This window comes from Streptomyces sp. NPDC053048 (genome assembly GCF_044547045.1).
GTDB lineage: Bacteria > Actinomycetota > Actinomycetes > Streptomycetales > Streptomycetaceae > Streptomyces.
Genome location: NZ_JBITZS010000008.1, coordinates 1 through 56,448 on the forward strand (window position 1 = coordinate 1; position 56,448 = coordinate 56,448).

General features: G+C 74.2%; 46 protein-coding genes, 1 rRNA gene and 1 pseudogene. 23 read left to right on the forward strand and 25 right to left on the reverse strand.

Annotated features, from left to right (window positions below; genetic code table 11):
- Positions 1–290: ribosomal RNA gene (locus ACIG36_RS21610) — 16S ribosomal RNA — on the reverse strand; the annotation flags it as partial.
- Between the two features lie 595 nt (positions 291–885).
- On the opposite strand from ACIG36_RS21610, the gene ACIG36_RS21615 reads away from it, so the two are divergent.
- Both ACIG36_RS21615 and ptsP read left to right on the forward strand, forming a co-directional pair.
- Complete coding sequence (locus tag ACIG36_RS21615) at positions 886–1,335, forward strand: PTS glucose transporter subunit IIA (protein ID WP_399930134.1); 450 nt, start codon at positions 886–888, stop codon at positions 1,333–1,335.
- A gap of 120 nt (positions 1,336–1,455) precedes the next feature.
- Positions 1,456–3,126 (forward strand): phosphoenolpyruvate--protein phosphotransferase, encoded by a 1,671-nt coding sequence (ptsP, locus tag ACIG36_RS21620; protein WP_399930136.1) that lies wholly within the window; start codon positions 1,456–1,458, stop codon positions 3,124–3,126.
- Between the two features lie 85 nt (positions 3,127–3,211).
- Here ptsP and ACIG36_RS21625 read toward each other — a convergent pair whose 3' ends face one another.
- Together ACIG36_RS21625 and ACIG36_RS21630 are read right to left on the reverse strand one after the other, a co-directional pair.
- Positions 3,212–4,108: a hypothetical protein gene (locus ACIG36_RS21625; RefSeq protein ID WP_399930139.1), complete on the reverse strand. Its 897-nt coding sequence runs from the start codon at positions 4,106–4,108 to the stop codon at positions 3,212–3,214.
- A gap of 91 nt (positions 4,109–4,199) precedes the next feature.
- On the reverse strand, positions 4,200–6,218 hold the full coding sequence (locus ACIG36_RS21630; RefSeq protein WP_399930141.1) for an acetoacetate--CoA ligase: 2,019 nt from the start codon (positions 6,216–6,218) through the stop codon (positions 4,200–4,202).
- 209 nt (positions 6,219–6,427) lie between these two features.
- On the opposite strand from ACIG36_RS21630, the gene ACIG36_RS21635 reads away from it, so the two are divergent.
- Together ACIG36_RS21635 and ACIG36_RS21640 are read left to right on the forward strand one after the other, a co-directional pair.
- A complete protein-coding gene (locus ACIG36_RS21635; RefSeq protein WP_399930144.1) occupies positions 6,428–8,785 on the forward strand; it encodes a glycoside hydrolase family 31 protein in 2,358 nt (785 codons plus the stop codon).
- Between the two features lie 76 nt (positions 8,786–8,861).
- A complete protein-coding gene (locus tag ACIG36_RS21640; protein ID WP_399930147.1) occupies positions 8,862–9,647 on the forward strand; it encodes a M15 family metallopeptidase in 786 nt (261 codons plus the stop codon).
- A gap of 16 nt (positions 9,648–9,663) precedes the next feature.
- Here ACIG36_RS21640 and ACIG36_RS21645 read toward each other — a convergent pair whose 3' ends face one another.
- The 4 genes from ACIG36_RS21645 to ACIG36_RS21660 all read right to left on the reverse strand — a co-directional run bounded on the left by ACIG36_RS21645 (position 9,664) and on the right by ACIG36_RS21660 (position 13,785).
- On the reverse strand, positions 9,664–10,272 hold the full coding sequence (locus ACIG36_RS21645) for a GTP-binding protein (protein WP_399930150.1): 609 nt from the start codon (positions 10,270–10,272) through the stop codon (positions 9,664–9,666).
- Between the two features lie 116 nt (positions 10,273–10,388).
- Complete coding sequence (locus ACIG36_RS21650; RefSeq protein WP_399930153.1) at positions 10,389–10,787, reverse strand: DUF742 domain-containing protein; 399 nt, start codon at positions 10,785–10,787, stop codon at positions 10,389–10,391.
- Between the two features lie 8 nt (positions 10,788–10,795).
- The gene (locus tag ACIG36_RS21655; RefSeq protein ID WP_399930156.1) at positions 10,796–11,257 is read right to left on the reverse strand and encodes a roadblock/LC7 domain-containing protein; all 462 of its coding nucleotides are present in this window, start codon (positions 11,255–11,257) and stop codon (positions 10,796–10,798) included.
- Positions 11,254–13,785, reverse strand: coding sequence for a nitrate- and nitrite sensing domain-containing protein (locus tag ACIG36_RS21660; RefSeq protein WP_399930158.1), 2,532 nt, complete (start codon positions 13,783–13,785; stop codon positions 11,254–11,256). The genes ACIG36_RS21655 and ACIG36_RS21660 overlap by 4 nt, the downstream gene beginning before the upstream one ends.
- A gap of 263 nt (positions 13,786–14,048) precedes the next feature.
- Between ACIG36_RS21660 and ACIG36_RS21665 the strand changes: the two are divergent.
- Positions 14,049–14,390 (forward strand): annotated as a pseudogene (locus tag ACIG36_RS21665) (hypothetical protein); the annotation flags it as partial.
- 97 nt (positions 14,391–14,487) lie between these two features.
- Here ACIG36_RS21665 and ACIG36_RS21670 read toward each other — a convergent pair.
- The 5 genes from ACIG36_RS21670 to ACIG36_RS21690 all read right to left on the reverse strand — a co-directional run bounded on the left by ACIG36_RS21670 (position 14,488) and on the right by ACIG36_RS21690 (position 23,543).
- Positions 14,488–19,128 carry a hypothetical protein gene (locus tag ACIG36_RS21670; RefSeq protein WP_399930161.1) on the reverse strand — a complete coding sequence of 1,547 codons (4,641 nt, stop codon included), beginning with the start codon at positions 19,126–19,128 and terminating at the stop codon, positions 14,488–14,490.
- A 76-nt stretch (positions 19,129–19,204) separates the two neighbouring features.
- Positions 19,205–20,113 (reverse strand): hypothetical protein, encoded by a 909-nt coding sequence (locus ACIG36_RS21675; RefSeq protein WP_399930164.1) that lies wholly within the window; start codon positions 20,111–20,113, stop codon positions 19,205–19,207.
- A 115-nt stretch (positions 20,114–20,228) separates the two neighbouring features.
- The gene (locus ACIG36_RS21680) at positions 20,229–21,755 is read right to left on the reverse strand and encodes a hypothetical protein (protein ID WP_399930167.1); all 1,527 of its coding nucleotides are present in this window, start codon (positions 21,753–21,755) and stop codon (positions 20,229–20,231) included.
- A 118-nt stretch (positions 21,756–21,873) separates the two neighbouring features.
- Positions 21,874–22,842 (reverse strand): DUF979 domain-containing protein, encoded by a 969-nt coding sequence (locus tag ACIG36_RS21685; protein ID WP_399930169.1) that lies wholly within the window; start codon positions 22,840–22,842, stop codon positions 21,874–21,876.
- A complete protein-coding gene (locus tag ACIG36_RS21690; protein WP_399930171.1) occupies positions 22,839–23,543 on the reverse strand; it encodes a DUF969 domain-containing protein in 705 nt (234 codons plus the stop codon). Before ACIG36_RS21690 ends, ACIG36_RS21685 begins: the two co-directional genes overlap by 4 nt.
- Before the next feature lie 216 nt (positions 23,544–23,759).
- On the opposite strand from ACIG36_RS21690, the gene ACIG36_RS21695 reads away from it, so the two are divergent.
- The 4 genes from ACIG36_RS21695 to ACIG36_RS21710 are packed head-to-tail and all read left to right on the forward strand — an operon-like array spanning position 23,760 to position 26,684.
- Positions 23,760–24,404, forward strand: a complete 645-nt coding sequence (locus ACIG36_RS21695) for a GntR family transcriptional regulator (RefSeq protein ID WP_399930173.1) — start codon at positions 23,760–23,762, stop codon at positions 24,402–24,404.
- On the forward strand, positions 24,401–25,177 hold the full coding sequence (locus tag ACIG36_RS21700) for a LamB/YcsF family protein (protein ID WP_399930176.1): 777 nt from the start codon (positions 24,401–24,403) through the stop codon (positions 25,175–25,177). Before ACIG36_RS21695 ends, ACIG36_RS21700 begins: the two co-directional genes overlap by 4 nt.
- A complete protein-coding gene (gene pxpB / locus ACIG36_RS21705) occupies positions 25,174–25,824 on the forward strand; it encodes a 5-oxoprolinase subunit PxpB (protein ID WP_399930179.1) in 651 nt (216 codons plus the stop codon). Before ACIG36_RS21700 ends, pxpB begins: the two co-directional genes overlap by 4 nt.
- Entirely contained in the window at positions 25,821–26,684 is an 864-nt protein-coding gene (locus ACIG36_RS21710; protein ID WP_399930182.1) for a biotin-dependent carboxyltransferase family protein, read from the forward strand. The genes pxpB and ACIG36_RS21710 overlap by 4 nt, the downstream gene beginning before the upstream one ends.
- Before the next feature lie 139 nt (positions 26,685–26,823).
- Here ACIG36_RS21710 and ACIG36_RS21715 read toward each other — a convergent pair whose 3' ends face one another.
- Positions 26,824–27,960 (reverse strand): glycosyltransferase family 4 protein, encoded by a 1,137-nt coding sequence (locus ACIG36_RS21715; protein WP_399931186.1) that lies wholly within the window; start codon positions 27,958–27,960, stop codon positions 26,824–26,826.
- Between the two features lie 73 nt (positions 27,961–28,033).
- Positions 28,034–28,183, reverse strand: a complete 150-nt coding sequence (locus ACIG36_RS21720) for a hypothetical protein (protein ID WP_399930184.1) — start codon at positions 28,181–28,183, stop codon at positions 28,034–28,036.
- 202 nt (positions 28,184–28,385) lie between these two features.
- Here ACIG36_RS21720 and ACIG36_RS21725 point away from each other — a divergent pair, with 202 nt between their 5' ends.
- Positions 28,386–28,838, forward strand: a complete 453-nt coding sequence (locus ACIG36_RS21725) for an SPW repeat protein (RefSeq protein ID WP_399930187.1) — start codon at positions 28,386–28,388, stop codon at positions 28,836–28,838.
- Between the two features lie 115 nt (positions 28,839–28,953).
- Here the strand turns inward: ACIG36_RS21725 and ACIG36_RS21730 are convergent, their stop codons facing one another.
- A complete protein-coding gene (locus ACIG36_RS21730; protein ID WP_399930189.1) occupies positions 28,954–29,136 on the reverse strand; it encodes a hypothetical protein in 183 nt (60 codons plus the stop codon).
- A 166-nt stretch (positions 29,137–29,302) separates the two neighbouring features.
- On the opposite strand from ACIG36_RS21730, the gene mdlC reads away from it, so the two are divergent.
- The 6 genes from mdlC (at position 29,303) to ACIG36_RS21760 (ending at position 37,295) form a co-directional block, all read left to right on the forward strand.
- Positions 29,303–30,916 (forward strand): benzoylformate decarboxylase, encoded by a 1,614-nt coding sequence (gene mdlC, locus ACIG36_RS21735; RefSeq protein ID WP_399930191.1) that lies wholly within the window; start codon positions 29,303–29,305, stop codon positions 30,914–30,916.
- A gap of 108 nt (positions 30,917–31,024) precedes the next feature.
- Positions 31,025–32,428, forward strand: coding sequence for an FAD-binding oxidoreductase (locus ACIG36_RS21740; protein ID WP_399930194.1), 1,404 nt, complete (start codon positions 31,025–31,027; stop codon positions 32,426–32,428).
- The gene (locus tag ACIG36_RS21745; RefSeq protein WP_399930197.1) at positions 32,425–33,846 is read left to right on the forward strand and encodes a cytochrome P450; all 1,422 of its coding nucleotides are present in this window, start codon (positions 32,425–32,427) and stop codon (positions 33,844–33,846) included. Before ACIG36_RS21740 ends, ACIG36_RS21745 begins: the two co-directional genes overlap by 4 nt.
- Positions 33,843–35,213: an alpha/beta fold hydrolase gene (locus tag ACIG36_RS21750; RefSeq protein ID WP_399930200.1), complete on the forward strand. Its 1,371-nt coding sequence runs from the start codon at positions 33,843–33,845 to the stop codon at positions 35,211–35,213. Before ACIG36_RS21745 ends, ACIG36_RS21750 begins: the two co-directional genes overlap by 4 nt.
- A 34-nt stretch (positions 35,214–35,247) precedes the next feature.
- Entirely contained in the window at positions 35,248–37,011 is a 1,764-nt protein-coding gene (locus ACIG36_RS21755) for a peroxidase family protein (RefSeq protein ID WP_399930203.1), read from the forward strand.
- Positions 37,008–37,295: a hypothetical protein gene (locus ACIG36_RS21760; protein WP_399930206.1), complete on the forward strand. Its 288-nt coding sequence runs from the start codon at positions 37,008–37,010 to the stop codon at positions 37,293–37,295. The genes ACIG36_RS21755 and ACIG36_RS21760 overlap by 4 nt, the downstream gene beginning before the upstream one ends.
- Positions 37,296–37,397: 102 nt before the next feature.
- On the opposite strand, the gene ACIG36_RS21765 is transcribed toward ACIG36_RS21760, so the two are convergent.
- On the reverse strand, positions 37,398–37,769 hold the full coding sequence (locus tag ACIG36_RS21765) for a hypothetical protein (protein WP_399930209.1): 372 nt from the start codon (positions 37,767–37,769) through the stop codon (positions 37,398–37,400).
- A 239-nt stretch (positions 37,770–38,008) separates the two neighbouring features.
- Here ACIG36_RS21765 and ACIG36_RS21770 point away from each other — a divergent pair, with 239 nt between their 5' ends.
- The gene (locus ACIG36_RS21770; protein ID WP_399930212.1) at positions 38,009–39,568 is read left to right on the forward strand and encodes an ATP-dependent DNA ligase; all 1,560 of its coding nucleotides are present in this window, start codon (positions 38,009–38,011) and stop codon (positions 39,566–39,568) included.
- Here the strand turns inward: ACIG36_RS21770 and ACIG36_RS21775 are convergent.
- Complete coding sequence (locus ACIG36_RS21775) at positions 39,558–41,582, reverse strand: glycoside hydrolase (protein WP_399930214.1); 2,025 nt, start codon at positions 41,580–41,582, stop codon at positions 39,558–39,560. The genes ACIG36_RS21770 and ACIG36_RS21775 overlap by 11 nt on opposite strands.
- 206 nt (positions 41,583–41,788) lie before the next feature.
- Here ACIG36_RS21775 and ACIG36_RS21780 point away from each other — a divergent pair, with 206 nt between their 5' ends.
- Positions 41,789–43,090: a hypothetical protein gene (locus ACIG36_RS21780; RefSeq protein WP_399930217.1), complete on the forward strand. Its 1,302-nt coding sequence runs from the start codon at positions 41,789–41,791 to the stop codon at positions 43,088–43,090.
- A gap of 64 nt (positions 43,091–43,154) precedes the next feature.
- On the opposite strand, the gene ACIG36_RS21785 is transcribed toward ACIG36_RS21780, so the two are convergent.
- Positions 43,155–43,571: an ankyrin repeat domain-containing protein gene (locus ACIG36_RS21785; RefSeq protein WP_399930219.1), complete on the reverse strand. Its 417-nt coding sequence runs from the start codon at positions 43,569–43,571 to the stop codon at positions 43,155–43,157.
- A gap of 104 nt (positions 43,572–43,675) precedes the next feature.
- On the opposite strand from ACIG36_RS21785, the gene ACIG36_RS21790 reads away from it, so the two are divergent.
- Both ACIG36_RS21790 and ACIG36_RS21795 read left to right on the forward strand, forming a co-directional pair.
- On the forward strand, positions 43,676–43,870 hold the full coding sequence (locus ACIG36_RS21790; protein WP_399931189.1) for a hypothetical protein: 195 nt from the start codon (positions 43,676–43,678) through the stop codon (positions 43,868–43,870).
- 51 nt (positions 43,871–43,921) lie between these two features.
- Positions 43,922–45,454 (forward strand): hypothetical protein, encoded by a 1,533-nt coding sequence (locus ACIG36_RS21795; protein ID WP_399930221.1) that lies wholly within the window; start codon positions 43,922–43,924, stop codon positions 45,452–45,454.
- Between the two features lie 26 nt (positions 45,455–45,480).
- Here ACIG36_RS21795 and ACIG36_RS21800 read toward each other — a convergent pair whose 3' ends face one another.
- On the reverse strand, positions 45,481–46,986 hold the full coding sequence (locus tag ACIG36_RS21800; RefSeq protein WP_399930224.1) for a PLP-dependent aminotransferase family protein: 1,506 nt from the start codon (positions 46,984–46,986) through the stop codon (positions 45,481–45,483).
- 103 nt (positions 46,987–47,089) lie between these two features.
- On the opposite strand from ACIG36_RS21800, the gene ACIG36_RS21805 reads away from it, so the two are divergent.
- Together ACIG36_RS21805 and ACIG36_RS21810 are read left to right on the forward strand one after the other, a co-directional pair.
- Positions 47,090–47,758, forward strand: coding sequence for a YitT family protein (locus ACIG36_RS21805; protein ID WP_399930225.1), 669 nt, complete (start codon positions 47,090–47,092; stop codon positions 47,756–47,758).
- A 257-nt stretch (positions 47,759–48,015) separates the two neighbouring features.
- A complete protein-coding gene (locus tag ACIG36_RS21810) occupies positions 48,016–48,390 on the forward strand; it encodes an RNA polymerase-binding protein RbpA (RefSeq protein WP_004948858.1) in 375 nt (124 codons plus the stop codon).
- A 104-nt stretch (positions 48,391–48,494) separates the two neighbouring features.
- Here the strand turns inward: ACIG36_RS21810 and fxsA are convergent, their stop codons facing one another.
- The 5 genes from fxsA to ACIG36_RS21835 form a co-directional block, all read right to left on the reverse strand.
- Entirely contained in the window at positions 48,495–49,052 is a 558-nt protein-coding gene (fxsA, locus tag ACIG36_RS21815) for an FxsA family membrane protein (RefSeq protein WP_399930228.1), read from the reverse strand.
- A 43-nt stretch (positions 49,053–49,095) separates the two neighbouring features.
- Complete coding sequence (locus ACIG36_RS21820; RefSeq protein WP_399930231.1) at positions 49,096–49,878, reverse strand: polyprenol monophosphomannose synthase; 783 nt, start codon at positions 49,876–49,878, stop codon at positions 49,096–49,098.
- Complete coding sequence (gene lnt, locus ACIG36_RS21825) at positions 49,875–51,527, reverse strand: apolipoprotein N-acyltransferase (protein ID WP_399930233.1); 1,653 nt, start codon at positions 51,525–51,527, stop codon at positions 49,875–49,877. The genes ACIG36_RS21820 and lnt overlap by 4 nt, the downstream gene beginning before the upstream one ends.
- Before the next feature lie 538 nt (positions 51,528–52,065).
- A complete protein-coding gene (locus tag ACIG36_RS21830; RefSeq protein ID WP_399930237.1) occupies positions 52,066–53,694 on the reverse strand; it encodes an amidohydrolase in 1,629 nt (542 codons plus the stop codon).
- Positions 53,695–53,778: 84 nt separating this feature from the next.
- A complete protein-coding gene (locus tag ACIG36_RS21835) occupies positions 53,779–54,222 on the reverse strand; it encodes an Lrp/AsnC family transcriptional regulator (RefSeq protein WP_030365423.1) in 444 nt (147 codons plus the stop codon).
- A 195-nt stretch (positions 54,223–54,417) separates the two neighbouring features.
- On the opposite strand from ACIG36_RS21835, the gene ACIG36_RS21840 reads away from it, so the two are divergent.
- A complete protein-coding gene (locus tag ACIG36_RS21840; RefSeq protein WP_399930239.1) occupies positions 54,418–54,789 on the forward strand; it encodes a hypothetical protein in 372 nt (123 codons plus the stop codon).
- A 71-nt stretch (positions 54,790–54,860) separates the two neighbouring features.
- On the opposite strand, the gene ACIG36_RS21845 is transcribed toward ACIG36_RS21840, so the two are convergent.
- Positions 54,861–56,033, reverse strand: coding sequence for an acyl-CoA dehydrogenase family protein (locus tag ACIG36_RS21845; protein WP_399930242.1), 1,173 nt, complete (start codon positions 56,031–56,033; stop codon positions 54,861–54,863).
- Between the last annotated feature and the right edge of the window lie 415 nt (positions 56,034–56,448).

The following is a 56,448-nucleotide window of genomic DNA, read 5'->3' on the forward strand; positions in this document are numbered from 1 at the left end:
TCAGGCCGGCTACCCGTCGTCGCCTTGGTAGGCCATCACCCCACCAACAAGCTGATAGGCCGCGGGCTCATCCTGCACCGCCGGAGCTTTCCACCCGCCGAGATGCCTCGGCAGGTCGTATCCGGTATTAGACCCCGTTTCCAGGGCTTGTCCCAGAGTGCAGGGCAGATTGCCCACGTGTTACTCACCCGTTCGCCACTAATCCACCCCGAAGGGCTTCATCGTTCGACTTGCATGTGTTAAGCACGCCGCCAGCGTTCGTCCTGAGCCAGGATCAAACTCTCCGTGAATGTTTACCGGTAATCCGGTCTTACACTCGCGTTGAGCGGAACAACCAGGCGGAATAAGCCCGGTCGTTCACAGCGTCCTCGCTGTGTGTGCCATCCCCTGTAACAGGGATGGACTTTAAAGGAACCTCATCCATCGAGATGGACGGGGTGTCAACATATCTGGCGTTGACTTTTGGCACGCTGTTGAGTTCTCAAGGAACGGACGCTTCCTTTGTACTCACCCTCTCGGGCTTTCCTCCGGGCGCTTCCCTTCGTTGTTTCACACTCTATCAGGACTTTTCCGGCCCTTTCACCGCCCGTTTCTCTCCATGCACAAGGCATGCAAAGAAGCACAGCGGATCCAGGAATTGGATCCCATCCGATTGGAGTGCCGCCCTCGCCTCGCTCGCAGTTGTCTGCGGGCCTCGGTCGTGGGCAGGGATCCGACAGTACATGCACCGCCGGAGCGAGGCAAATCGATTACTCACCGCACACGGTCCTCGCGCGCACGCCCGTGCGGAATCCCCAGTTCCTATGACTTAGGCTTCCGACCAGCGCGCCGTCCAGGACAGGTAGTGACGGCGTGTGATGAATCTTCACCTCTGGGAGGCTTCCCATGACCACCGTGACGTCCCCGATCGCCGGACGCGCCATCGGGCTCGCGGCAGTGCCCGACCCCGTCTTCTCCGGCGCGATGGTGGGCCCCGGTACCGCAATCGACCCCGTGCGTGAGCCCGCCACCGCGGTCTCGCCCGTCGATGGCGTCATCGTCTCGCTGCACCCGCACGCCTTCGTCGTCGTGGACGGGGAGGGGCACGGCGTGCTCACCCACCTCGGCATCGACACCGTGCAGCTCAACGGCGAGGGCTTCGAGCTGCTCGTCAACAAGGGCGACACCGTGACCCGTGGCCAGGACATCGTGCGCTGGAACCCGGTCGCCGTCGAGGAGGCCGGCAAGTCCCCGGTCTGCCCGATCGTCGCGCTCGAGGCCACGCCGGACGCGCTGGGCGACATCCGTGAGGACGGCGACCTCAAGGCCGGCGACACCCTCTTCAGCTGGCAGTGACGTTTCACCTGCAGTGACCTTGAGCCGTCGGCGGCACCGGCAACGGCCGTGGCCCCCGGCGGCACGTACGACATCCACTGCGGCGGCTCGGTCCGCCGCATCCGACCGGAGACGGGTGAAATGGAGACAACGCTGCGAGGCGTCGGCGTGAGCCACGGTGTGGCGATCGGCGAGGTGCGGCACATGGGCACGGCGGTTCTGGAGCCGCCGGCCAAGCAGATTCCGACGGACGAGGCGCCGCGCGAGCAGGGGCGTGCGCGCCAGGCCGTCGAGGCCGTGGCCGCCGACCTCATCGCGCGCGGCAACCTGGCCGGTGGCGAGGCCCAGCACGTGCTCGAGGCCCAGGCCATGATGGCGCAGGACCCGGAGCTGATGGCCGACGTCGAACGGCGCATCACCGTCGGCAGCACCGCGGAGCGCGCGGTGTACGACGCCTTCGCCGCCTACCGCGCGCTGCTGGCCAACGCCGGCGAGTACCTGGCGGGCCGCGTGGCCGACCTGGACGACGTGCGCAACCGCATCGTCGCGCGCCTGCTGGGTGTGCCGATGCCGGGTGTGCCGGACAGCGACGAGCCGTATGTGCTGATCGCGCGGGACCTCGCACCCGCCGACACCGCGCTGCTCGACCCCACGCTGGTGCTGGGCTTCGTGACCGAGGAGGGCGGGCCGACCAGTCACTCCGCCATCCTGGCGCGGGCGCTCGGCGTGCCGGCCGTGGTGGCGCTGCCGGGTGCGGGCGAGCTGGCCGAGGGCACGGTGGTGGCCGTGGACGGCAGCACGGGTGACATCTTCGTCGACCCGAGCCCGGAGAAGCGCGCGGAGCTGACGAGGGCGGCCGAGGAGCGGAAGGCGGCGCTGTCCGCTTCGTCCGGTCCGGGCGCGACGTCCGACGGGCACAAGGTGCCGCTGCTGGCGAACGTCGGCGGCCCGGCGGACGTGCCGGCCGCGGTCGAGGCGGGTGCGGAGGGCGTGGGCCTGTTCCGTACCGAGTTCCTCTTCCTGGACGACAGCAAGCAGGCGCCGTCGGAGGCCAAGCAGGTCGAGGCCTACCGCAAGGTGCTCGAGGCGTTCCCCGAGGGCCGTGTGGTCGTGCGGGTGCTGGACGCGGGCGCGGACAAGCCGCTGGACTTCCTGACGCCGGCCGACGAGCCCAACCCGGCCCTCGGGGTGCGGGGTCTGCGCACGCTGCTGGACCACCCGGAGGTGCTGCGGACGCAGCTGACCGCGCTGGCCAAGGCGGCCGAAGGACTGCCGGTCTACCTCGAGGTCATGGCCCCGATGGTGGCGGACCGGACCGACGCCAGGGCGTTCGCGGACGCGTGCCGCGAGGCCGGGCTGCAGGCGAAGTTCGGCGCGATGGTGGAGATTCCGTCCGCCGCGCTGCGGGCGCGTTCGATCCTGCAGGAGGTCGAGTTCCTCTCGCTGGGCACGAACGACCTGGCGCAGTACACCTTCGCCGCCGACCGTCAGGTGGGCGCGGTCTCGCGGCTGCAGGACCCGTGGCAGCCCGCGCTGCTCGACCTGATCGCCGCGTCGGCCGAGGCCGCCAAGGCCGAGGGCAAGAGCTGTGGCGTGTGCGGTGAGGCCGCGTCGGACCCGCTGCTGGCCTGTGTGCTGACCGGTCTGGGCGTGACGAGCCTGTCCATGGGCGCCGCCTCCATCCCGTATGTGCGGGCCACGCTGGCCAAGCACACGCTCGCCCAGTGCGAGCGCGCCGCGGCTGCCGCCCGTGCCACGGACTCGGCCGAGGAGGCCCGCCTGGCCGCGCAGGCCGTGCTGTCCGGCGAGTGATCCGGCGCGCGTGATGTCGGCGCGTGTGATGTGAGGGGTGTCCCCGTCTTCGGGCGGGGACACCCCTTTCTTCCTTTGTCCGCCCTTACGCGTCTCCCTCCAGGTCGAGGGGGATCCCGGCGCGGTACTCGACGCCGGGCTCCGGCGGTACGGGCTCGCCGGTCTCGGCGTCGGTGCAGTAGGCGGCGAAGACCTCGGCCTCGGTCAGCGGGCGGAGGCCGCCGTCGCGTACGTTCCAGCCGCGGACCGTCTCGGGGTGGTCGGGGGCTTTGGTGCGCAGGACGACTCCGCCGGGCCGGTCCAGGGCGATGCCGGCCGCGAGGACCGTGCAGAACACCAGGGCCGAGGCTTCGCCCAGGTACAGGCCACCGTCGCGGCACTCGGCGTGGAGCACGGCGATGAGCGGCGGCTTCCCTTCCAGGGGGACGCTGCACACGAGGTGGTGCGCCCCCTCCCCCACCGCTTCGATCAGCAGGCGCAGGGCCTTCGAGGCGCGGGCGAACGCGGCCCTGCCGATGTCCTCGCTGCAGGCGGCGCAGTCGCCGCCGCGGGAGAGGAGGGTGGAGGCGTACTCCCACGTGGCCTGTTGTTCGGCCTCGTCGACGAGGCGGGGCAGGAGCCGGGCGATGGGCTGGCCCTCGTACGGGATCGTGGTGCCGGCCGCGGCGACGTCGGCGGTGTAGCGGGTGCGGCTGGCGGCGGTGTCGGGGTCGATGTGGTGGTCGGCGCAGTACTCCTCGTAGTCGCGGGGGTCGAACAGGGCGACGCTGGTGTAGGTGCCCTGTGCGGCCATGGAGCGCAGCAGTCCCTCGACCTGCCGCAGGTAGGTGGCGTGGTCGTCGAAGAGGAAGGACCGGTATCGCCGCATGGCGGCGAAGTCCTTCCGGTCGGCCAGGACGGCCACCGTGCTGGGTGCTTCCGTGCGTAGCGCGCGTCGCGCGTTCAGGCGCTTCCGGCTCCGGCCGTTGTCGGTGTGCGGCATGGACTCCCCCTCGGTGCGCGTGATCGATACTCACTCACCGTAACGGGGGGCACTGACAACGGCCTTCGGGCAGGGTTCCGGTGCCGGTTCGTCAGCGGCGTTCGCTGCCCAGGCGCTCGTAGAAGGCCAGGAGTCCGGCGTCGTCGACGGATCCGGGGTTGACCGCCTTGTCCAGCGGGGTGCCCTGGAGGAGCCGCTTGACCGGGACCTCGATGCGCTTGCCGGTGAGGGTGTGGGGGATGGCGGGGACCTCGATGACCTCGTCGGGGACGTGGCGGGGGGACAGCTGCTCGCGGATGGTGCGCTTGATGCGGTCGAGGAGTGCGTCGTCCAGCGTGGCGCCCGGTGCGAGGTGGACGAACAGCGGCATCCAGTAGCCGCCGTCGGGCCGTTCGACGCCGACGACGAGGGATTCGCGGATCTCGGGCAGGCGTTCCACGGCCTCGTAGATGTCGGCGGAGCCCATGCGGACGCCCTGCCGGTTGAGGGTGGAGTCGGACCGGCCGTGGATGACGACGGTGCCGCGCGAGGTGAGGGTGATCCAGTCGCCGTGGCGCCAGACGCCGGGGAACATCTCGAAGTAGCTGTCGCGGTAGCGGCTGCCGTCGGGGTCGTTCCAGAACCGGATCGGCATGGAGGGCATGGGGTTGGTGACGACGAGTTCGCCGACCTCGTCGACGACGGGCTTGCCGTGCGCGTCCCAGGCCTGCAGGTCCGTGCCCAGGCAGGGGGCCTGGAGCTCGCCGATGTACACGGGCAGGGTCGGCACGGCGCCCGCGAAGCAGCTGCAGACGTCCGTGCCGCCGCTGACCGAGGCGATCCACATGCCGTCCGCGCCCTCCGCCTGGAATTCTTCGTGGATCCAGCGGAAGCCGTCCGGCGGGAGCGGGGAGCCGGTGGTGGCGACGCAGCGGACGCGGGAGAGGTCGAAGTCGCGGCCCGGGTGGACGCCGGCCTTGCGGCAGGCCATCACATAGGCGGCGGAGGTGCCGAAGAGGGTGGCCCCGGTGCGTTCGGCGATGCGCCACTGGGCGGCGGTGTCGGGGTGGCCGGGGCTGCCGTCGTAGAGGACGACGGTGGAGCCGACCAGGAGGCCGGAGACGAGGAAGTTCCACATCATCCAGCCGGTGGAGGTGTACCAGAAGAAGCGGTCGCCGGGGCCGAGGTCGCAGTGCAGGGCAAGCTGCTTGAGGTGTTCGAGGAGGATGCCGCCCTGGGACTGGACGATGGCCTTGGGCAGGCCGGTGGTGCCGGAGGAGTAGAGCACCCACAGCGGGTGGTCGAAGGGGACCTGTTCGAAGACGGGCTCCACGTCGGCCGCCACCAGGTCGTCCCACTCCAGCGTTCCCTGCGGGGCGGGGGTGCCGAGCAGCGGGATGTGGACGACCGCGCGCAGGGTGGGCAGTTCGGCGCGCAGCTCGGTGACGACGTCGGTGCGGTCGTGGCGCTTGCCGCCGTAGCGGTAGCCGTCGACGGTGAACAGGACGACGGGCTCGACCTGCTGGAAGCGGTCCAGGACGCTGCGGGCGCCGAAGTCGGGGGCGCAGGAGGTCCAGACGGCGCCGACGGCGGCGCTGGCGAGGAGGGCGACGACGGCCTGCGGGATGTTGGGCAGGTAGCCGCTGACGCGGTCGCCGGGGCGCACGCCGAGGCGGCGCAGCTCCTGGGCCAGGGAGCCGACCTGGCGGCGGAGTCCGGCCCAGGTGACGGGGCGGGGCTCGTGGGTCTCGTCCACATACAGCAGAGCCGCCTCGCCGGCTCTGGCGGGGTCCTCGGCGGCGCGCAGGGCGTGTTCGGCGTAGTTGAGGCCGGCGCCGGGGAACCACTGGGCGCCGGGCATGGCGCGGTCGGCGAGCACGCGCGCGTAGGGGGTGGTGAAGCGGACGTCGCACCATTCGGCGACGGCCTGCCAGAAGCGCTCGAGCTCCTCCACCGACCAGCGGTGCAGGGCCGCGTAGCTCGCGGCGGTGTCGCCGGGGACGGGGGCGGGGGCGCCGTGTCCGGCGGCCGCCCAGGCGTGGAAGCGGGTGACCTGCGCGCTGGCGATGCGGTCCTCGCCGGGGCTCCACAGGGGCTCCGGCCGGTCGACGGGCTGCGGTGCGGTGGTCATCTGGCTGCTCCCGGGCTGTACGCGTCGTGGGCGGCGTCACGCGCACGTGCGGGGTGGGCGCGTGACGTGGCTGACCAGGACGATGCCATGTGATCGACTCGGGCACCAGGGTTGGCGCCGCAGATCACGTGAGGGGGCATCGCCCTGAGGGGGTGAACGGCAGTTGAACGGTGCACGCACCGGTGGGGGCGGGTGGCAGGGTGAGCGGCATGGACGCTGGTGACGTTGTGCGGTCGGTGAAGTGGATGGCCGCGTTGCGGGTGGTGGGGAGCGCTCAGGGGCTGCGTTCCGTGCGGTCGGCGTGGCGCAGGCAGCGGGCGGACGCGATGGGGCTGCCTCGGCCGGGGGCGGGGCGGGCGCGGGTGCCGGGTGCGGCGGTGGGGGCGGATCCGGAGCCGGGGGGCGGGGTGGTGCGGTTCGCGCGGTCGTCGCTGCGGGTCCGGGTGGCGGCAGGGGGCGCGGTGTTCTGCGGCTGGGACGGCGCGGAGCCGGAGCCGTCGTACGCGCTGGCCGGGCCGGTTCCGGACGCCGACGAGCGGGCGGTGCTGGAGCCGGACACGGACGGTGGCTGGCGGGTGGTGTCCGAGCGGGTGCTGGTGGTGGTCTCGCGGCACGGCGTGGTGGAGGTGCGCACGCCGGGCGGGGTGGTGCTGCGCCGTGATCTGCCGCCGCGCTGGTGGGAGCCGGCGGCGCGGGTGCCGGGCGGGGCGCGCTGGGTGCAGCGGTCGGAGGTGGCGGCGGACGCGCGGTTCTTCGGGCTGGGCGGACGGGCGGCGGGGCCGCGGCTGCGGGACGGCTCGTACCGGCTGTGGAACACCGATCCGGGGCCGTTCGAGCCGGGTGAGGATCCGCTGTACATCACGATGCCGGTGCAGCTGGTGGTGGCGGACGCGGGGACGCACCTGGTGTTCCACGACAACACGTGGGACGGCAGGGTGTCGCTGGCGGAGGGCGAGGAGGGCGCGGGGTCGGGGCACGACCGGCCGGGGCGTTGTGAGATCCGGATGGACGGGGGGCCGCTGCGCTACTGGGTGATGGTGGGTACGCCGGCGCGGGTGCTGCACGGCTGGGCGGCGCTGACGGGTCCGGCCGCGCTGCCGCCGGCGTGGGCGCTGGGGTATCAGCACGCGCGCTGGGGGTTCGGCAGCGAGCGGGAGGTGCGGCGGGTGGTGGCGGGTTACCTGGAGCGTGGGCTTCCGCTGTCGGCACTGCATCTGGACATCGACCACTACCGGGGGCACCGGGTGTTCACGGTGGACCGGGAGCGGTTTCCCGATCTGCCGGGGATGGCGGCGGATCTGCGCCGGGAGGGGGTGCGGCTGGTGTCCATCGTGGATCCGGCGGTCAAGGCCGAGCCGGGGCTCGCGGTGTACGACGACGGGGTGGAGGCGGACGCGTTCGTGAGGGACGCGCGGGGGCGGCTGGTGCGGGGCGAGGTGTGGCCGGGCGAGTCGGTCTTCCCGGACTTCACCGATCCGGGGGTGCGCCGGTGGTGGGGCGGGCTGTACGCGGAGCGGCTGGTGCAGGGCTTCTCCGGGTTCTGGCACGACATGAACGAGCCGGTGTCGTTCGCCGCGTTCGGCGACCGCTCGCTGCCGCTCTCGGCCCGGCACGCCCTGGAGGGGCGGGGCGGTGACCACCGTGAGGCGCACAACGTGTACGGGCTGGCCATGGCGCGCGCGGGTTACGAGGGGCTGTGCGAACTGCGGCCGCAGGACAGGCCCTTCCTGTTCTCGCGTTCGGGCTGGGCGGGCATGCAGCGGTACGGCGGCACGTGGTCGGGTGACGTGGCGACGGGCTGGCCGGGGCTGCGGGCGTCGCTGGCGCTGGTGCTGGGGCTGGGGTTGTGCGGGGTGCCGTACTCGGGGCCGGACATCGGCGGGTTCACGGGGTTCCCCTCGCCCGAGCTGTATGTGCGGTGGTTCCAGCTGGGGGCGTATCTGCCGTTGTTCCGTACGCACGCGGCGATGTCGGCGGGACGGCGGGAGCCGTGGGAGTTCGGCGCGCATGTGCTGGAGCACGCGGCCGCGGCGCTGCGGGAGCGGACGCGGCTGCTGCCGTACTTCGTGACGCTGGCGCATCTGGCCCAGCGGACGGGGGCGCCGTATGTGCGGCCGTTGTGGTGGCGTTCGCCGGAGGACCGGGTGCTGCGGGACTGCGAGGACGCGTTCCTGCTGGGTGATTCGCTGCTGGTGGCGCCGGTGCTGGAGGCGGGGGCCGACCGGCGGGCGGTGCGGCTGCCGCGCGGGCGGTGGTACGACACGGCGACGGGCCGGGCGTACGAGGGGCCGGGGCAGGTGCTCCTGGACGCTCCGCTGTCGCGCGTTCCGGTGCTGGCGCGCGCGGGTTCGGTGGTGCCGGTGGCGGGTGCGGACGGGGAGGTGGAGCTGGAGGTGTGGGCGCCGGCTCCGGGGCGTACGGGCGGCGGGGTGCTGATCACGGACGCGGGCGAGGGGTGGGAGCGGCCGGAGGTGGTGCGCTTCACGACGCGTTCGCGCGGCGGGGTGGTGACGGTCGAGCAGGAGGGCGCGGCGGAGGTGGGGTACCGGGTGCGGACGCACGGCTGAGACAGGCGGTGGTGCGCGCCCCCCTCCCGCGCGACCCCTTCCGCGCGGGCCGTCGCGGCTGGTATGTGGAGGGGCCATGTCGAAGTTCTCCGCCGTATGGCGTGTCATGGCCCTGTCGCTGGCGGCGCTGTCCGCCGCTCTGATGTCCCCTCCCGCCGCCGTGGCGGCGCCGCGTTCCGCGCCGCCGGCGGGGTTCGTCGCCCTCGCCGATGTGGATCCCACCATCGTCCAGGAGATGCGCTACACCACCGTCCACAATTTCACGGGTCATCGCATCGACGGTTATCTGCGGCCCCGGTGCCTGCTGACGCGTCCGGCCGCCGAGGCGCTGCGCCGGGCGCAGCGGGTGCTGCTGCGTCAGGGCTATACGCTCAAGGTATACGACTGCTACCGGCCGCAGCGTGCGGTGAACGACTTCGTGGAGTGGGCGAAGGACCTGCGGGACGTGCGGATGAAGGGGGAGTTCTATCCGCGCGTGGAGAAGTCGCGGCTGTTCGAGGACGGCTACATCGCCGCGAAGTCGGGGCACAGCAGGGGCAGCACGCTGGATCTGACGATCGTACGGCTGCCGGCGCTTCCCACCCGTCCGTACGTACCGGGTGAGCCCTTGGTGCCGTGCTTCGCGCCGAAGGCCGAGCGTTTCCCGGACAACTCGGTGGACATGGGGACCGGCTTCGACTGCTTCGACACGCTGTCCCACACCCTCGACCCGCGCGTCACGGGCCGGCAGCGGGCGAACCGGCTACTGCTGAAGGCAACGATGGAACGGGCCGGCTTCGTCAATCTGCCGGAGGAGTGGTGGCACTACACGCTGCGCGGTGAGCCGTACCCGGACACCTACTTCGACTTCCCCGTGCGCTGAGCGCCGCCGCCCGGTCTCAGACGGTCGCCGGCCTGCGGCCGACCACCCCGTCGGCCAGGGCGTGCTCGACGACGGAGACCAGGACCTCCTTGACCGACTCACGCTCGCGGGCGTCGCACATCACCACGGGCACGCCGGGGTCGAGGTCGAGTGCGTCGCGCACGGCCTCCTCGGGGTGGCGTTCGGCGCCGTCGAAGCAGTTGACGGCGAGGGTGAAGGCGATGCCCCGGCGCTCGAAGTAGTCGACGGCCGCGAAGCAGTCCTCCAGGCGGCGGGTGTCGGCGAGGACGACCCCGCCCAGCGCGCCCTGGGCCAGCTCGTCCCACAGGAACCAGAAGCGGTTCTGGCCGGGGGTGCCGAACAGGTAGAGGACGAGGTCGTCGCGGAGGGTGATCCGGCCGAAGTCCATGGCGACGGTGGTGGTGCGCTTGCCCTCGACGCCGGCGGTGTCGTCGACCGGGCGGCTCGCCTCGGTGAGGAGCTCCTCGGTGCGCAGCGGCTTGATCTCGCTGATGGCGCCGACCAGGGTGGTCTTGCCCACGCCGAAGCCGCCGGCGACCAGGAGCTTGAGGGCCACGGGAGTGACCGCGGGCGGTATGCGGCGGTCAGTGCGCCCGAACACCATGGGTTTTTCCTCCGATTCAGGGTCAGTGCGGCATCGCGCTCCCCCGTGATAGTGATCGTTCCGTAAAGGGCCGCCGGTCGACAACCCCCGGCCGGCCCCCGTTCCGGCCGGGTGTGTCACAGGGCGCGCAGGCCCTCGATGACCTCGCGCAGGATGCCCTCGTCGGGCAGTTCGGCGGGCGGGACCGGGCGGGAGACGCGGACGTAGCCGGCGTCGATGAGGTCACCCACCAGGACCCGCACCACGCCGACCGGCAGGTCGAGTCCGGCGGCCAGTTCGGCCACGGACCGGGGGTCGGCGCGGACCAGGTCGGCGATGTCGAGGTGTTCCGGGGACAGGGTCCGGTCGGCGACGGCGTGCACGTCGTCCGGGTGCTCGGCCAGGAAGTCCTCGGCGATGACGAGCGCGATCAGGTCGAGCCGGTCCTCCGCGGGGCCCCGTGTGCGGCCCCGGGTCATGGTGTACGGGCGGACCACCGGGCCCGCCGCGTCGTCGTACCAATGGTCTCCGGTCATGCCGCCCGTCACTCGTCGGCGGCGCCGGCCCGCGGAGCGGTGGCCAGGTGCGCGCCCACGCGTTTGACGAGCAGGGTCATCTCGTAGGCGACCAGGCCGATGTCGGAGTCGGCGTCGGCGAGGACGGCCAGGCAGCTGCCGTCGCCGGCGGCGGTGACGAACAGGAACGCCTGGTCCAGTTCGACCACGGTCTGGCGGACGTCACCCGCGTCGAAGTGCCGGCCCACGCCCTTGGCGAGGCTGTGGAAGCCGGAGGCGACGGCGGCCAGGTGTTCGCCGTCCTCCCGGCTGAGGTCCTTCGAGGTGCCGGTGGCCAGGCCGTCGCCGGACAGGACGAGGGCCTTGCGGATGCTGCCGACGCGCTCGACGAGGTCGTCGAGGAGCCAGTTGAGCTCGCCCGCGGCGGCGGCCGGCCGGGTCTGGCCGGGCTGCGCCGGGGCGTTGCGTATCGCGGACTTCGGTGCGGTCATCGACCGTCCCCCTCAGTTGTTGTTCCTGGTGCTGGTGTGCTCGGTGAGTCGATCGCCCCATTGTCCTCCCGGCCGCGCTGCCAGCCGCGCTGCATGGCGCTCATCCTGGCCCGTACCTCGTCGGCGTCGCGGTCGGCTCCGGGCGCCGCGGGGTCGGGCAGCGGCCGGGCGCGGGCCGGGGGCTCCTTGAGCTGGGGGGCGAGGCTGGCCTGGCGCACGCGCCGGGGCAGGCCGCCGGTGGGCGTTCGCTCCTGCCCGGGGCCGCCGGCCGGATCCTTCGCGGGGCGCGTGCCGGTGACGATGCGTCCGTGGTCGGAGACCAGGACGGGGGGCCTGCGGCGCGGCAGCGGCGTGGGCCCGTCATCCGCCTGCTGGTGCTGCTCGCCCGGCGGGACGGGCCCGGCGGCCAGGCGGCGCAGGATGCCGCCGGCGTCCTCCGTGCCGTCGCCGGGCCCGGCCTCGAACGGGGAGGGCGTGGCATCCAGGTCGATGGCGGCGCCGAGGGGGAACAGGCCGTCGCGCGGGTCGAACTCCTCCTGGTAGGAGTAGCCCGGCGCCTTGCGCTCCTGCGCCGCTGTGGGCCGTACGACGGGCCGGCCGCCGGTGTCCTCGGCGGCGGGGTTCGTCCTGCGGGGCGCTCCCTCGCTCAGCAGCGCGGCGGGGATGAACACCACGGCCGTGGTGCCGCCGTACGGGGAGGGCTGGAGCGAGACGCGCACGCCCTGCCGCTCGGCGAGCCGGCTGACCACGAACAGGCCGAGGCGGTCGGTGTCGGACAGCTCGAACTCGGGCGTCTCGGCGAGGCGGAGGTTGGCCTCGAGCAGGGCGTCGGCGTCCATGCCCAGGCCGCGGTCGTGGATCTCGAGGGTGAAGCCGTTGGAGACGCGCTCGCCGTGGACCTGGACCGCGGTGTGCGGCGGGGAGAAGACGGTGGCGTTCTCCAGCAGTTCGGCGACGAGGTGGGTGAGGTCGGCGACGGCGGGGCCGCTGAGGGCCAGCCGGGGCAGGCGGCGCACCTCGATGCGCTCGTAGGCCTCGACCTCGCCGACGGCCGCCCGTACGACGTCCATGAGCTGGACGGGCTTGCGCCACTGCCGGGAGGGGGCGGCGCCGGAGAGGATGACCAGTCCCTCGGCGTGGCGGCGCATGCGGGTGGTGAGGTGGTCGAGGCGGAAGAGGTCGGCGAGGTGGTCGGTGTCCTCGGTGCGGCGCTCCATGGTGTCCAGCAGAGTCAGCTGGCGGTGCAGCAGGACCTGGCTGCGGCGGGCGAGGTTGACGAAGACGTCGGAGACGCCGCGGCGCATCTCGGCCTGCTTGACGGCGGCCTCGACGGCGGCGCGCTGGAGGGTGTTGAGGGCCTGGCCCACCTGGCCGAGCTCGTCGGGGCCGTAGGCGAGGCGGGGGGCCTCGGTCTCGACGTCGACGCGCTCGCCGGCGGCCAGGCGGCGCATCACGGCGGGCAGCCGGACGCCGGAGACCTCGTGGGCCTCCCGGCGCAGCCGGCTCAGGTCCCGCACCAGTCCGCGGCCCACGCGCAGGGAGATGACGAGCGAGCAGACCAGGGCGGCGAGGCCCAGGACGCCGGCGATCGCGGCCTTGGTCAGCACGCCGATGGCCACCGGTTGGACGCGGTCGCCGAACCGGTGGCTGGCCTCGGTGCCCATCCGGCCGAGGTCGTCGAGGACGGGGGTGACGGCGGACTGCCAGCGCCGGGCGTCGATGACGTGGACGGCCCGGGAGGCGCCGGCGAGGACGACGGTGTCCTCGGCGGCGCCCAGCGCCTGGGCGTTGGTGCCGCGCCAGTAGTCCTCGAAGATCTTCTGGTCGGCGACGGGCAGCAGGGCCAGGTTGGTGCTGTAGAGGATCCTGCGTTCGGCGACGCGGTCGGAGAAGGCGCGCAGGTCCTGGCGGCTCATGCTGCCGGCGGCGAGGGCGGAGGCGAGCAGGGCGTCCTCGCGGGAGACGGCCTCGCGGGCGCGGGTGAGGCCGACCAGGGCGCGGCCCTGCTTGTCCATGTCGGCGTCCTGGAGGGCGCTGAGGCTGCCCAGGAAGTCGTAGTACGGCTCGATGAGTTCGTTGTAGGCCTGGAGGGCGCTGTAGCGGGTGACCGTGTTGTCCTCGACCCTGCGGCGCAGGCCCTCGATGCTGTCGAGGCTCTTCTCGATGGCGTGGAAGCGGCGCGCGGAGTCGGCACTCATCTCGTCGCGCACGCCGCCGTCGACGCGGGAGCGGAAGGTGGTGACCGTCCGGTCGGTGGCACGCTGCAGGGCGCGCAGTTCGGCCAGCGCGTCGGCGCGGCCGGGATCGGCGAGGTGGACGAGGGTCTGGCGGCGCTCCTTCTGCAGGGCGCGGGCCATGTCCTCGGCGGGGTAGCCGACCTTGCGCATGACGTCGGCGACGGAGAGCAGCTGGGCGGCCTCGGTGCCGGTGATGACGGTGGCGAACGCCCACAATCCGGTCAGGGACACCAGGGGCACCAGCAGCAGCGCCACGATCTTCCGGCGGATCGACTTCCCGCGAAAGCGCATGGCCTCCCCTACGTCAACCCCGGCGCCCGGGGGTGGTGTTCCGACAGTGATGCGGCGTGCAGTAATGCGGCGTGAGCCTACTACTGCGGGGTACGTGACTCGAAGGCCAGTGCGGCGGACGGACGGCGGTCTGGCCGGATTTCCCCTGCCCGCCGGAATCCTCCCGTGCGGGGGAACCTTCGGCGGCCGCCGTTCGCTCCTTATTTTTGGGTGCTTTTGGGAAGAGCCCGTGCGGGGCAGCCACTGGGGGAGGTGAGCCGCCGATGGACCACGACCGTGTGCACGACGTGCCGTCGTACCGCGCCCGCAGGCCGTTGTGGGTCGAGGAGCCGGCCCGCAGGCCGAGGATGCCCGACCCGGTCCGGTCGTCCGCGGTGCGGGCGGGCCTGATCGTCGCGGTGACGCTGGTGGTGACCATGGTCACGATACTGTTCGCGCTCGCCGGCTCCTGGTACGCGTTCCCGGCGGTGCTGTGCGCGGTGGCCAGCACGGTGGCCGCGACGTGGGGCGTGCTCGATGTGCTGGTGACGCGTCAGGTGTGGCTGCAGCGGCACGGCGTGGTGTCCGTGCCCAGCAGCTCGGCGCGCGGGATACGCCGGGCACGCTCCCCGCGCTTCCCCTGACCGGCCGCCGGCGGGCAGCGCCTTCCCCGGCGGACGGGCCGTCGGGGAAGGCGCGGACGCGGTGGTGCCGGCGGAGCCGCTACCGTCCCGCCGGTGCGGCCTCCTCCTCCGTGGGGCGGCGGAACATCCGCGTGGCCGTGATCTCGCCGTGCACCTTCTCGGCGTCGGGGTCCTGCGGCTGCGGCAGCCCCGGCCGCAGGTGCTCCTCGACGCTGATGTACTTCAGGCCCGCCCTCAGGTCCGCGTCGTTGCGCAGCCGGATGACCAGGGGGAATTCGGCCAGCGCCGTGGTGTCGAAGAGGCCGGTGGTGTACAGCAGCTGGACGCCCAGCGCGTCGGCGACGGCCCGCTGGAGCTCCAGCAGGTAGGTGGCGTTGGCGCGGCCGATGGGGTTGTCGAGGAACAGCGTGCCCGCGTGCCGCTGCTTGTCGCGGCCGCGGTCGTTGCTGCGCAGCGCCGCCATGGTGCAGTAGAGCGCGATCGCGGCGGTCAGCAGCTGGCCGCCGGAGAAGACGTCGCCCATCTGGCCCACCGGCACCCGCTCGGCGCGCAGCACCGCGTCCGGCTTGAGGATCTCCACGGCCACGCCGCGCGGCAGCAGGGCCGCCCGTACGCCGCGCAGCAGCAGGGACATGCCGTCCCGGCGCAGGTCGGAGTTCTTCTTCACGGCGGAGCGGGTGGCCTCGTCGATGACCTCGCCCAGGCGCTCGGTGAGCGTGGACTGGTCCGGATCCTCGAAGCGGATGCGCAGGAACTCCTGGCCCGACCACTCCCCCAGCCCCTCGGGCAGCCGGGACAGGCGCTGCGCCGAACGCAGCGTGGCCAGCGAGGACTCCACCAGGCCGCGCAGCCGGTCGACGATGCTGTCGCGGTTGCGCTCGAGCTGTTCCAGCTCATCGGTCAGCACGCGCAGGCGGGGTGCGAAGGCCTCCGCCCAGGCCGTGGCATGTTCGGGCAGGGCGGCGGCGGGCAGTTCGCGGATCTGCTGGCGGGCGGGGGTGCGCACCTGCTCGTAGCGGGTGGAGTTGGCGTGCCGGACGAGCACGTCGCCGGCCTCGCGGACCGCGGCCTCGGCGGCGGAGAGGTCGCCGGCGCAGCCGCGCAGGGAGCGCCGCACCTCGGCCGCGGCCTGCCGGGCCTCCTCGAGGGAGCCGGTGTAGGGCTCGGGCTGCTCGGGGTTCTCCTCGGGGGAGTTGTCGCGCAGCAGGTCGCGCAGCAGGGCGGCCGTGTCGTCGAAGCCGGTGGCCGCGTCCTCGGCGGAGCGGTGGGCGCGCAGCAGGTCGGCGTGGACGGTGCGGGCGGTCTCCAGCGCCTCGGTGCGGGCGGCGAGCTCGGCGGTGGCGGTGCGCAGCAGTTCCTTGGCCCGGTCGGCGTCGGCGGGCACCAGCTCCTCGGGGAGCTCGGTGTGGGCCTCCTCGTCGGCGGGGGCGAGCCGTTCGGCCTCGCCGCGCAGCCGGCCCAGCTGCTCGCTGGCGGTGGACGCGCGGCTCTCCAGCATCTGGACGAGCGACTCGGCGCGGGCCGCCGCGGCCTGGCGGGAGGGGCCGTCGGCGCCGTCGGTGCCCTCCAGGAGCTGGGCGGCGCGGGTGCGCACCTTGTTGGTGAGGCGGTCGAGCTCGGCGCGGGCGGCGCTCTCGTCGCTCTCGGCGCGGGCCTGCTCGGCGCGCAGGTCGGCGCCGACGCCGACCTTCTCGTAGACCTGGGAGGCGGTGCGGTAGGCCTCGCGCAGGGCGGGCAGGGAGGCGGCGGGCGGCTCGGTGCCCTCGGGGACCTCGTCGGGCGCGCCCGCGATCTCCGCCCGCTCGGCGCGCAGGGCGCGCGCGGTGCGGCGCGCGTCGTCGGCGGCGCGCTGGGCGGCGCGGCGGTCCTCGTCGGCGGCGCGGGCACGGTCCACGTACGCCTCGGCGCGCTCCTCCGCCTCGGCGGCCTCCTCGGCCAGTTCGCGCTGCCGGCTCTGCCAGTTGGCGCGCTCGCGCAGCCGGTAGGCGAGGCCGGCCAGGGCGTCGGCGACGCGGCGGGCGCGCTGGGCGGTCTCCTGCCGCTCGTCGCGGACCCGGGCCGTCTCGGCGGCGGTCTCCTCCGCCTCGGCACGGGCGGCGCGGACCTCGGCGAGCGCCTGCTGCGCGGCGTCGGCGACCGTGCGGGCGTGCTCGGCCGCGGCGGCCAGCTCGGCCAGGCGCCCGGCCGGGCAGCCGGCCCGCCAGGACGCGAGCCGGGCGGCCAGGGCGCGGTCGCCGGCGAGGCGGGCCGCCACGGCGCGGATCTCCTCGTCGCGGGCCATGGCCCGCTCGCGCAGCGCGTACCGCTCCTCGTCGGCGGCCCGCTCGTCGTGCATGGCGGGGTTCGGCGGCACCAGGAAGACGTCCGTCTCGCCCGCGTCGCGCTCCGGGGCCGGGGCGAGGAGCGCGGCGGCGGTGCCGACGGCCACGGCGGAGCGCGGCAGCAGGGAGGCCGCGGCGAGCGCCTCGCGGGCGCGGGCGTGGGAGCCGACGTCGGTGATCACGACGCCGTCGACGAGCTCGGGGCGCGCGGCCAGCACGGCGGCGTGCCGCGCCGGGTCGACGGACTGGGCGAGGTAGCGCCAGCCCGGCAGGGCGGGGATGCCGTGCTCGCCGAGGAACTCGACGGCGGCCAGCACGTCGGCACTGGGCGGCAGCAGGCCGCCGTCGCCGAGCGCGCCCAGGATGCGGGAGTCGTCGGCCGCCGCGGTCCGCAGCTCGAACAGCTGGCGCTCGGCGGAGGCGACGTTGTCGTCGAGCAGTTCGCGCAGCGCGTCGGCGTTGCGGTCCAGCTCGCCGGCGGTCAGGGGGCCGGCCGGGCGGGTGTCGCCGTCACCGGAGGCGCGCTGTGCCGGCACCGGGCCGGAGGCCGCCTGCTGGGGCAGGCCCAGGAGCTCGACCAGGCGCTGCTCGGAGCCGATGGACTCTGCGGCGCGGCGCTCGGCGTCGTAGGCGCCTTCGGCCGCGGTGGCGGCGTCGCCGGCGCGGTGGGCGGCGAGCTCGGCGCGGGACTCGGCGGCGGCCGCCTCCTTGGCCCGGTCGGCGGCCTGCCGGGCGGACTCGCGGGCGGACTCGTAGGCGGCGACGGCCGGCTTCTCGGCGTCGCTGGCGGCGAGCGCGGCGCGGGCGGGGTCGGCGTCGGGGGCGGTGTCGTCGAGCCAGCCGGCGCGGACGGCCTCGGCGGTCTCCTGCTCGACCTCGGCCAGGCGCTGGCGCAGGTGGCCCGACTCGCTGCGGGCGCGCTGGGCCTCGGTGGCGGCGGAGGTGGCGTCGCGGTGGGCGGCCTCGCTCGCCTCCTGGAGGGCGGCGGAACGCTCCTCCTGCTCGTTGGCGAGCTGCTCGCCCTTCTCGGCCGCGGCGTTGAGGGCGCGCACCAGCTCGACGGCGGCCTGGGTGCGGGCGGCCAGGGCCGGCGCGGCGTCGCGCTCGGCCTCGTGGATGGCGGCGGCCACGCGCGCGGAGCGGTCGGCGGCGGCCCGGTGGCGCAGCACGGTCTCGGCGGCCTGCCACGCGGAGTGCAGGGTACGGGCGTCGTTGAGCTCGCGGCGCTGGGCGGCGGCGGCCTTCTCGGCGGCGGCCAGCGCCAGGGAGGCGTGCCGGTAGGCGAGTTCGGCGGAGACCAGCGAGGCGCGGCCCCGCGCGGTCTCGGCGTCGGTGACGGCGTGCGCGGCGGCGGCGACCTGTCCGGCCAGTTCGGCCGCGCGGCCGCGCTCCTCGGCGCCGCGCGCGGAGAGCCGGCGGGCCAGGACGCGGGTGCGGCCCTCGGCGCCGGCGTGCACCGCGCGGGCCTTCTCGCGCCGGTCCGCGGCCTCGGCGATGCGGGAGAGCAGGTCGAGGGAGCCGGCGGTGAAGTCCCGTTCGGCGGTCAGCTCGGCGCGGCGGCCCAGCTTGTGGGCGAAGCCGTGCACCAGGTCGGCGAGGCCGTCGGTGTCGCGGGTGTCGGTGACCGCGCGCAGCAGCAGGTCGGTGAAGTCGGAGTCGTTCTTGACGGCGAACAGGCCCGCGGCCTCGCCCTCGTCGGCGTTCATCTCGCGCTGGTAGCGGAAGAGTTCGGGGTCCAGGCCGAGCTCGCCGAGGTGTTCGTTCCAGCGCTCGTGGATCTCCTCCCACACCACGTCGAGATTGGGGTAGGCCTTGCCGGCCTCGGTGAGGGCGTCGCGGAAGCCCTTCATGGTGCGGCGGCGGCCGCGCGCGCCGGAGGCGCCGTCCGCCCTCGGCCGCATCGCGGTGGACTCGGCGACCGGCAGCGAGTCGAGGCTCAGTCCGGGGCCGGGGCGGAAGGAGTACCAGGCCTCGGCGAACTTGCGCGGGTCGTTGGAGACCTGGCGGCCGCGCCATTCGCTGACCTTGCCGACCACTACGGACTCGCCGGTCAGAACGTGCTGCCACTCCAGGGCGACGTGCCCGCAGTCGTCGGCGAGGAGGAACTTGCGCAGCACGCCGGAGCTGGCGCCGCCCAGGGTGTTGCGGTGGCCGGGCAGCATCACGGAGAAGATCAGCTTGAGCAGGACCGACTTGCCGCCGCCGTTCTCCAGGAAGAGCACGCCCGCGGGTGCGGGGCGGCGCGGCGGGCCGACCGGCTCGTCCTCGAAGAACTCCGCCTGCGCGGGCGCGGGAGAGGGCACCGGCGCGCCCACTCCGCGCAGGTCCAGCACGGTGTCGGCGTAGCGCGCACCGGCGGGCCCGATGGAGTAGAGGCGGACCCGGGACAGCTCGTACATGGCGGACTCTCGTTGTCGTGACGGGCGGTTGGTTCGGTCGGTTCGGGCGGGACGCGCGCGGCGGGGCGCCCGGGGGTCAGGCGGAGTGGAAGGGCAGGCCGGCGTCGGCCACCAGGTCGAGGGCGTCGGCGTCGTCCGGCGGCAGCAGGGTGGCGCTGCCGTCGGTCACCGGCACCACGCCCAGTTCCAGCAGCTCTGCCATGGCGGCGGAGCCGGCCATGTCGCGGACCTGCAGCTGGTAGCGGGCCGTGGTGCGGAACGCGCCGCCGGCGTCGTCGCCGGTGCGCTGCAGGAAGCCGGAGTCGACGAGGAAGGCGACGGCCTTGGCGATGATGCCGGTGGTGGAGCCGGCCAAGCGGCGGGCGTCCTTGGTGGCTCCGGTGGCGCTGCGGCGCGCGTAGACCCGCCAGGCGGCCTCGAGGCCGGGCGCGTCGGTGGTGGGGTCGGTGTTCTCCCCCTGGGCCGCGGCCCGCTCCTCCAGGCGGCGGCAGGCCTGGCGGACGAACGCGTCGACGCCGTTGACGGTGACGCGGCCGATGTAGCCGTCGTCGGCGAGGTCCTCGGGGCGCGGGAAGGCCATCGCGGCCACCGCGAGGTGGGCGAGCCCGTGCAGGAAGCGGTCGCCGGAGTCGGCGGTGGCCCGGCGGGCGTAGTCGCCCATGCGGACGGCGAAGACGGAGTCCTCGGCGGCGGTGACGGCCATGCCGGCGCGGGTGGACACCTCGAGGACGACCAGCCCGAGCCCGGCGGCGACGGCGTCGGCCAGGCGTGCGAACGCCGGGTCGTCACGGTGGCGGCGCAGCAGCTCGGCGTACTCGGCGTCGCGGGCGGGCTGCAGCTTGGGCTGGAGGCCGAAGGCGACGAGCCGGGCGGCGTCCGCGGCGTCGGCGGGGGTGACGTTGCCGCTCGCCGCTCGGGGTTCGCCGGTTTCGCCTGGTTCGGCGGTGCCCGGCTCTTCCGGGGCCTCGGCGTCGTACTCGGTCACGGTGTGTGCTCCTGCGGTGGGTTGTGCGGGGAGGTGCAGCCGGTTCGGCACCGCCGAGCCGGACCGGGGTGGTTGCGCTCAGCGGAGGGGCGGGACATCCCCTGGCGTCCGGCGGTCATGTCGCCTCCTGGCGGTCGGCCGCCATGCCGGCGGCGTCCAGCAGGGCGGTGCCCACGATGAGGTCGGCGCCTCCGAACTCGGGGTCCTCCAGGGGCGTGCCGTCGTCGACGGCGAAGAGGAGCGACTGCTCGCCCTGGCGGTAGGCGGTGCCGACCGAGGGGCTCGCGGCGTGGACGGCCAGCAGGGCGAGGAGGTAGGGCAGTTCGGGGTCGCGGCGGCGGGCCTCGGCCAGGAGTCCGGACAGGCGGCGCGGGGCGTCCGGGGGCAGGGCCAGGAGCTCGAGGGCGCTCGCGAGCTGTTCCTCGCTGAAGCGGCTGTCGTCCGGCGTGGCGATCAGGTCGGGCTCGGGCATCTCCGCGCCCAGGTGCTCCCGCTCGGCGGGCGGGCTCAGCAGCATCTCGACGAGGTCGCCGACGCGCACCGCGGCGGGCGTGCGCAGGCCGGTGCCGCGCGCGAAGAAGGCGTCCGTGACGCGGCCCGCCTCCTCGACGGCCAGCGGCAGCAGGGGCGCCAGCAGCTGCCCGTACAGGTCGAGGCCGGCGTGGGCGGCGGGGGTGGCGAAGGCCTGCCGGTCCTGCTCGGCGCGGAAGAGCGGCCCGGCCTCCAGCAGGCGGGACTGCAGCTGGGTGTGGCGGCGGATGCAGTCCTTGACGATGTCGACGAGCTCGGCGGCGCGCCGCTTGTGCTCGGGGTCCTCCGCCTCGTCGCGAGCCTTGCGGATGTTCGTCAGGATCGCGTTCTCGTGGCGGTAGCGGTCGGCGACGTGCTCGAGCGCCTCGGCGATCATGTCGGGGACGGCGCTGAGCCAGTCCACCGCGCGGACGTTGCGGCGGGTGGCGTCCAGGGTCTTGCGCAGGGTCTCGGCGTACTGGACGGTCCGGTAGCGGGCCTGTTCGGCGGCGAGCTGGGCGTCGGCGAGGCGGCCCCGGCTGATGAGGACCTCCAGCTTCACCTCGGCGGCGATCTGCGCGCTGGTGACGTCCGTGTCGAGGGCGCCGACCAGGACGTTGACGGCCTCGTCGGTCGTCCGCAGGAAGACGGTGCCGCCGGGGCCGGGGACCTCCTCGATGAGCTTGAAGTCGTAGTCGCGCCGCACGTACGCGCCGTCCGCCCCGAAGGTGCCGTAGACGGCGCGGAAGCCGCGGTCGACGCTGCCGACGTTGATCAGGTTCTCCAGGACCCAGCGGGCGACGCGCTCGTGTTCGCCGTGGGGCCGCTCGGGCGCCTGGGCGGCGACGCGCGGCTGGAGCCTGGTGACTATCTGCTCGTGGTCGGCCCCGGTGTCGAAGTCCATGTTGAGCGTGACCAGGTCGATGGCGGCCAGCGCCACCTCCGCCATGGCGTACACGCCGAACTCGCCCGCGAGGTTGGCCTTGCGCGCGTCGAGGTCGTGCAGGGGCGCGGTGCAGGCGAGCGCGCGCAGCCTCCGGGCCAGGCCCTCGTCGGCGGCCGGGCCGGGGGCTGGGCGTGCTGTTACCCCGTTGAGCTGGGGCGGAGCGGCGGCCGGGGCTGGAGAAGTCACGTCGCACAGAGTAGGCGGTCACCCTGACAACGGACGAAACGGCACGGGCTCGCCCCGCCGGGCAGCCGTCCGGCCGCCGCTCGGGCGGTGAACCGACCGCCCCTCGAACGGCCCGCCCTCAGATGGCGAAAACGGACATGATGGCTATATTGCAGCCGAGCAGGACGAAGGCCGTCGGGAGTTGGGCCTTGATGGGCCCGTAGGGGTCCTTGAGCTCCAGCAGGGCGGCGGGGACGAAGTTGTAGTTGGCGGCCATCGGGGTCACGAGGGTGCCGCAGAAGCCGGCGAGCATGCCGACGGCCAGGACGGCGGGCGCGTTGCCGTGGTGCTGCTCGACCAGGACCGGCCAGCCGACGGCGGCGGTCAGGACGGGGAAGGCGGCGAAGGCGTTGCCCATGACGACGGTGAACAGGAACATGCCCACGCAGTAGGCGACCACCCCGAGGAAGGCGGAGCCGTCCGGGAGCACGGTCGTGGTGATCCTGCGGACCTGCTCGCCCACCCCGGCGACGGAGAAGATCGCGCCGAGCGTGGCGAGCAGCTGCGGCAGCAGCATGGCCCACCCCATGGACTCCAGCATCGACCGCCCGGCGTGCAGGGGTGTGGCCACGCGCCGCTCGCGCAGCATCACCATGCCCACGACGAGCGCGACGACGGCCCCGATGCCGAGCCCCAGGACGGTCTCGCTGCCCCTCTGCAGCACCGGCTGACCGCCGAGGTGGATCCGCTTGACGCCGACGGCGCAGACCAGGGCGACGACGGGAATGGTGAGCGCGGGCACGAAGAGCCGGGAGCCGTGCCGCTCCGCGCTCGCCGCCCGCTGCTCGGGGGTGGCCGTGCGGGCTTCGCCGCGGCCGGTGAAGCCGAAGCCCGCGAGGCAGACCATGACGAGGACGGCGGCGCCCAGCGGTTCGGCGGGCGCGGACTTGTCGGCCACCCAGGTGCTGTAGACGAAGCCGAGGCCCAGCAGGCCCCAGAACGCGGCGGTGCCCAGGCGCTTGGGGTTGGTGCGGTCGGTGAGCATCTGGGCGGCCATGACGAGGAAGATGCCGCCGACGAGCCAGAAGAACCACTCCGCCTTGATCACTTGACGGCCTCCGTCCGGCGGGCCGCCGCGAGAGGCTCCATAGCGCGGTCCAGGGTGCGGTCCAGGCGCAGCAGCCGCCAGCCGTGGACGGCGAGCGCGCACAGGGCGGTGGGAATGGCCCACAGCGCCAGGCTCAGCGGTTCCAGCTGGGTGTGGTAGGTCGTGTTGACGAATCCGGTGATCAGCAGGATCGAGCCGACGGCCAGGAAGACGTCCTCGCCGAAGAAGAAGCCCACGTTGTCCGCGCTGGCGGCGAAGGAGCGCACCTTCTCGCGGGCGCGCTCGGAGAGCGGCCCGTGGCGGCGTTCGGCCGCTCCTTCGGCCATCGGCGCGGCCAGCGGCCGCACGGTCTGGGCGTGCCCGAAGACGCCGTTGAGCCCGAGGGCGGCGGTGACCTGGCGCAGCAGCATGTAGAGGGCGAGGAAGCGGCCGGCGGTGAGCCCGGCGAAGCGGGTGATCAGGCGCCGGGCCTGCTCCTGGAGGCCGTAGCGCTCCAGGAGGCCGATGACCGGCAGGGTGATGGCGAAGATGGTCACCGCGCGGCTGGAGGCGAAGCCGGTGCCGAAGGCGGCCAGGACCTCCTGGGGCGAGAGCCCGCCGAGCAGCCCGGTGGCGATGCCCGCCACGCCCACCACCAGCAGGGGATTGCGCCTGGTCGCGAAGCCGGCCACGACCACGAGGACGCCCAGGAGTACGAGCATGCGTCCGCCTTCCGCATTCTCGGACCTCACTCGATCAGGTGAGGCGACTGGCGAGGAGGCTAAGATATTGTTCAACAATCCTCAATAGGCAATGCTGTCACAGGATTTCCCGCCGTCCGCAGGTCACCGCCAGTCCGTCCGCAGGTCACCCGCCAACCCGTCCGCAGGTCACCGCCCACCGGGGCGACCAGGTCACCGCCAGCCAAGGGAGACGCCATGGCCCGATCCACCGCGCAGCGCGTCGCCACGGCGCTGCGCGACCGCATCGAGGGCGGCGGCCTGCCGCCCGGCACCCGGCTGTCGGAGGAGGCCCTGGGCCGGGACCTGGGCGTCTCGCGCAACACGCTGCGCGAGGCCTTCCGGCTGCTCATCCACGAGAGCCTGGTGGTGCACCGGCTCAACCGCGGGGTCTTCGTCCGGGTCCTGGAACCCACCGACGTCACCGACATCTACCGGATGCGGGCCGCCCTGGAGACCGCGGGCGTCCGGGCCGCCGCCGGCGCCGGCGCCGCGCCGCTCGCGGCCGTCCCGGAGGCGGTCGCACGGGCGGAGGCGGCTGCGGCGGACGGGGACTGGCGGGAGGTGGGCTCGGCGGACCTGCGCTTCCACCGGGCGCTGGCCGCCCTGGCCGGCAGCGCGCGCGTGGACGCGGCCATGGACCGGCTGATGGCGGAACTGCGCCTGGCGTTCCACGAGATGCCCTCACCCCGCCGCTTCCACGAACCGTTCGTGGCACGCAACCGCGCACTCGCCGACCTGCTGGCGGCGGGCGAGTACGGGCGCGCCGAGGCGGAGTTGACCACCTATCTGGATGACGCCCTGCGGCTCATCCTCGACGTGATGCGGGAGGCCGGCCGATGACCACGCCCCTGATGGAGCCCGTACTCGATCTCAACGCCGATCTGGGCGAGGGCTTCGGCCGCTGGCGCCTGACCGACGACGACACCCTGCTGTCCGTCGTCACCAGCGCGAACGTCGCCTGCGGCTTCCACGCGGGCGACCCGTCCACCATGCGCTGGGTGTGCGAGCGGGCCGCCGAGCGCGGCGTGCGCATCGGCGCGCAGGTCTCCTACCGGGACCTCGTCGGCTTCGGGCGGCGTGCCATGGACGTGCCGCCGGACGAGCTCGCCGACGAGATCACCTATCAGATCGGCGCGCTGCGCGTCTTCGCCCAGGCCGCCGGCTCGGACGTGTCGTACGTCAAGCCGCACGGCGCGCTCTACAACCGTGTGATGACCGACCCGGAACAGGCCATGGCCGTGGTGTCGGGCGTGCTGCGCGCGGGCGGGCACCTGCCCGTGCTCGGCCTGCACGGCTCGCGGCTGCACGAGGCGGCCGCGCACGCCGGACTGCCCGTGGTGGCCGAGGCGTTCGCGGACCGCGCGTACACGGCCGTCGGCACGCTCGTGCCGCGCCGCCAGCCCGGGGCCCTGGTGCTCGACCCGGACGCCGTCATCGCCCGCTCGGTCCGCATGGCCTGTCTTTCCTCGGTCACCGCGGTGACCGGCGAGGAGATCCCCGTGCGCGCCCGTTCCCTGTGCGTGCACGGCGACACCCCCGGGGCCGCGCTGCTCGCCCGGCGCGTGCGCGAGGGGCTGGAGGCCGCCGGCGTCCACGTGGAGGCGTTCACATGACCGGGCCGGGCGGGCACCCCGGGCACGCTCCCCCGCGGGCGCTGCCCGTCGGACGGCACGCGCTGCTGGTGGAGGTCGCCACCGCCGATGAGGCGCAGGCCCTGCACGCCGAGCTGCTGCGCCGACGGGCCGCCGGCACCCTGCCGTCCGTCCGCGAGATCGTTCCGGCGGCCCGGACCGTCCTGCTCGACGGTCTGGCCGACCCGCGCGCCCTGGCCGCCGAGCTCCCGCACTGGACGGTGCCGCCCGTGGCCGCCACCGACGCGCCCCAGGTCGTGCTGCCCGTGCGCTACGACGGCGCCGACCTCGCGGAGGTGGCGGCGCTGTGGGGAGTGGCCGAGGAGGAGGTCGCGCGCATCCACTCCGGGACCGAATTCCGCGTCGCCTTCTGCGGCTTCGCGCCCGGCTTCGGCTACCTCACCGGCCTGCCCGAGCACCTGCACGTGCCGCGCCGGGCCACGCCGCGCACGTCCGTCCCCGCCGGTGCGGTCGGCCTGGCCGGCCCGTACACCGGCGTCTACCCGCGCTCCTCGCCCGGCGGCTGGCAGCTCATCGGCCGCACGGACGTCGTCCTGTGGGACACCGCGCGCGACCCGGCGGCGCTGCTCTCCCCGGGCACGCGCGTGCGCTTCGAGGTACGCGCGTGAGCGCGCTGACGGTCGTACGGGCCGGGGCGCTGACGACCGTGCAGGACCTGGGCCGGCCCGGCCACGCGCATCTGGGCGTGCCGCGCTCCGGGGCCCTGGACGAACCGGCGCACCGGCTCGCCAACCGGCTGGCCGGCAACCCGGAGGACAGTGCCACCCTGGAGACCACGGTCAACGGCTGCGCCGTGCGCACGGACACCGCCGAGACCGCCGTCGTGACCGGCGCCCCCTGCCCGGTACGGATCGACGGCCGCCCGGCGGCCTGGGGGGCGCCGCTGCGCGTCCCGGCGGGCGCCGTCCTGGAGGCGGGCCCGGCGGCCGCCGGGCTGCGCAGCTATGTGGCGTTCGCGGGCGGCATCGCGGTGCCGCCCGTGCTCGGCAGCCGCTCGCGCGACCTGCTCTCGGGCCTGGGGCCGGAGCCGCTGACCGAGGGCGTGACTCTGCCGCTGGGCGCGCCGTACGGGCCTCCGGGCGCCGCCGACGCCGTGCCGTTCCCGGCGCCGCCCACCGGCGGGCTCGTCCTGCCGGTGGTGCTGGGGCCGCGCGACGACTGGTTCACGCCGGAGGCGCTGCGCGCCCTCGCGGGCGGCGGCTTCGCCGTCTCCCCCGCGAGCAACCGCATCGGCCTGCGCACGGAGGGCCCCGCCCTGACCCGTGCCCGGACGGGTGAACTCCCCAGTGAGGGCATGGCCCTGGGCGCGGTCCAGGTCCCCCCGGACGGCCGTCCGGTCGTCTTCCTGGCCGACCACCCCACGACCGGCGGCTACCCCGTCGTCGGTGTGGTCCCCGAGCCCGCCCTGGCCGCCGCCGCCCAGGCCGTCCCCGGCACGCCGGTGCGCTTCGTCCCCGTACGGGCCTGAGCCGACGGCCGGGCGGGCGCGTCCGCGAGCCGTGCCGTGCGCCCGGTGGGCGTGAACGGCCACGCGCGCGTGCCGGGCGTCGCGGTCGGGCGGGACCTCACGGGCCCCCGCCGGCACGGCCGCGTTCCGCGCGCGGCGCTCACGCCGCGACGCCTCGCGCCACGCGCGCGTGGCGGACCTCGTCGTAGTGGGCCAGCAGTTGGTCGCCGACGGCGGTCCAGGTGCGGGTGAGGACGGCGGCCCGGCCGGCATGGCCGTAGGCGGCACGCGTGCGGCGGGCCGCCTCCAGGGACAGGACGGCGTCGCGCAGGGCCGTCGCGTCGTGCGGGGGCACCAGCAGGCCGGTGCGGGCGTGGTCGATCAGGTCCAGGGGACCGCCGGCGGCGGGGGCGACGACGGGGACTCCGCTGGCCTGGGCCTCCTGGACGGTCTGGCAGAAGGTCTCCTGCGGCCCGGTGTGGACGAAGACGTCCAGCGAGGCGTAGATCCGGGCGAGTTCGTCGCCGGTGCGGGTGCCGAGGAAGCGGGCACCGGGCAGGGCGGCGCGCAGACGGCCCGCGTGCGGGCCGTCGCCGACGACGACGAGGCGGACGCCCGGCAGGGTGGCGACGCCGGCCAGGAGTTCCACCCGCTTCTCGGGCGCCAGGCGCCCCACATAGCCGACGATGAGTTCGCCGCCGGGCGCGAGCGCGCGGCGCAGTTCCAGGTCGCGGCGGTCGGGGTGGAAGCGCTCGGAGTCCACGCCGCGCGGCCACAGCCGCACGCGCGGCACGCCGTGCGCCAGCAGGTCGCGGACGGCCGCGGAGGACGGGGCGAGGGTGCGGTCGGCGGCACGGTGGACGGCGCGGATCCGCGCCCACGCGACGCCCTCGCCCACGCCGAGGTAGGTGCGGGCGTAGCCGCCGAGGTCGGTCTGGTACACGGCGACGGCGGGCACGTCCAGGCGCGCGGCGGCCGTCATCCCGCGGGCCCCGAGCACGAAGGGGCTCGCCAGGTGGACGAGGTGCGGCCGGTGTCCGGTGAGGGCGGCGGCCAGGCGCCGGCCCGGCAGCGCGACGCGGATCTGCCGGTAGCCGGGCAGCGGCACCGACGGTACGCGCACGACCGGGCACGGCCCGGTTTCGCTCCGCCCGCCCTCGCGCCCTCGCTCGCCGGCGGGCGTCACGACGAGTGGTTCGTGGCCGCGCAGCACGAGGTGGCGGGCGGTCTGCCAGGCGCAGTGCGCGACGCCGTTGACGTCGGGCGGAAACGATTCGGTGACGATGACCACGCGCATACGGCTGTTGTCGGCCACCCGCACGCCGCGCGGGCCACGTGGATCTTTCCGCCCGGGGAACGTCCCGTGAGCGTCAGTCCACGCCGCGGATGATGTGGGGCTCGGGATCGTCCTCGTCGGTGGCGCGCCGCTCGGGCCGCGCGCCCGTCGGCCGCCCCGGCGCCGCCTCCGCGGCGTCCCGTACGGCCTGTGCGCGTTCTTCCCGCGTCTCGGGATCGTCCATGATTGGCTCCTCCCCCTCGCAGTACCGTTCCTGCTGTTTCCGCAGGCTTTCACCGCCAACCGGTAAGCCTTCCCAGGAGACCGGCCGGATACGCAGCATCCCCGAATCGGGCGGCACTTCATACCGCCGACAGGGTGAATAGGTGGCCAATCGGGATAAAATGCAACCAGGTCCGCATTGGCACTGAAAGAAGGTGGCTCTCGTGACCGCCCCCACCTCGCCCGGGATCGATCAGCACCCGGACATCCTGGCGCTCCGCGCCCACTCCGAGGAGACGACGACGACCCCCGTCGCCCAGGCCGTCGAGGCACTCGCACTCCTCTGTGGCGTCTACCTGGCCGCCTCACCGTGGATTGTGGGCTTCAATGGCGCAACCACCCTGGCCATCACCAATCTGATCACCGGTGTCGCCTTCGCTTGCCTGGTAGGCGGCTTCGGGCCCGCGTACGAACGTACGCACTCCATGAGCTGGGCCGCGCTGTGCATCGGCGCCTGGGCGATCGTGGCCCCCTGGGTCGTGGCGGGCCCCGCGTTCGGCACCGCCACCACCGTCAGCAACGTCGTGGTCGGCATCGTCTGCTGCCTGGTCGCCCTCACCCTGGCGGCACTGGGCAGCTCCCGCGGCACCCGCGGAATCACCCGCGCCCGGCGGTGACCCACAGCCACCCCGCGCCCGGCCACCGATCCGTGCGCCGCATCGCGCGACGGCCCCGCCGCACACGCGGCGGGGCCGTTTCACGTCCTCGCACCGGCGGGAGCCGGCCGGGCGGCTATTCGCCCGCCGTCGTCCCGGGGTTGCCCGCGGCGGCGGGTAAATCGGAACCGGCGTCCGGGCCGGCATCCCCGGAGACGGACCAGCCCGCCGGGCCGTCCAGGGCCCGGCGCGCCCGTTTGCGCAACTCCGTGTCCATGTCCCGTCGGATACGTCGGATGATCTCATCCATGTCAGGCATGCGGGCGACGGTAGAACCCGCCGGGTGACAATACGGCGCAGGCCAGGGGGTATTCACTCGCGCGGATGAATACTCAGGTGATCTTCTCCCGTCATGGCTTCGCGGGTCGGGAAGTGGCAATGCTCCCCCTCCCCGAACGGCCCACTGACCCCAAGAGGTGCCAGGCATGACGACCGTACGCGCAGCCGCGCGTGAGCTGTTGCGGTCCCGCGGAGCCACCACGGTGTTCGGCAATCCCGGCTCCACCGAACTGCCCTTCCTCCAGGACTTCCCGGCGGACTTCCGCTACGTACTCGGCCTGCAGGAGGCCGTCGTCGTCGGCATGGCCGACGGATACGCCCAGGCCACCGGCACCACGGCGCTGGTCAATCTGCACACCGCGCCCGGCGTGGGCAACGCCATGGGCGCCATCGTCACGGCAGCGGCCAACCACACGCCGATGGTGGTCACGGCGGGCCAGCAGGTGCGGGCCATGATGACCATGGAGGCGCTGCTGACGAACACGGACGCCACCGCGCTGCCCCGCCCTGCCGTGAAGTGGGCGTACGAGCCCCCGCGTGCCCAGGACGTGCCCGCCGCCCTCGCCCGCGCCTTCCACCTCGCCGAGACCGCCCCCCGCGGACCGGTGTTCCTCTCGCTGCCGATGGACGACTGGGGCGTGGAGCTGGACGAGGCGCAGGGGCGTGCCGCGCGCCACGCGGCCGGGCGCCGGGTCCACGACCGGACGGCGGCCGACCGGCCGTGCGTGGAGGCGCTGGCCCGGCGGCTGGAGGCCGCCGTCAATCCGGTTCTGGTGACGGGCGGTTCGGTGGACGCCGAAGGGGCCTGGGAGGCGGCCGTGGCGCTGGCCGAGCGCCGCGGCCTGCCGGTGTGGGCGTCGCCCGTGGAGGGCCGGGTGGGCTTCCCCGAGAACCACCCGCTCTACCAGGGTGTGCTGCCCCCGGCCATCGGTCCGCTGGCGCAGACCCTCGCGGGGCACGACCTGGTGCTGGTGGCCGGGGCGCCGGTGTTCCGCTACTACCCCTATGTGCCGGGCCCGTTGCTGCCCGAGGGCACCGAGCTCGTGCTGCTGACCAGCGATCCCTCGGAGGCCGCGCGCGCACCCGTCGGCGACGCGCTGGTGGCGGGCCTGCGGCCCACCCTGGAGCTGCTGTGCGAGCTGGTGGACAAGCGCGGTGACGCGGAACCGGGCCGGCCGCGCGAGAGCGTGGTGGAGGTGCCGGAGGCCGACGGCGAGCCGATGTCGGCCGCCATCGCGCTGGCCGCCATCGCGAGCGCGGCGCCCGCGGACACGCTGTGGGTCAACGAATCGCCCTCCAACCTCCAGGCGTTCCGCGATCACGTCCGCGTCGACCGGCCGGACTCCTTCCTGATGACCACCGGCGGCGGGCTGGGCTTCGGCCTCGCGGCGGCCGTCGGGGCCCAGCTGGGCCGCCCGGAGCGTCCGGTGGTGGCTCTGGTGGGCGACGGCTCCGCGCAGTACGCCATCACTGCGCTGTGGACGGCGGCGGCCTACCGGGTGCCGGTGACGTTCGTGGTGCCGGCCAACCGCGAGTACGCGATCCTCAAGTGGTTCGGCCGCTTCGAGAACACCCCCGGCGTGCCCGGCCTGGATCTCCCCGGCCTCGACATGTGCTCGCTGGCCAGGGGCTACGGGGTGCCCGCGCACCGTGCCACGGATCCGGCGCACCTCGCCGAGCTGGTCGGCGCCGCCACCACGTGTCCGGACGGGCCCGTGCTGATCGAGGCCCCGGTCACGACGGTCCCCCCGACGCTCTGACCCCTCCCGCTCCCCCACGTCTTCGTCATCTCCCGCCGCCGGGCGCAGGCCGCCCGCGCGCTCGTCCCCCCACGCCCTTTTCCGGGCCCCCACCGCATGGAGCTGCCCATGACCCCTCCCGTCGGCGATCCGCTGCTCGCGGCCCTGAGCGAGGCCCTGCCGCCCGACGCCCTCGGCGCGTCGGACGTCGAACTCGCCCTGCACCGCCATGACGCGGCCCCCTTCAGCGAGGCGGGCAGACCCGCCGTCGTCGTCCGGCCCGAGAGCGTGGAGCAGGTGCGGCACGTGCTGCGCACCGCCCGCGCCCTGGGCGTGCCGGTGGTGCCGCAGGGCGCCCGTACGGGCCTCGCAGGCGCCGCGAACGCCGTGGACGGCTGTGTGGTGCTGTCGATGGGCCGGATGAACCGCATCCTGGAGATCGACGCGGCCAACCGCCTGGTGCGCTGCGAGCCGGGGGTGATCACGGCCGATCTGGCGGCCGCCGTCGCCGGCGAGGGGCTGTGCTATCCGCCCGACCCGGCCTCCTGGGAGAGCTGCACGATCGGCGGGAACATCGCCACCGGCGCGGGCGGCCTGTGCTGTGTGAAGTACGGGGTGACCGCCGACTACGTCCTGGGCCTGACGGTCGTCCTGGCGGACGGCGAGGTGCTGCGGGTCGGGCGGGACACGGCCAAGGGCGTGGCGGGCTACGACCTGACCCGCCTGTTCGTGGGCTCCGAGGGGACGCTGGGCGTCATCGTCGAGGCGACGCTGGCGCTGCGTCCGCCGCGTCCGCCCGCGCTGGCGCTGCTGGCCTCCTTCGCGTCCACGGCGGACGCTGGGGAGGCCGTCGGGGCGATCGTCCGGGGCGGCCATGTGCCGTCCGCGCTGGAGCTGATGGACCGTACGACGACCGAGGCGGTCGCCGCGCTGGGCCATCCCCTGCTGGCCGCTGCCGGCGGCGCCACGCTGATCGCGGCCAGCGACGCGCCCGACGCGGCGGCGCGGGTGCGGGCGATGGCGGAGCTGTGCCGGGAGGCCAAGGCACTGTCGGTCGTCGCCGCCGAGGACGAGGAGGCCACCGCGCGCGTGCTGGACGCGCGCCGGATGGTGATGCCCGCGCTCGCCGCTCGGGCCGAGCGGATGCCGGGCGAGGTGACGGCGTTCGTCGAGGACGTCGCCGTGCCGCGCGACCGGCTGCCCGCGCTCATCGAGCGCATCGAGGAGATCGCCGCCGGGCACGGCCTGTACATCGCCACCGTCGGGCACGCGGGCGACGGCAATCTGCATCCCACGGTCGTCTTCGACCGGTCGGACCCCGACGCCGTGCGGCGGGCGAGGGAGGCGTACGACGCCGTCATGGCCGCCGGGCTGGAGCTGGGCGGCACCATCACCGGCGAGCACGGTGTGGGCACCCTCAAACGCGACTGGCTGACCCGTGAACTGCCCGAGCGCAACCTGCGGTTGCAGCGGGACATCAAGCGGCTGCTGGACCCGGAGGGTCTGCTCAACCCGGGGAAGGTGCTGGCATGAGCCGGACGGACGAGACCTTCGACGCGGCCATGGCGGACACGGTCCCGGACGGCGCCCTGCCCACGGCGGGCCGGGCCGAGAACCTGCGGCTGACCCTCGGCTACTTCCTCCCCAACTACCTCAGGGGCGTCTTCCGCGCCCGCCCCCGGGCCGCCCGCCTGGTGGCCCGGCTGGGCCCCGAGCGGCGCGGCCGGGAGCTGATGCGCGAGCTGCGCCGGCGGCACGGGCGCGGCCCGGTCGTGGTGCGCGGGACCTCCGGGCCCACGCTGCTCGTCCTCGACGCGGAGGACGCCCGGCAGGTGCTGGCCGGGCCGGTCGAGGTGTACGCGGTCGACACCTGGGAGAAGGTGAGCGGCTTCGCCGCCGTGCAGCCGGAGGCGCTGGTCGCCTCGCACGGCCGGCAGCGCACGGCACGGCGGGCGTTCAACGACGCGGTGCTGGACGCCGGGTGCCCCGTGCACCGGCTCGCCGGGCACTTCCTGCGGGTCGTGGGCGAGGAGGCCCGCGCGCTGCTGGGGCCGCGGGCGGAGGCGGGGCTGTCGGCCGAGGAGGTGCGCGAGCGGATCGAGCGGGTGGGGCGGCGCTGCTTCCTGGGCGAGGCCGCCGCCGAGGACACCGAGTTCTCCCGGCTGCTGGGTGAACTGCTGGCGGAGGCCAACTGGATGGGCGCGCGCCGCTGGCGCACGGCCCGCACCCGCCGGATCCGGCGGAAGATGATGCAGCGCCAGGCCCGCTACCTGTGCGACGCCGACCCGCGCAGCCTGACGGGACTGTTCCGCACGGCGCCCCGGGGACCGGAGACCGCCCCCGAGGGGCAGGTGGCGCACTGGTTCATGGCCCTGGGGGTGGTGCACGCCGCCGTGGTGCAGACGCTGGCGCTGCTCGCCACGCACCCGGTGCACTACCGGCGGGCCCTGGAGGAGGTGGCGGCGGCGGACCGGGCGCACGGCGCGCACACGGCCCCGGGGTTCGAGGCCATGCCCTACCTGCACGCGTGCGTGCAGGACGCGGTGCGGCTGTGGCCGCCGGTGGCGAGCCTGATGCGGCGGACCACGGCCGAGACCCGCTGGCGGGCGGCGGTGGCGCCGGGCGGGATGAACGTCCTGGTGCCTGCCGGCTTCCATGCCCGGGACGAGGAGCGCATCGACTACGCGCACCGCTTCGCGCCCGAGAAGTGGCTGGACGGCACGGCCGGGCGGGACTGGGCCGTCAGCCCGTTCAGTCGGGGCGAGGCGCGGTGCAGCGGCATGGAGCTGGGGCTGCAGCTGGCGACCGGCTTCGTCGCCGAGTTCCTGCGCGGCGGGGAGCTTGCGGTGGCCGGCGTGCGGCTGAGCCCGGTCCGTCCACTGCCGCTCGCCTTCGACGCCGCGCGGCTGCGGATCGGCTACCGCGCCTACCGGACGCCGGGGGCGTCATGACGGCCGGCAGCGGCACCCGGGCCGCCGGGCCGGACGTGGCCGGCCTCGCGGCGGTGGCCCGCGCCCTGGGCCGGGCGGCGGGCGACATCCGGGCGGCGGGCCGCGCGCTGACGGCCGTGGTCACCGACCCGGCGCTGGTGCTCTCGCTGCTGCGCTCGCCGCGCACCGGCCTGCGGGCGGTCCGGGCCCTGGCCGGCGCGCTGACGGCCTCCGCCGGGCTGGGCTTCGCGCCGGACGGCGGGCGGGTGGGGCGGGCGGCCTGGCTGGGCGGGGTGCTCACCGGCCGCGAGAGCCTGGCCGTCGCCGTGGCGGTGACCTCGCTGGAGCTGCGCATCCGGCTGTGCTCGGTGCGGCATCCGGAGTTCTCCGGGGACGGCCCGGTGCGGCGGCTGCTGGAGGCCATCGCGGCGGACCGGCAGGCGCGCGCGCTGCGGGTGCTGCGGCACAACGTGCGCGAGCAGGGCGCCGAGCGGGCACTGGCCCAGCTGGCGCCTTCGCTGACCGAGGTGATGGCGTGGAACGCGCTGGTGGACGAGAACCCGTTCAACGACGCGGCGGCCTGGCACATCGTCACCGGTACCCGGGCCGACGGCGATCCGCTGCTGGGCACCTCCATCGGCGCCTGGGCCCGCTGGGACCGCGGCTGCGGGCGGGCCGAGCTGCTGCCGCCGGAGCCGGGTCTGCTGGCCCGGCTGGACACCGGCGGAAGCATCAGCGGCCATCTGCGCAACGTGGCGGTCCTGGGCACCGACGGGCGGATGCTGATCCACCGGGTGAAGGGCCCGGACGGCGTGCGGCGGCATCTGGTGCTGCTGCCCGGCATGGCCTTCGGCCGCCCCCGCAACCCCACCCCGCAGGACCTGGTGGGCGCGGTCACGGCGGTGGGCCGCAACGACTCGTCGTACACCCGGGCCGTGCGCAAGGCGCTGGCCCGCGTCGTGCCCGTCGGCACCCAGGTCGCGCTCCTCGGGCACAGTCTGGGCGGCATCACGGCCCTGAACCTGACCGAGATCCCGGACGTCAACGCGCGGTGGCGGCTGACGCACGCCGTCGCCGTCGGCTCCCCGATCGACTTCAAGCGCCCCCGCGACCCGGAGACCAGGGTCGTCAGCCTCGTCAACGAGCACGACGTGGTGCCCAATCTGGAGGGCCGCAGCCCGGTCTCGGTCTTCCCGGTGCCCGAGGACTGGCTGGAGATCACCTGGGTGGACCGCGCGCACGACTTCCCGCAGTGCCACAACGCGGGGGCGTACGCGCAGAGCCTCGACGACGTGGTCCCCGAGGCGCGCGACCGGGTGGACGCCCTGCTCGAGCCGTACCGGGGCCGGGTGGAGGAGACCTTCGTCCTCCGGCTCCACGACCGCTGACCCGCCCGTCCCCTACCCCGTTGGAGAGCGACAGATGACCTCGGCACCGCGGCCCCGCCGCGAGTGGCACTCCCTGCCCTTCCCCCTGGCGCTGCTGGAGATCAAACGCCAGCGGGACCTGCTGCGCGCGCACAACCTGCACGACACCCACGGCGCGGGCGGCGAGCGCCCGCGCGTCCCCAGCAGAGAACTGCTGCCGCACCGCAGCTACGACGGCTCCGGCTACGACCCCGGCGACATGGACATGGGCCGGGCCGGCACCCGCTTCGACCGCAACTGTCCCCTGCCGCAGACCTTTCCCGAGCCGGAGGAACGGGGCCTGTTCGCGCCCAGCCCGCGCGAGGTCAGCCGGCACCTGCTGGCCCGCTCGCGCGGCTTCCGCCCGGCGCCCACCCTCAACCTGCTGGCCGCGGCCTGGATCCAGTTCCAGAACCACGGCTGGTTCAGCCACGGCGACAACCCGGCACGGGAGCCGCTGGACGTCCCGCTGGCCGCGGACGACACCTGGGCGCGGTGCCCCATGCTCGTCCGCCGCAGCCGCCCCGACCCCGTCGCCCACACCGCCCCCGGCGGGCCGCCGACGTACGAGAACACCGTCAGCCACTGGTGGGACGGCTCGCAGGTGTACGGGTCGGACGAGGAGCGGTGCCGGTCGCTGCGCACCGGCGAGGGCGGCCGGCTCATCGTCGTCGACGGCAGGCTGCCGGACGAGGCGCGCCCGGGGCTGTCCGGCATCGACGCCACGGGCTTCAACGACAACTACTGGGTCGGGCTGTCGCTGCTGCACACGCTCTTCGCCAAGGAGCACAACGCGATCTGCGCCCGGATCGCCGCCGCCCACCCCACTTGGGACGACGAACGCCTCTTCCAGGTGGCCCGGCTGGTCAACGCCGCCGTCATGGCCAAGATCCATACGGTCGAGTGGACGCCCGCGGCCATCGACCGGCCGGTGACCCGCGCGGCCATGCACATCAACTGGTACGGGGTGCTTCCCGCGCGGCTGCGGCGCCGGGTGCGGCGCTTCGGCGGGGGCGAGGCGCTGTTCGGCATCCTCGGCTCCCCCACCGCCCACCACACGGCGCCCTACTCGATGACGGAGGAGTTCGTCACCTCCTACCGGCTGCATCCGCTGATCCGGGACGAGTACGAGATCCGCTCGCACCGCACCGGCGCGCTGATCGAGGTGACCGGCTTCGAACCGCTGCAGGCACTGGCCACCCGCAAGGCGGTGGACCGCTGGGGCTTCTCCGACCTGCTGTACTCCTTCGGCACCATGAACCCCGGCGCCATCACCTTGCACAACCACCCCGACTGCCTGCGCGATCTGGTGCGGGTCTCCGGGGAGCACGTGGACCTCGGGACGGTGGACGTCCTGCGCGACCGCGAACGCGGCGTCCCCCGCTACACCGCCTTCCGCGCGGCCCTGCACCGGCCGCCGGTGCGCGACTTCGAGGAACTCACCGGCGGGAACGCCCGACTGGCCGCCGAGCTGCGCGAGGTCTACGACGGCCGCCTGGACCGCGTCGACACCATGGTCGGCATGTACGCCGAGCCCCGGCCGCGCGGCTTCGCGTTCAGCGACACGGCCTTCCGGGTGTTCGTCCTGATGGCGTCCCGGCGGCTGAAGAGCGACCGTTTCTTCACGACCGACTACCGGCCGGAGATCTACACCCCGGAGGGCCTGGAGTGGATCGACCGCACGAGCATGCGCGACGTCCTGCTGCGTCATCACCCGGAGCTGGCCCCGGCCCTGGAGGGCGTGCGCAACGCCTTCGCGCCCTGGGCGAGGACCCGGTGACGGCCCCGGGCGGGGGCGACGGCGTGCCCTGGTCGCGGTCGGTGCGGGCGCAGGCCGACAACCTGCGCGAGCAGGCCGGGCGGCTGCGTGCCGGCGCGGACGCCGTGACGCTCCTCGGCGCCGAGGGCACGGCGCTGCGGCAGCGGATCCTCACCCACGCCGACCGGGCCGAGACCGCCGCCCGGTCGCTGGAGCGCGCGGCCGAAGCGCTCCTGGGCCACGAGGCGGTGCTCGCCGCCCTGGCCGGCCGGCGCCACTACGGGGACGCCGACCGGACGGGGTAGGCCGCAAGGCTCCGGCCACGCGCGCGTGCGAGCGGCGGGCCGGACGGACCCCGGGCCGGGAGTGTGCCCGTACCCCCGGCCCGGGGCGCGCCACCGGGCGCGTCAGCGGGCCACGAGCCGACCTCCGGCCGGCTCCCCGGCCCGTTCGCCCGCCCTCGCGTACCAGCGGTCGCCGCGCTGCTCCGCCAGGCCGTGCCCGGCGAGGCCGGTGACATGTTTGACGATCGTGCGCGCCTGGTATCCCACCGCAGCACACAGCTCGTCCACGGACGCCCCGCCCTGGCCGCGGGCACGCAGCCCGTCCCACGTGCGGGCCTCATGGCGGCCGAGCGCGGGAACCGGCCCCGGTTCGGGCCGCTCCTGCCGGGGCTCCCGCTTCGGTTCCGGCCGTGCCGCCGGCGGCCGGGACGAGCCCACCGGGCGTGGGGTGCGGTTGACCCTGCGGTGTCGGCGGCCCTTCTGGCGCTTGCTCATGGCTGAACCACTGCTCCGTCCTGCGTCGTCGATCCTGCGGTGTCGGTGCCACAACCCGCTGCGGCACCGGCCGGTTACGACAATTCCACTAAGTGTGCGCGACATCACGGAACGTGACACACGCTTGTTCATACGAGCCGCCTATTGCGCCGTACATGTGAGGCCGTCGACAGGGCGTCGTCCTGCGCCCGGGGCGCAGCCCGGCTGCGCGCCGGAGGTGGGCGTCGCACGATGAAGGCATGCTGCTCGCCGAGGTCGCGCGCGTGTCCGGGGAGGTCGCGGCGACGAGCGCCCGCTCGCGGAAGACCGAGCTGCTGGCCGGCCTCTTCCGGGACGCCGAGCCCGACGACGCCCCGATCGTCATCCCCTACCTCGCCGGGCGCCTGCCGCAGCGCAGGATCGGCGTCGGCTGGAGCACCCTGCGCGACGCCCCCGCCCCGGCCGCCCGGCCCTCCCTGACCGTCCAGGAGGTGGACCGGGCGCTCACGGAGATCGCGACGGTGAGCGGCAAGGGCGCGCAGGGGGAACGCAGGCGTCTCGTCGGCGCGCTGCTGGCCGCCGCCACCGCCGAGGAGCAGCACTTCCTCCTCCGCCTGATCGGCGGCGAGCTGCGCCAGGGCGCCCTGGACGCCCTCGCGGTGGAGGGCCTGGCGGCCGCGGCCGGGGCGGCGCCGGAGGAGGTGCGGCGGGCGGTGATGCTCGGCGGCTCGCTGGGGACGGTGGCGCGTGCGCTGCTGGCCGGGGGCCCTGCGGCGCTGGCGGAGTTCCGGCTGCGGGTGGGCCGGCCGGTGCTGCCGATGCTGGCGCAGAGCGCCAAGGACGTCGACGAGGCGCTGGACCGGCTGGGGCCGTGCGCGGTGGAGGAGAAGCTGGACGGGATCCGGGTGCAGGTGCACCGGGACGGCGAGGACGTGCGCGTCTACACCAGGACGCTGGACGAGATCACCGGGCGGCTGCCGGAACTGGCCACGGCGGCCCTCGCGTTGCCGGTGGACTCGGCGGTGCTGGACGGCGAGGTGATCGCCCTGGACGCGGCGGGCCGGCCGCACGCGTTCCAGGACATCGCGGGGCGGGTGGGCTCGCGGGCGGACGTCGCGGGGGCCGGTGCAACCCTCCCGCTGTCGCCGGTGTTCTTTGATGTGCTGGCGGTGAACGGACGGGAGCTGCTGGCGATGCCGACGGCCGAGCGGCACGCGGTGCTGGCCCGCGTGGTGCCCGAGCCGATGCGGGTGCGGCGGCTGGTGGTGGCGGATCCGGCGGCGGAGGCGGCAAGGGTTGTGGCGCGGGAGTTCTCGGAGGAGGTGTTGCGGCGTGGGCACGAGGGGGTGATGGTCAAGGCGCTGGACGCGGGCTACAGCGCGGGCAGGCGGGGCGCCGCGTGGCTGAAGGTGAAGCCGGTGCACACCCTGGATCTGGTGGTGCTGGCAGCCGAGTGGGGGCACGGCAGGCGTCAGGGGAAGCTGTCGAACCTGCATCTGGGGGCGCGCCGGCCGGACGGCTCGTTCGCGATGCTGGGCAAGACCTTCAAGGGGCTGACGGACGCGGTGCTGGCCTGGCAGACGGAGCGGCTGCTGGGGCTGGCGGTCGGTGACGACGGCCATGTGGTGAGGGTGCGGCCGGAGCTGGTGGTGGAGATTGCCTTCGACGGCCTGCAGCGTTCCTCCCGGTACCCGGCGGGGGTGACCCTGCGCTTCGCCCGTGTGGTGCGGTACCGGGAGGACAAGTCGGCGGCCGAGGCCGACACGGTGGAGACCGTGCTGGCCGTCGGTGCCGCGGCCGGGGGGCCGGCTAGCGGTTGATGTCGGCCGGGCGGTTGATGTCGGCGGGGCAGAGGCGGCGCGCGTCCTTCTCGCCCTTGAGCCTGGCGTCGACGCAGCCGCCGGGCAGGCCCTCGTGGGCGGTGGTGCCGAAGTTGGCGGTGACGGTGAGGGTGCCGTTGCCGAAGACCGTGCGCTGGACGGTCCGGTCGGCGGTCAGGGTGCGGAAGCCGGTCATGGGTTCGGTGCCGGCGGCCTTGTGGAGGGGGGCGAAGTATTTCTGGAGGGCGGCGAGTTCGCGGCCGTTCCTGGTGAGGGAGTCGCCGTCGAGGGTGTAGTTGAGGGGGGTGTTGTAGAGCATGGCGAGCAGGGCACGGTCGGTCTTCTGCCGCGGCAGCTTGTCGTAGGGGAGCTCCCAGCGCTCGGTGTTGACGAGGGAGTCGTGCAGGGCGGTCTCGAAGAGGGGGACGCGGTAGGCGGGGTCGTACATCGCCTTGGCAACGTCGGCGGGCAGTTCGGCGGGCTTGAAGAAGAAGGCGGGCGCCTTGGCGGGGGCGTAGCCGCCCCACTTCTCCTTGTCCTTCTCGGCCGCCCACAGGCCGTTGGTCACGGGGGTGCCCGAGCCGTGGTCGAAGGCGAGGACCTGGTTGGACCAGGCCCCGGCGGACTCCGAGCCGAGGACGAGGCGGTTGTCGTCGGTAAGGCGCTTCATGCGGGCGAGGCGGTTGGCGCGGTCGCGGGCCTTGGTCATGGGGTGGGCGGAGCTGTGGTCGCGGAAGAGCTCGCCGGCCGCGTCGACGTCGAGGAAGTAGCTGTCGGCGCCGTTGGCGGTCATCGTGCGGGTGCGGTCGGCGAGGTAGTGGCGGCCGGGCTCGGCCTTCTCGAACGCCTCGGTGCTCAGGTAGCAGCCGCGGTCGTGGAAGCCGGGCTCGGGCGTGCCGTCGGCGCGCTGCACGCAGAAGTCGGGGTAGACCTTGTCGGGCCAGGTGGAGAGGGGGGAGTCGGAGGACTTGGGGTCCTGGCCGTTGGCGAAGGAGTCGTAGGGGCCCACGAGGTAGCCGGACTTCTTGGCCTCGGCGACGGCCGCCGCCGTCATGGGTTCCTGGTCGGTGCCGTCACCGAGCCACATGCGGTCCACGCCCAGGGCGCGCAGCTTGCGGATGCCCTCGGCCGTGCGTGCCTCGCCCCAGACGTAGGCGTGGAAGGCGCCGAGCAGCTTCTCCGTGGCGGGGAGGGCCTGGATCTTGCGCTTGAGGCTGCCGAGCTGTCCGTGTTCGGTCAGCCAGGCGCGGTAGTCGGCGGCGGGGGCGACCGGGGAGCCGTCGGTGAGGGAGAGGGCGACGGTGTACTCGGTGGTGTCCTCACCGCGGGAGAAGGTGTGCGCGGCGGTGGCGCGCAGCTTCCCCTGCGTCGAGGCGACGTCGAGGGTGGTGCCGATGTCGGTGGGGACGAGGTAGCTGACGCCCCGGTGGCCCAGGGTATAGCCCCACAGCGGCAGGGACAGGCCCGAGTCCACGGCGATCCGCTCGCCCGCGAGCCCCTTTCCGGGGGTGTTCCAGAAGGGGTCGGCGACCGGCACGGACAGTCCCTCGCCGCGCGGGATCTGCAGGGCCGAGGCAGCGGGGTCGGCTCCGGTGACGGGCCATCGGAGGGTGTGGTCGGCGGTGCCGGTGGAACGTATGGACACCAGCAGCCGGCCCTTGTCGGCGCGGGCGGTGACGGTCAGCGCGGTGTCCCGGTAGCTCCAGCGGGCGCCGTCCGCGGTGGTGGTGACGGGGCCGGGGGCACCGGGCGCGGTGGCGGCGGGCGCGGAGAGCTCGACGGTGGAGCCGTCGGCCGTACGGGCCGTCACGCGCAGGGTGGCGGTGTCGATGGTGGCGGTACCGCCCCTGACGGCGATGTCGACGGACTTGCCGTGCACGCGGGCGACGGCCGGCTGCGATGCCGGAGCGGCGTCGGCGGCCGGCGTGAGCGTGGCGGCGGTCAGCGTCGCGGCGAGGACGACGGCCGCGGCACGGGCGGTGCGGGCAGTGCGAGGTGAGCTCGTTGTGTGCATGAGGAGTTGATAGCGAGCAGTCCTAAGAAGTTTATGAGAGAGGGCGGTTGACCATTGAGCGAGGATCGAAATCATTCACGCCCGCAGAACTGTCGTACGAAGAGCGGCGAAAACCGGCCGCGATCTTTCCTGAAGCCCGTACGGCCCACGTTACGGGCCGTTAATTTATTGGACTCATTGGACTCATCGGACAGGAAGAGAGCCCTATGTCCATTGTCTTGCGGCCGACGCGGTCCTCCACCCCCGTCGACGACATTTTGGTCTTCTTTGCGATGCCCTATGGAAAGAAGGCACTTCGCCACGGCGACCCCGGCGCGCTCCACGACTTCGACGACCTCTACAACTACCAGCTCAAGCGCCCGCTGCTGCGCATGGGCCTGCAGCCGTTCCGTGCCGACGAGACACCGGGCACCGGCCTGGTGCTGGAGGCCGCGTGGGACGGCATCGACCGGGCCGGGATCGTGGTGGTCGACTTCTCCGCCGTCTCCGAATCGGTGGCACTCGAGGTGGGCTGGGCGATGTGCCTGCACAAGCGCATGATCGTGCTGGCCCAGGACGAGTCCGACATCCCCGCCGATCTGCGCGGGATCCGGCCCATCGTCTACGACTTCACCCCCCGCGGCACCGGCGAGCTCGTGGAGCGGCTGCAGGACGAGATCGAAAGGCTCCGCCGGCAGCCGCTGCGCGAGATGGACCTCAAGCCCCGCAATCCGCTGGTCGCCACCCGCGCCGTGGTCGAGAGCGTATTCGAGGACCGGGTCCGGGTGCGCGATCTCAGCAACTCGCAGCGGTCGGCGGAACTCTTCCGGTCCGATGTGAGCTACACCGAACTGCTGCCACCGCACGGCATGCCCAAGCGCTTTCATGTCGGCTGGGAGCTGACCGGCGCCTTCCTGGTCCGCGACGACCTCTATGTGTTCTCGCAGAAGGAGATCGAGGACGACCCCTGGGGTAAATGGGAGGAGACCTATCCACTGCGCAGCACCCTCACCGCGCGCGTGCACCAGGTGAAGGACAACGACGCGTTCATCGAACTGCCCGGCGGCGGCAAGTCCCGTGTCTCCATCCGCCAGGGCGAGGAGCTGCGCCGGGGCGACGAGGTCTCCGTGGAGATCATGAAGGTCGACCGGGCCCTGCACCGCATCGACGTGCGACGGGCCGACCAGCCGGCCTTCACTCCCGCGGCGCCGGAGGCCTACCCGCCCGTCGGCGAACGCCAGGAGGCCACGGTGCGCGACATCAGGCCCGACCTCGGGTTCGTCCTGGTCGACCTGGAGGGCTATCCGCAGCTGCCGAGGCCGTCGATGCTGCACATCTCGAAGATGACGCCGGGGCTGCGGCAGAGGTTCGAGGCCGACCGGGTGCTCCGGGGGGACCGTCTCACGGTCCAGGTCACCGACGTCTCCCACGACCCCAAGCGCCCCGGTCAGCTGAAGGTCGAGGTCCGCGACCTGGCCGCCGAGGCGGCCGCCGACCCACCGGAGGCCGACGCCGAGCCCGTGGCCTGACCGAACCCGGAACCGGGCCGGGGGCACCGTCGGGAGCTCTCCCCCGGCACCCCCGGCCCGGCCGTCACTTGCCCTGAAGGATGTCCAGCAGGTCCTGGCGGGCGAACATGGCGGCGGTATCGATCGCCGACGGCGTTCCCGCGGCCGGGTCCGCGCCGTGCTCCACCAGGATGCGCACGACATCGGACTCGCCCTTGAAGACCGCGCCCGCCAGCGGCGTCTGCCCCCGGTCGTTGGGCCGGTCGGGGTCGGCCCCGCGCTGCAGCAGCGCGCTGACGGCGTCGGCGTGGCCGTGGTAGGCGGCGAGCATGACGAGCGAGTCGCCCCTGTCATTGGTGAGATTCGCCGGAACACCCGCGTCCACGTAGGCGGCGAGCGTGTCGGTGTCACCGTGCCGCGCGAGGTCGAAGACCTTGGCGGCGAGCTGCAGCACCTCCGGGTCGTGGGCGGGCTCTTCGGCTTCGGGCGTCGGTCCGGTCATGGCGTGCCATCCTCCGTACGGGTGTGTCCCCAGTTGCCGGAATAGTACTTTCTGTGAAGCTGGAAGGACTCATGGTGACCGCCCCCCAGTTCCAGGAGATACCCATGATCCTCTCCATCTCGGGCGTCGTGCTCCTCGGGATCGTCGTCTTCCTGTTCTTCCGCAAGGACAACCTCAAGGCCTCGCACGGGCTCGTCTGCGCCCTGTTCGGGTTCTACCTGGCGGGGACGGGCATCGCCCCCAGCATCAAGGCGGGCGGCGCCAGCCTGGCCAGCCTGCTGGGCGGCATCAAGTTCTAGGCCCCGTCAGGGCCGACGACACCCACCGCCACCACGACCCGAGGAGATCCCGTGGGCCGGCGTTCGCTCCCCCGCACCCTGACCGGCGGCCCCTCGTTCGACCGGGGCCGGGAGCTGGTGCGCGGCACGGCCGAGAACACCAGGGACATGCTCCACCCGCTGTTCGTGGTGGCCCGGGGGCTGCGCCGGCTCGCCGTGAAGGCGGTGCGCGGCTGGGTGCGGATGCCCGGCGACCGGCGCGGCCCCGCCCTGCTCCTGCTGGGTTCCAGCCTGGTCATCGTGGCGCTGGTGCCGTACGGGCCGCCGCTGGCCGCCGCGGCCCTGGTGATGGCGGGCGCCTGGGCGGGCCGGGAGCGGGCGGCGGAGCCGGAGGAGTCCGGCGAGGTGGAGAACGACCGTCTGCAGGCGCTGTACGAGGCACTGGTGCCGTACTTCGCCACCCCGCAGGACCCCAGTCCGCTGTACGAGCACGGCGGCGACTGGCGCACCGTATTCGAGGATCACGCGTTCGACGACCAGGGGCGGCTGACCGTCCTCCGGCTGCGCTACCCCGGCTACTTCACCGACGGCGAGCACGGCTCCCGGGCCCGGATCGAGGCGCTGCTGCACCTCAAGGCCGGGCGGGGCCGGGAGTACCGGTTCCACTGGGACGAGGCCACCAACCGGCTCGGGCTGAGCGTGCTGCCGCCGCTGCCCACCGACATCTGGGCCCAGCGGTTCGTGACGGTGCCCGGCGAGACCGTGCTGGGCTTCACCGACCCCGGCGCCGTGCAGCGGACGCTGCCGGTGACCGACGGCCGGGGCACGCGCGACGCTCCGCCCGTCGTCTGGCGCACGGGGCCGCGCTCCACCGAGCCGCACCTGCTGGTCCTCGGCGTGCCGGGCCGCGGCACCACGACGCTGCTGCGCTCGGTGGCGCTGCAGGCCCTGCACCACGGCGACGCGGTGGTGCTCGACGGCGGCGGTCCCGGCGAGTACGCGTGCCTGGTGGGCCGCGAGGGCGTGCTGGCGGTGGAGTCCTCGGCGGCGGGGGCGCTCGCCGTCCTGGAGTGGGTCTCCCATGAGACGGAGCGGCGCCTGATGGCCGCCAACTACGCGCGCGCCAACGGCCGTCCGCCGCCCGACGACATCCGCCGCCCCCTGTGGATCGTGACCGACCGTCCGTCCGCGCTGAGCCGGCTCGCCGCCGGCGAGGGCCGCCAGGACCCGCAGGAGCTGCTCCAGGTGCCGCTGCGGCTCGGGCGCGTCGCCAATGTCACCGTGGTGGCGGGCGAACACCTGGAGGCGGCCGGGCAGCTGGGCGAGGCGCTGTTCGCCCACACCGGCGCCCGCGTGGTGCTGGGGCCGGTCACCGCGGAGCAGGCGGCGTACGCCCTGGGCGCGGACCCGCACACCACCCCCGCCGAGGACATGCCCCCGGGGCGCGGGTACGCGCGGCTGGGCGCCGGGCCCGTGCACCGGCTGCAGGTGCCGGCGACCCCCGACCCGTACGACGAGGAGACCAGCGAGGCGCAGCGGGAGGCGGTGCTGCGCCTGCTGCCGGAGTGGCCCGCCGCAGGGCGCCCGGCCCGCGGAACACCGTAACGGCGCCCGGCCCACGGAGACCCGCCTCACGCCACGTACGTGCGGGGCATCTCCACGGCGGCGGTGGCGCCGCTCGCCACCTGGCGGGCAGCTTCGGCCAGCCGGGTCGCCGCCTGTTCGGCGACGGCCGAGCCCACGGTGAACGGCAGCCGCACGTACCCCTCGTAGGCGCCGTCGACGCCGAAGCGCGGTCCCGAGGGCACCCGTACGCCCAGCCGCTCCCCCGCCTCCGCGATCCTGGAACCGGACAGTCCGCCGGTGCGCGCCCACAGCGTGAGGCCGCCGCGCGGGACGGTGAACTCCCAGTCGGGCAGGTGGCGGCGGACGGCCGCGACGACGGCGTCGCGGTTCTCGCGGGTCTGCTCACGCCGTATCCCGAGGGCGGAGTCCCAGCCTCCGGTGTTCAGCAGCCAGGTGACGGCGAGCTGGTCGATGACGGGCGTGCCGAGGTCGGCGTAGGCGCGGGCGGCGACGAGGCTGCGGATCACATCGGGGGCGGCCCGCACCCAGCCGATGCGCAGCCCGGCCCAGAAGGACTTGCTGGCCGAGCCGACGGTGATGACGGCGTTGCCGGCGGGGTCGAAGGCGCAGACCGGCCGGGGCATCTCGAGGCCGTCCTCCAGGACGAGCTCGGACATGGTCTCGTCGGCCACCAGCAGGGTGCCGGCGGCGCGGGCGGCCTCGACCAGTTGACGGCGCTGCTCCTCGGGGGCCAGGGCGCCGGTGGGGTTGTGGAAGTCGGCGATGACGTAGGCCATGCGGGGTGCGGCGTCGCGCAGCACCTGGCGCCAGGCGTGCAGGTCCCAGCCGCCCAGCCGGTCGGCCATCGCGACGGGCACCAGGCGGGCACCGGCCTCCCGCATGAGCTGCAGGACGTTGGCGTACGAGGGCGACTCGACGGCGACGCGCTCGCCGTGCCCGGCCATCAGCCGGCAGATGGCGGCGACAGCGCCCATGGCCCCGGTGGTGACCATGATCTGCTCGGGCATGGTGGGGATGCCGCGGGCGGTGTAGCGGTCGGCGAGCGCCTGGCGCAGGGCGGGCAGCCCGGCGGGGTAGTCGCCGTGGGTGTGCGCGTAGGGCGGCAGCTCCTCGAGGGCGCCCTGGAAGGCGCGGGTGAGCCAGGGCTCGGGGGCGGTCAGGGCGGCGCAGCCGAGGTCGATGACCGAGGCGGCGGCCTCGGGGGGCAGCGGGTCCAGGGCCCGGGTGGGCAGCGGGCTGCCGGCGGGCATCGCGGTCCAGCTGCCGGCGCCGCGGCGGGACTCGAGGAAGCCCTCGCCGCGCAGGGCCTCGTAGGCGGCGGCGACGGTGGTGCGGCTGACGGACAGGGCGGCGGCCAGTTCGCGCTCGGCGGGCAGCCGGGCGGCCACGGGGACGCGCCCCTCGAGGACGAGCAGCCGGACGCCGTCCGCCAGGGAGCGGTAGGCGGGCAGCCGGCGGCCGCCGAGGGAGGTGACGGTGTCGCGCGTGTGCTGCGAGCCGAGGAGACGCGCGAGCTGTGGCGCTCCGACCGAAGAAGTCCACTGAGTCATCGCTTGCAGTCCACCTTCCCGGGATTGGCCATGGATCATTGTGCGACCCAGTCCACAGACTGTCACGCGTCAAGCCACTTGCACCACCACTGGGGAGGATTCTGTGTCTGCGCCACGGGGATCAGGACTGGCCCGCCGTCTCGTCCAGCTGTACGGCGGGCTCGTGCTGTACGGGGTGAGCGGGGCGCTGCAGCTGCGCGCGGGGCTCGGGCTGGCGCCGTGGGACGTGCTCAACCAGGGGGTGTCGCGGCACACCGGTATGTCGATCGGCACGGCGACGATCCTCATCGGCGTGGTGGTGCTGCTGCTGTGGATCCCGCTGCGGCAGCGCCCGGGGCTGGGCACGGTCTCGAACGTCCTGGTGATCGGCCTGGTGATGGACGCCACGCTGAGCGTGGTGCCGGCGACCGGCTCGCTGTGGGCCCGGATACCGCTGCTGCTGTTCTCGGTGGTGCTGTGCGGCCTGGCGACGGGGCTCTACATCGCGCCGCGCTTCGGGCCGGGCCCGCGCGACGGGCTGATGACGGGGCTGCACCGCAGGACCGGGCGCTCGGTGCGGTTGGTGCGGACCTGCATCGAGGTCACGGTGCTGGCCACCGGCTTCGCGCTGGGCGGCTCGGTGGGCGTGGGCACGGTGCTCTTCGCCGTGGGCATCGGCCCGCTGGCGCAGTTCTTCCTGCGGCTGTTCGCCCGCCCGGAGCCGGACGGGTCCGGCAAAACGGAATTCGTCACTCCAGCCACTTCCGCCCGAGAGGTACCGGACCCGGTTTAGGCCTCAAACATGCGGGCCGGTAGTGTACGCCTTCGACCCACCGAACGAACCGTTACTGCGCGCTCAAGCAGCGGAAACACAGGGTGACATCTATTGCCAGATGTGACAAAACGGGCGCCGGTGGGTACAACAAGGGGCGGCACGACGGGCGACGCATGTCCCTCAACGGGGAATCTTCACCGCCGACCGGACGTTGACCGGATGACGACGACAGCGACACCTGTCCTGTGGGCGACTAAGCCCGGGAGGCACGATTCATGAGTGAGCGAGCTCTCCGCGGCACGCGACTTGTGGTTACCAGCTACGAGACCGACCGCGGCATCGATCTGGCCCCGCGCCAGGCGGTGGAGTACGCATGCCCGAACGGGCATCGATTTGAGATGCCGTTCTCGGTAGAGGCGGAGATTCCGCCGGAGTGGGAGTGCAAGGCGTGCGGCGCCGTCGCACTCCTGGTGGACGGCGATGGTCCCGAGGAGAAGAAGGGCAAGCCCGCGCGTACGCACTGGGACATGCTCATGGAGCGGCGCACCCGCGAGGAGCTGGAGGAGGTGCTGGCCGAGCGGCTGGCCGTCCTGCGCTCCGGCGCCATGAACATCGCCGTGCATCCGCGCGACACGCGCAAGTCCGCCTGACGGCGGCGCGCACCGCACAGCAACACCAAGGGCCCGGGGCCACTGCGATCGAGCAGTGGCCCCGGGCCCTTTTGCGCGTGTCCTTCCGTACGCGGCTCCGGCGCTCAGCGCGGGAGCTGCGGGTCGTCGCGCCGGGGCGCGGGCGGCTCGTCGCGGACGACCTCGCCCTGGACGACCTTGCCGCCGGGGTGGTTCACCCGGGCCGCCTGCTGGGCCTGCTGGAAGGCGTCACCGAGCGTCCCCGGCCGCTGCAGCCGCCGGCCCAGCGTCCGGCGCAGCAGCGCCCGGCTCGGCGGGAAGAGGCACAGCAGCCCGGCGACGTCGGAGATCATGCCCGGCACCATCAGCAGCAGCCCGCCCAGCATCGTCAGGGCGTTCCCGCCGCCCTCGGCCGAGGGGGCGGGAGCGCCAGGGGTCTGCAGCGACTGCGTCAGCCGCTGCCAGGCCCGGCGCCCGGCCCGCTTGATCACGTACGAGCCGACGAGCACGCCCCCGGCCAGCAGCGCCAGGACGGTCAGCCCGCCCGCCTGCCCGGCCACCAGCGTCAGCAGCCAGATCTCCAGCACCGCCCAGACCGCCACGCCCAGGGGAACGATCCTGCGGGCCCGGCTCCGCTTGGGCGGGCCGCTGTTCACCGTCTGCTGCTGCGCTCCGAACGTCATGCCTCAAGTGTGCCCGGACGGCGGCGGAACGGGCGGCACGGGCTTATCGGGGCCTTACGTCCTGCTGGTCCTTGCCCAGCACCTTGGCGGCCCGGGAACCCAGGCCCCAGGACGTGACCCGCCACAGGGCCTCCGCGACGATGTCGCGGCTCATCTTGCTGTCCCCCAGCTCGCGCTCGACGAAGGTGATGGGGACCTCCACCACGTGGAAGCCGGCCTTGACCGCGCGCCAGGCCAGGTCGACCTGGAAGCAGTAGCCCTGCGAGGCCACCTCCTCCATGCCCAGGCCCTCCAGGGTCTCCCGGCGGAACGCCCGGAAGCCGCCGGTGACGTCACGGATGGGCACGTCGAGCATCAGGCGGGAGTACGTGGAGCCGCCGCGCGAGAGGATCTCGCGGGACTTGGGCCAGTTCACCACCCGGCCGCCGGGCACCCAGCGCGAGCCGAGCACCAGGTCGGCGCCCTTGAGGGCGGTCAGCAGCCGGGGCAGCTCCTCGGGCTGGTGGGAGCCGTCGGCGTCCATCTCCACCAGCACGCCGTAGCCGTTGTCCAGGCCCCAGCGGAAGCCGGCCAGGTAGGCGGCGCCCAGCCCCTCCTTGCCCTTGCGGTGCAGCACCTTGACGTGGTCGTCCTCGGTCGCCAGCTCGTCCGCGAGCTTGCCGGTGCCGTCGGGGCTGTTGTCGTCGGCGACGAGCACGTGCGCCTCGGGTACGGCCTCGCGCACCCGGGCGACGATGGGCTTGATGTTCTCCGCCTCGTTGTAGGTCGGAATGATCACCAAGGTCGTGCCGAGCGGACCGAATCTCCGCTGACCACCGTCGTTCACAGCTGGCCCTTCTTGTCCATAACCTCTTCGGTTCCCTCCGGCCGGACCCGACGGCCGATCAGGACTGCGGCCGCGCAGGACAGAAGACCCACGATAGCGAGCGCCCATTCCGGCCCCGCACCGACGCGGTCGGCCAGGGTCGTCCCGTCCCGCAGCGGGATGCGCGCGCTGATCACGTCGCGCGTGAACTCCTCGCTGCGCTGCAGCACCCTGCCGTCGGGCGCGACGACCGCGCTGATGCCGCTGGTCGCGGCGGTGACCACGGCCCGGCCGTGCTCGACGGCGCGCAGCCGGGACATCGCCAGCTGCTGCTCGGGCTGGCCGGTGCGGCCGTAGGTGGCGTTGTTGGTCTGTACGACCAGGGCGCGGGCACCGGCGGCGACCGTGTCGCGGACGATCTCGTCGTAGGCCACCTCGAAGCAGATGACGTCGCCGAGCCGGGCCGGGCCGAGCTGGAGCACACCGGTGCGCTCGCCGGGGTAGAAGTCGCGGGGGACGCGCTGGAGCCGGGTGATGACCTTGCTCAGCTGGTCCCGGAAGGGCACGTACTCGCCGAACGGCACCGGGTGCTGCTTGGCGTAGGAGGCGCCGGGCCCGGTCCGCGGATCCCAGACGATGCCCTTGTTGTCGATGTAGCCCTGCTTGCCGGGGTGGTCGATCAGGGCGCCCACGAGGACGGGCACGTCGACGGCCTTGACCGCCTCCTCGATCCGGTCGTAGGCCTCCGGGTACTGGAAGGGATCGAGGTCGGAGGAGTTCTCCGGCCAGATCACCAGGTCGGGCTTCTTCGCCCGGCCCTCCTTGATGTCCCGGGCCAGCTGCAGGGTCGCCTCGACATGGTTGTTGAGGATCATCATCGGGCGGCCGAGGAAGTTCATGCCCGGGTTCTGCACATTGCCCTGGACGATGGCGATGTCGGCCGTGTCGTCGGCCTTCGTGGGCACGGGCACGGCGTACCCGGCCAGGACCACGGCGATCGCCAGGGCCGCCGCCTCGACCCCGGGCAGCGCCGCCCGCACGGTCCGCGGCCCGGCGCCGCGCAGGCGGTACGCGATCAGGGCCGCGTAGGCCAGCAGGCCGCCCGTCAGCGCCACCGCGAACGTCACCAGCGGGGCGCCGCCGAGGGCGGCGAGCGGGGTGAAGGGCGAGCCGGTGTTGGCGAAGGCCAGCCGGCCCCACGGGAAGCCGCCGAACGGCAGCCGGTCGCGCGCCCACTCCTGCGCGATCCACAGGCAGGCGCCCCACAGCGGCCACCCGGGCAGCCGCGAGGTCACCGCGAGCCCCGCGCCGAGGGCGGCCACGAACAGCGCCTCGACGGCCGACAGGCCGACCACGGCGTCGTAGCCCACCACGTGCAGCCAGCGCAGCAGCACGAAGAAGAAGGGCAGCGCGAAGGCGAAGCCCGTCCAGGCGCCCTGCCGTGCCGTCCGGCCCCGGGTCAGCAGGGCCAGGGCGGCGACGGCGAGCACGGACAGCGGCCACAGGCCGTACGGCGGGAAGGCCACCGCCAGGGCCAGTCCGGCGACCGCGGCCAGGCCGGTGCGCGGCGCCTCGCGGCGGGCCAGCCGGGCCAGGCGAACGGCCCGGCCGGGGCGCGCGGCGGGGGCGTCCGCGTCGCGGGGCGCGCCGACGGCCGCCGGCGGGCTCACGGCGGCTTGGGGGGTGGTTTCGGGGCCCGAGGGCACGGTCGGCGGCCTTCCTGCAGCGTTCGGGAGTATCTGCTCGACCGTACCTCGCTGCGGGCGTGCCGCGGCCCGCCGGGTGCGCGGAGGCGGGCCCCGGGGGGAAGGGCGAATGGGGGCCCGGTGTCCTTCGGGCCGGCCGGGGATCCGCTGGCTGCGGTCGCCCCAGAGCCGTTGTCTACTGAACGTCCGGGCCCCACCCGGGTCGCACCTGCCGGCCTGGCGGAACCTTCCCTCGCCCCCGTGCGCTGGACCTGGCTCCCAGTGGCGGCGCGCCTTCCCGGCACCCCGCCCCATGGCCCAGCGGCGTTCGACGACTGCGTGGAGGTTCCCCGGCCGGACGTCCTGTGGTGGACAGCGGAGAACCTACCGGCCGCCGCCCGCATCGTGTCAACACCCTCGCGACCTGCGCGCCTCCCTCAAATCAGCAGGTCAGTACGGCAGATGACGGCGTGCCGCGACAGGCCGGGGGCACGTCGTTCGGCGGTACGTGGATCTTGTGGCGTCACCCGTTCGGGCGCGAGTGGACCGTCCGTCCGCCCACCACGGTGCGCAGGCAGACCGGCAGCGGGGAGCCGGGGGTCAGGTCGGGCAGGCCGGGCGTGCCCGAGCGGGGGTCCGTGGACCAGTTGGCCACCCGGTCGTCGGGCACCTGCACCACGAGGTCGCCGGTCTCCCACACCGCGTAGTCGGCGGGCGCGCCCGGCACCAGCACGCCCGCGTCGTCCCGCCCGATGGCCCGCCAGCCGCCGCGCGTGTGCGCGGTGAAGGCGGCGCGCACCGAGACGCGGTGGGCGGGCGTGCGGTGGAAGGCGGCGGCCCGGACGGTGCCCCACGGGTCGAGGGGCGTGACGGGGCTGTCGGAGCCCAGGGCGAGCGGGACGCCGGCCCGCATCATGGCGGCGTACGGGTTGAGGGTGCGGGCCCGTTCGCGGCCCAGGCGCTCGGCGTACATGGCCTCCTCGCCGCCCCAGGCGGCGTCGAAGGCGGGCTGCACGGAGGCGGTCAGGGCGAGTTCGGCGAACGCCGCGATCAGCTCGGGGCTCAGCATCTCGGCGTGCTCGACCCGGTGCCGGGCGGCGCGGACCCGGGCCAGGCCGAGGGTGCCGGCCGCGGCCCGGACGCCCTCGACGACGGCGGTGAGCGCGGCGTCGCCGATGGCGTGGAAGCCGGCCTGGACGCCGGCCTCGGTGCACGCGGTGACGTGGGCGGCGATGGCACGGGCGTCGAGGTGGGCGGTGCCGGTGTGGCCGGGCCGGTCGGCGTAGGGCTCGTGCAGGCAGGCGGTGTGCGAGCCGAGGGAGCCGTCGACGAACAGGTCGCCGGCCGCGCCGATCGCGCCCAGCTTCCGGACGCGGGCCGCGTCCTCGGCGGAGGTGACGGCCTCGGCCCAGTAGCCGGTCACCCGGAGTCCGGGCTCCTCGGCGGCGAGCCGCAGCAGGTCCGTCAGGTCGTCCTCGCCCGAGATCTCGGGCCCGGCGCATTCGTGGACGGAGCCGATGCCCAGGGAGGCGGCGCGGGCGAGCGCGGCGCGCTGCGCCTCGGTGCGCTGGGCGGGGGTGACGACGGCGTACGCGGCGGCGCGCACGGCGTGGTGGGCGGCGTCGGTCAGCGGCGCGTCGGGGGCGTGGCCGGGCAGGTCGCGGGCGTGCGGGACGAGGTCGAGCAGGGCGGTGGTGACGACGGCGGAGTGCACGTCGGCGCGGGTCAGGTAGAGCGGCCGGCCGCCGGTGGCCTCGTCGAGCTCCCGGCGGGAGGGGGGCCGCCGCTCGGGCCAGGCGCTCGCGTCCCAGCCGTGCCCGAGCAGCACCCGGTCGCCGGGCCGGGAGGCGGCGTACGCCCGCACCCGGCGCAGCGCCTCGCCCAGCGTGGTCACGCCCGTCAGGTCGAGGCCGGTCAGCGCGAGGCCGGTGGCGGTGGTGTGCACGTGCGCGTCGGTGAACGCGGGGGTGACGAGCGCTCCGCGCAGGTCGACGACCTCGTCGACGCCGTCGGCGAAGGAGTCGGCCGCGCCTTCGGAGCCGACCCAGGCGACGCTGTCGCCCTGGACGACCATCGCGGTGGCGAAGGGGTCGGCGGGGGTGTGGACGTCGCCGTTGCGCAACAGGACGGTCGTTTCGGGGCGCTCGCTCATGGGATCAGTCTCTCCCCCACCCGGCCCCGCCCCGTCACCGGGGCTCCGCCCCGGACCGCGTGTCGCCGGCGGCCCGTCCGGCGCTCATCCCACCCGCGGCGGCCGCGCCTCGTACGGCGTCGAGAGCACGATCGTGGTGCGGGTCGACACCCCAGCCAACGAGCGGATACGGGCGAGCAGGTGCTCGAGCTCCAGCGGCGTGGCCACCCGTACCTTCAGGATGTAGTTCTCGTCGCCGGCGACGCTGTGGCACGCCTCGATCTCGGGGATCTCGGCGAGCCGGTCCGCGATGTCGTCCGGCGCGCTGGGATCGAACGGCTTCACCGAGATGAACGCGGTCAGGGGCAGCCCGACGGCCTCGGGGTCCACCACCGCCGCGTAGCCGCGGATGACGCCCCGCTGTTCGAGCCGGCGTACACGCTGGTGCACCGCCGAGGTGGACAGGCCGGTGGCCTTGCCCAGGTCGGTGTAGCTCATCCGCCCGTCCTTGACGAGCAGTTCCACGATCTCTCTGTCCAACTCCTCCACGTGGATCAACCTACTGGGTGCGGACGCGCCCGGCACAGTCGGCGGCACCGCGGGCGCACCGGTCATGTGACAAACGCCACAGGTGTGCACCCGTGTCCTCCCGGACGTGGCGATTACCTGGCTCTCCAATAGGGAAGTGCTTGCTGTGGCCGAGGCCGAGATGCCTGGCCGGCCCATCCGAGGGGGAGAAACACTATGCCCAGCCTGGAACGCCTGGAGAACGACGGCGAAGGCGGCCTGTACGAGACCGACACCTACGAGATGTTCCGGGTGACGTGCCCGGACTGCGCGCGTCCCATCGCGCTGCTCGCCGACGAGGACGTCCTGCCGGAGCACGCGCTGTGCCCGTCCCCGTGGAACCCGTTCGGCCTCACGGTCTGCCCGGGTTCGGGGCGCGGGGTGGAGGACGCCACCCCGGCCGACGAGTCCCTCGACGCCCAGGGCCTGGACGCGGCCCTGCTGCTCACGCTGCCGGAGAGCCTGGACTGGCGGACGCAGCCCTTCTCGCACATCGGCGGACCGGGCTCGCGCCCGCGCCGTGTCCCGGAGATGCGCCGCCCCTCCTGACGCCGCCCGTCCCGGCCGCCGAGGGGCCCGGGGCCCCGCCGGCGGCCGGGACGGCCGGGCGGCCGCCGCCGTCAGCGGGATTCGGGGCCCGCGACGTGCCGGGCGACGACCATCCGCTGGATCTGGTTGGTGCCCTCGACGATCTGCAGGACCTTCGCCTCCCGCATGTAGCGCTCGGCGGGGAAGTCCGCCGTGTAGCCGTAGCCGCCCATCAGCTGGACGGCGTCGGTGGTGATCCGCATCCCGGCGTCGGTGCAGAAGAGCTTGGCCATGGCGGCTTCCTTCGAGAAGGGCCTGCCCTGGTCGCGCAGCCGGGCGGCGGAGAGGTAGAGCGCGCGGCCCGCCTCGATCTGCGTGGCCATGTCCGCGAGCATGAAGCGCAGCCCCTGGAAGTCGGCCAGCGGACGGCCGAACTGCCGCCGCTCGGCCACGAAGGCGAGCGCCTCGTCCAGGGCCGCCTGGGCGACGCCGACGGCACAGGCGGCGATGCCGAGGCGGCCCGAGTCGAGGGCGGAGAGGGCGATCGCGAAGCCCTGGCCCTCCTCGCCGATGCGGCGGGAGTCGGGCACCTTCACCCCGTCGAAGTGCAACTGCGCGGTGGGCGAGCCCTTCATGCCCATCTTGCGCTCGGGCGGCGCGGCGGACAGGCCCGGGGCGTCGCCCGGGACGAGGAACGCCGTGATGCCATGGGCGCCCTCACCGCCCGTCCGCGCCAGGACGGTGTAGAAGTCCGCGACCCCGCCATGGGTGATCCACGCCTTGGTGCCCTCGATGGTCCAGGTGTCGCCCTCGCGCGTCGCCCTGGTGCGCAGCGAGGCGGCGTCGGAGCCGGCGGCCGGCTCGGACAGGCAGTAGGCGCCCAGCAGTCCGCCGCCGAGCATGGCGGGCAGGTGCTCGGCCCGCTGCTCCTTGGTGCCGTAGCCGGCCAGGGCGTGGCAGGCGAGGGTGTGCACGCTGACGCCGAGGCCCACGGTCAGGCGGGCGGCGGCGAGTTCCTCGAGCACCTGGAGGTAGACCTCGTAGGGCTGGTCGCCGCCGCCGAACTCCTCGGCGTACGGCAGTGCCAGCAGTCCGGACGCGGAGAGCAGCCGGAAGACGTCGCGCGGGAAGGTCCCGGCGTCCTCCTGTGCGGCCGCGTCGGGCGCGATCTCCCGCTGGACCATCTCCCGTACGAGCGAGATCAGGTCGCGGGCTTCCTCGGTGGGCAGCTGACGCTCCACCGGCTGCGGGCCGTGATCGGTCATGACGGCGGCTCTCCTCCCTGTCGGGCGCTGCGACGGCCGGCGCACAAGGGTGTCGGCGCCGTCGCCGGTAGGTGCCCCCAGCCGATGATCACGGGCCGGGTCGCGGAATCCGGTGACCTGCGGCTGTGGCGGGTTGGAGTATGCCCGATCGGGGGCCCGGCGTCACGGGTCTGTGGATCTTGAAGGCCTGCCCGGATCGTTTTGGTCCGAACCATTGACCGTATTGGTCTAGTCCTTCTACGGTTTCCCCACCGTTCAACGCGTCCATGTCAAGGCGCTCTCCCCACCCACCGAGGAGAACCCCCCATGCTCAGAACGCACGGACATCGCCCCCGAACCCTGCTCGCCGCCACGGCCGCCGGCCTGGCGCTGCTGGCGGGCGGTCTGGTGGCGGCCCCCCCCCCCGCCCGGGGGG

Excerpts from the sequence above, each read along its gene's own strand:
- ACIG36_RS21615 (WP_399930134.1), top strand. The coding sequence starts at position 886 with ATGACCACCGTGACGTCCCCGATCGCCGGACGCGCCATCGGGCTCGCG.
- ptsP (WP_399930136.1), top strand. The coding sequence starts at position 1,456 with ATGGAGACAACGCTGCGAGGCGTCGGCGTGAGCCACGGTGTGGCGATC.
- ACIG36_RS21625 (WP_399930139.1), bottom strand. The coding sequence starts at position 4,108 with ATGCCGCACACCGACAACGGCCGGAGCCGGAAGCGCCTGAACGCGCGA.
- ACIG36_RS21630 (WP_399930141.1), bottom strand. The coding sequence starts at position 6,218 with ATGACCACCGCACCGCAGCCCGTCGACCGGCCGGAGCCCCTGTGGAGC.
- ACIG36_RS21635 (WP_399930144.1), top strand. The coding sequence starts at position 6,428 with ATGGACGCTGGTGACGTTGTGCGGTCGGTGAAGTGGATGGCCGCGTTG.
- ACIG36_RS21640 (WP_399930147.1), top strand. The coding sequence starts at position 8,862 with ATGTCGAAGTTCTCCGCCGTATGGCGTGTCATGGCCCTGTCGCTGGCG.
- ACIG36_RS21645 (WP_399930150.1), bottom strand. The coding sequence starts at position 10,272 with ATGGTGTTCGGGCGCACTGACCGCCGCATACCGCCCGCGGTCACTCCC.
- ACIG36_RS21650 (WP_399930153.1), bottom strand. The coding sequence starts at position 10,787 with ATGACCGGAGACCATTGGTACGACGACGCGGCGGGCCCGGTGGTCCGC.
- ACIG36_RS21655 (WP_399930156.1), bottom strand. The coding sequence starts at position 11,257 with ATGACCGCACCGAAGTCCGCGATACGCAACGCCCCGGCGCAGCCCGGC.
- ACIG36_RS21660 (WP_399930158.1), bottom strand. The coding sequence starts at position 13,785 with ATGCGCTTTCGCGGGAAGTCGATCCGCCGGAAGATCGTGGCGCTGCTG.
- ACIG36_RS21670 (WP_399930161.1), bottom strand. The coding sequence starts at position 19,128 with ATGTACGAGCTGTCCCGGGTCCGCCTCTACTCCATCGGGCCCGCCGGT.
- ACIG36_RS21690 (WP_399930171.1), bottom strand. The coding sequence starts at position 23,543 with ATGCTCGTACTCCTGGGCGTCCTCGTGGTCGTGGCCGGCTTCGCGACC.
- ACIG36_RS21695 (WP_399930173.1), top strand. The coding sequence starts at position 23,760 with ATGGCCCGATCCACCGCGCAGCGCGTCGCCACGGCGCTGCGCGACCGC.
- ACIG36_RS21700 (WP_399930176.1), top strand. The coding sequence starts at position 24,401 with ATGACCACGCCCCTGATGGAGCCCGTACTCGATCTCAACGCCGATCTG.
- pxpB (WP_399930179.1), top strand. The coding sequence starts at position 25,174 with ATGACCGGGCCGGGCGGGCACCCCGGGCACGCTCCCCCGCGGGCGCTG.
- ACIG36_RS21715 (WP_399931186.1), bottom strand. The coding sequence starts at position 27,960 with ATGCGCGTGGTCATCGTCACCGAATCGTTTCCGCCCGACGTCAACGGC.
- ACIG36_RS21720 (WP_399930184.1), bottom strand. The coding sequence starts at position 28,183 with ATGGACGATCCCGAGACGCGGGAAGAACGCGCACAGGCCGTACGGGAC.
- ACIG36_RS21730 (WP_399930189.1), bottom strand. The coding sequence starts at position 29,136 with ATGCCTGACATGGATGAGATCATCCGACGTATCCGACGGGACATGGAC.
- mdlC (WP_399930191.1), top strand. The coding sequence starts at position 29,303 with ATGACGACCGTACGCGCAGCCGCGCGTGAGCTGTTGCGGTCCCGCGGA.
- ACIG36_RS21740 (WP_399930194.1), top strand. The coding sequence starts at position 31,025 with ATGACCCCTCCCGTCGGCGATCCGCTGCTCGCGGCCCTGAGCGAGGCC.
- ACIG36_RS21745 (WP_399930197.1), top strand. The coding sequence starts at position 32,425 with ATGAGCCGGACGGACGAGACCTTCGACGCGGCCATGGCGGACACGGTC.
- ACIG36_RS21750 (WP_399930200.1), top strand. The coding sequence starts at position 33,843 with ATGACGGCCGGCAGCGGCACCCGGGCCGCCGGGCCGGACGTGGCCGGC.
- ACIG36_RS21755 (WP_399930203.1), top strand. The coding sequence starts at position 35,248 with ATGACCTCGGCACCGCGGCCCCGCCGCGAGTGGCACTCCCTGCCCTTC.
- ACIG36_RS21765 (WP_399930209.1), bottom strand. The coding sequence starts at position 37,769 with ATGAGCAAGCGCCAGAAGGGCCGCCGACACCGCAGGGTCAACCGCACC.
- ACIG36_RS21770 (WP_399930212.1), top strand. The coding sequence starts at position 38,009 with ATGCTGCTCGCCGAGGTCGCGCGCGTGTCCGGGGAGGTCGCGGCGACG.
- ACIG36_RS21775 (WP_399930214.1), bottom strand. The coding sequence starts at position 41,582 with ATGCACACAACGAGCTCACCTCGCACTGCCCGCACCGCCCGTGCCGCG.
- ACIG36_RS21780 (WP_399930217.1), top strand. The coding sequence starts at position 41,789 with ATGTCCATTGTCTTGCGGCCGACGCGGTCCTCCACCCCCGTCGACGAC.
- ACIG36_RS21785 (WP_399930219.1), bottom strand. The coding sequence starts at position 43,571 with ATGACCGGACCGACGCCCGAAGCCGAAGAGCCCGCCCACGACCCGGAG.
- ACIG36_RS21790 (WP_399931189.1), top strand. The coding sequence starts at position 43,676 with ATGATCCTCTCCATCTCGGGCGTCGTGCTCCTCGGGATCGTCGTCTTC.
- ACIG36_RS21800 (WP_399930224.1), bottom strand. The coding sequence starts at position 46,986 with ATGACTCAGTGGACTTCTTCGGTCGGAGCGCCACAGCTCGCGCGTCTC.
- ACIG36_RS21810 (WP_004948858.1), top strand. The coding sequence starts at position 48,016 with ATGAGTGAGCGAGCTCTCCGCGGCACGCGACTTGTGGTTACCAGCTAC.
- fxsA (WP_399930228.1), bottom strand. The coding sequence starts at position 49,052 with ATGACGTTCGGAGCGCAGCAGCAGACGGTGAACAGCGGCCCGCCCAAG.
- ACIG36_RS21830 (WP_399930237.1), bottom strand. The coding sequence starts at position 53,694 with ATGAGCGAGCGCCCCGAAACGACCGTCCTGTTGCGCAACGGCGACGTC.
- ACIG36_RS21840 (WP_399930239.1), top strand. The coding sequence starts at position 54,418 with ATGCCCAGCCTGGAACGCCTGGAGAACGACGGCGAAGGCGGCCTGTAC.
- ACIG36_RS21845 (WP_399930242.1), bottom strand. The coding sequence starts at position 56,033 with ATGACCGATCACGGCCCGCAGCCGGTGGAGCGTCAGCTGCCCACCGAG.